Origin of the sequence: Nonomuraea sp. NPDC049714, from assembly GCF_044465295.1 — a bacterium.
In the GTDB taxonomy this organism is placed as follows: Bacteria; Actinomycetota; Actinomycetes; order Streptosporangiales; family Streptosporangiaceae; genus Nonomuraea.
The window spans coordinates 841223-897105 of record NZ_JBITLM010000001.1 but is presented as its reverse complement, the minus strand read 5'-3'; the positions used below and the strand labels follow the sequence as shown (position 1 = coordinate 897105).

The window sequence follows — 55883 nt, the reverse complement described above, 5'->3', positions numbered from 1 at the left end:
GGGCTCAACTCGGGCCACTACGCCGTGCTCGGCCTGGTCGGCAACTCCGGCCTGGTGCAGCCGCCCGACGCCCTGCTGCACGCCATCCTCGACGCCGTCGACCACGTACGCGATCAGGGGCGGGCGGGCAAGGAGATCAAGGGGCACCGCGACGGGTTCCCCACCGACTGCCCCGGCGGCCCGCTGTACGCCTGGGTCCAGCGAGGCGCGCCCCGCCCCGGCACCGACACCGCCCCCGGCGACCCGCCCACGACGGCCCCGCCGTTTCCTGGGCGGTTGCTGAAGTACCCGCCGGTCATGCGGGGCGAGGACGTGCGGACCTGGCAGACGAGGATCGCCGAGCGCGGCTTCGAGCTCGACGTCGACGGCGCGTACGGTCCCGCCTCGCGCGAGGTGTGCCGCTCCTTCCAGCGTCAGCAGGACATCGAGGACGACGGTGTCGTGGGACCCGCCACCTGGCGCCTGACCTGGGACGCTCCGACGACCTGACCCCGGTTTCCCCAACGGTGCCAGCGTGCGCTTACTATCCAGACCATGGATCTGGCAGCGGGATTCCCTTCCACTGACCGTGACGACTGGCGAGCACTCGCGCTCGCCGTCCTACGCAAGTCCGGGGTCGAGTCCGCCACCCCGGAAGAGGCCCTGTCCAGCCCGACCTACGACGGGATCACGGTCGCCCCGCTCTACGACGCCGCCGACCTGCCCGCCGCCGAGCCGTTCGAGCGGAGAGCACGGGCCGGCACCGGATGGGACGTCCGGCAGCGCCACGACATCCCCGACCCCGAAGCGGTGCTCGCCGACCTGACCGGCGGCGTCACCTCCCTCTGGCTGGTCGTCGGCGACGGGGCCATCCCCGTCGCGGCGCTGCCCAGGGTGCTGAAGGACGTCTACCTCGACCTCGCGCCGATCGCCCTGGAGGCGGGCCCCCGCACGCGAGAGGCCGCCGAAGCACTGTTCGCGATGGCCGCCGCGCGCGCCGTCCAGGGCGGCGGCCCCGTGCTCAGCGGCAACCTCGGCGCCTCGGCCGCCGGTCCGGGCGCGGTGGGGCCGGAGGTGACCGCCGAACTCGCGGCGCGGTGCGCGGCCGACTTCCCGGCGCTGCGGGCCGTCACCGTGGACGCCACCCCCTACCACGACGCCGGTGGCAGCGACGCCGAGGAACTGGGCTGCTCGATCGCCCTGGCGGTCGCCGACCTGCGGGCGCTCGACCACCTGGGGACGGCGCGGGCGTTCGGCCAGCTGGAGTTCCGTTACGCGGCGACCGACGACCAGTTCGCCACCATCGCCAAGCTGCGCGCCGCCAGAAAGCTGTGGGCCAGGGTCGCCGACGTGTGCGGCGTCGAGAGCCCGCAGCGCCAGCACGCGGTGACGAGCTCGGCCATGATGACCGCCCGCGACCCCTGGGTGAACATGCTCCGCACCACCCTGGCCTGCTTCGCCGCCGGGGTGGGCGGCGCCGACGCGGTCACCGTCCAGCCCTTCGACGCCGCCCTGCGGCCGCCCGACGCGTTCTCCCGCCGGATCGCCCGGAACACCCAGCTGCTGCTCCTGGAGGAGGCGGGCGTCGGCCGGGTGGCCGACCCGGCGGGCGGCTCCTGGGCCGTCGAGCGCCGGACCGCCGACCTGGCCGAGCGCGCGTGGGCCTGGTTCCAGGAGATCGAGGCGGCCGGCGGGGTCGAGGCGGCGGGCGAGCTGATCTCCGCCCGGATCGCCGCCACCCGGGAACGCCGCGCCGCCGACATCGCACACCGCCGCCTCCCGATCACCGGCGTCAGCGAGTTCGCCCACCTCGACGAGAAGCCCCTCCGCGCGTCCCCCTCCGCCCAGGAGACGCCGGCTGCCGAGGAGGGGGCATTCGCTCAGGGGATGCCGGCCGTTCAGGAGGTGCGGGCTGGTCAGGAGGGGTCGGCCGCCCACCACGCGGTCGGCCCGCCGGGCGGCTCGCCTCCCGTGGGGAAAGCCGGGTTGCCGGCGATCCGCTACGCGCGGGAGTTCGAGGCGCTGCGTGATCTCGCCGACGCGCAGCCCGTACGTCCGAAGGTGTTCCTGGCCACGATCGGCCCCGTCGCGGCGCACACCGCGCGGGCCGCGTTCGCCGCGAACCTGTTCCACGCGGGCGGGCTGGCCACCGAGACCGCCGGCCCCGGCACCGACCCGGAGCAGATCGCCACGGCCTTCGCCGTCAGCGGCGCCACCGTCGCCTGCCTGTGCTCCAGTGACAAGCTGTACGGCCAGCACGCGGAGGCGGTGGCCGCCGCGTTGAGACGGGCGGGCGCGCACAGGGTCTGGCTGGCGGGGAAGGAACGCTATGACGGTGTCGACGCGTGCCTGTTCGCTGGGTGCGACGCGCTCGACGTGCTCCGCACGACCTTCCGCGACCTGGAGGTGACGGCATGATCCCGGACTTCTCCCGCATCCCGCTCAACGACCCGGTCCGGCCCGTGCCGGACGACGGGCCTGCCGAGGGCGAGCCGTGGCTGACGCCGGAAGGGATCGCCGTCAAGCCCCTCTACACGGCCCAGGACCTACGGGGGCTCGACTTCCTGCACACCTATCCGGGAGCGGCGCCGTACCTGCGGGGCCCCTATCCCACGATGTACGTGAACCAGCCGTGGACCATCCGCCAGTACGCCGGTTTCTCCACGGCCGCCGACTCCAACGCCTTCTACCGGCGTAACCTGGCGGCCGGGCAGAAGGGCCTGTCGGTGGCCTTCGACCTGGCCACGCACCGGGGCTACGACTCCGACCACCCGAGGGTCGGCGGCGACGTCGGGATGGCGGGGGTGGCGATCGACTCCATCTACGACATGCGGCAGCTGTTCGACGGGATCCCGCTGGACCGGATGTCGGTGTCGATGACGATGAACGGCGCGGTGCTGCCGGTCCTGGCGCTCTACATCGTCGCCGCCGAGGAGCAGGGGGTGGCGCCCGAGCAGCTCGCCGGCACCATCCAGAACGACATCCTCAAAGAATTCATGGTACGGAACACGTACATCTATCCTCCGAGCCCGTCCATGCGCATAATTTCGGATATTTTCGCTTATACGAGTGAAAAGATGCCGAAATTCAACTCTATTAGTATTTCTGGGTACCATATTCAGGAGGCGGGAGCCACCTGCGATCTGGAGCTCGCCTACACGCTGGCCGACGGGGTCGAATACCTGCGGGCGGGGGTCGCGGCGGGGATGGACGTGGACCGGTTCGCGCCACGGCTGTCCTTCTTCTGGTGCATCGGCATGAACTTCTTCATGGAAGTCGCCAAGCTCCGCGCGGCGCGCCTGCTCTGGGCCAACCTCGTATCCGGATTTAATGCGAAAAATCCGAAATCGTGGAGTTTGCGGACGCATTCCCAGACCTCCGGCTGGTCGCTCACCGCCCAGGACGTCTTCAACAACGTCGCCCGCACCTGCGTCGAAGCCATGGCCGCCACCCAGGGCCACACCCAGTCCCTGCACACCAACGCCCTGGACGAGGCGCTCGCGCTGCCGACCGACTTCTCGGCCCGCATCGCCCGCAACACCCAGCTCCTGCTGCAGCAGGAGTCCGGCACCACGCAGGTGATCGACCCGTGGGGCGGCTCCTACTACGTCGAACGCCTCACCCACGACCTGGCCGAACGCGCCTGGACCCACATCCAGGAGGTCGAGGAGGCGGGCGGCATGGCCAAGGCGATCGAGGCGGGCCTGCCCAAGCTCCGCATCGAGGAGGCCGCCGCCCGTACCCAGGCCCGCATCGACTCGGGCCGCCAGCCGGTCATCGGCGTCAACAAGTACCGTCCCGAGGCCGACGAGCCCATCGAGGTGCTCAGGGTCGACAACCGCGCGGTGCGCGCCCAGCAGCTCGACAAGCTCCGCAGGCTCAGGGCCGAGCGTGACGAGGACGCGGTCGGGCTGGCGCTGGACGCGCTGACGAAGGCCGCCGACAACCCCGCGCCCGGCCTGGAGAACAACCTGCTCAAGCTCTCCGTCGACGCCGCCCGCGCCAAGGCCACCGTGGGGGAGATCTCCGCCGCGCTGGAGCGGGTGTTCGGCCGGCACGCCGAGCAGGTCCGTACCATCTCGGGGGTGTACCGCGACGAGGCCGGACCGGCCGGAGACATCGAACGGGCGCGTCAGGCGTGCGCCGACTTCGAGCGCGCCGAGGGCCGCCGCCCGCGCATCCTGGTCGCCAAGATGGGCCAGGACGGCCACGACCGCGGCCAGAAGGTCATCGCCACCGCCTTCGCCGACCTGGGCTTCGACGTGGACGTCGGCCCGCTGTTCCAGACGCCGGAGGAGGTGGCCAGACAGGCGGTCGAGGCCGACGTGCACATCGTCGGGGTCTCCACCCTGGCGGCCGGCCACCTCACGCTGGTGCCCGCGCTCAAGCAGGCCCTCGCCGACCTGGACGCCGGGGACGTGATGATCGTGGTCGGCGGCGTCATCCCACCGGACGACTTCGCGGAGCTGCGCGCCGCCGGCGCCGCCGCGATCTTCCCACCCGGTACGGTGATCGCCACCGCCGCCCTGGACCTCCTCACAGAACTCCGCAAGCGTCAGTAGCCCCTGCGACGTCAAGGAAGGCGTGAAACGGGTGACGACGGCCGACGCCGGCACCTCCGAGCTGACCGGCGGCCGCATGACCGCGGGCGTCGTCCTGGTGGACGACGTCCGCGGTCATGCGGGCGTCGTCCACCAGGACGACACGGTGCGCCGGCCCGTCAGCCCTTCCTCGGCGTTCGTCGCGGCTCTCCTCCGGCTTCTCGAACAGCGTGACTTCGACGGCGCGCCGAGATATCTCGGGCATGCAGACCCACAGCGTGGCGTCGTGATGGACTGCGTTCTCGAGCGGCGGTCACGGGACGCTCGCGCGCTGAACGAAGCCCGGCTCCTCAGCGGCAAATAGTGTGATCTGTCGAGAGTTAAGCTCGTGTGACCAGCAGAGAAGGAGGGCCCAGGTGCGGTCGCTGGAGGACTATGTCCGGGGCGTCAAGGCGGGCTCGCGTACGTGGATCGCCCGTGCGATCACGCTCGTGGAGTCCACCAGGCCCGACCACATGGCCCAGGCGCAGCGGCTGCTGGTCGAGCTGACGCCGCTCGCGGGTCAGGCGAGGCGGGTGGGCGTGTCCGGCGTGCCCGGCGTCGGCAAGTCGACCTTCGTCGACGCGCTCGGCACGTCGCTGACCGGCCAGGGGCACAAGGTGGCCGTGCTGGCCGTGGACCCCTCCTCCACCAGGACCGGCGGCAGCATCCTGGGCGACAAGACGCGGATGGCCCGGTTGTCCGTGGATCCGGCCGCGTTCATCCGGCCCTCGCCCACCTCGGGCACGCTCGGCGGTGTCACCAAGGCGACCAGGCAGGCCATGGTCGTGGTGGAGGCGGCCGGGTTCGACGTGGTGCTGGTCGAGACCGTCGGCGTGGGCCAGTCCGAGACGGCGGTGGCGGACATGGTGGACACCTTCCTGCTGCTCACGCTGGCGCGCACCGGGGATCAGCTCCAGGGCATCAAGAAGGGGGTGCTGGAGCTGGCGGACGTCATCGCGGTCAACAAGGCCGACGGCGAGCACGCGCTCGCGGCGAAGAAGGCGGCCCGCGAGCTGGCCGGGGCGTTGCGGATGCTCCGCTCGGACACGCCCCCGCCTCCGGTGCTGACCTGCAGCGCGCTCACCGGCGATGGGCTGCAGGAGGTGTGGCGTCAGGTCCTCGCCCACCAGGAGGGCCTCGACCTGGCCGCCAAGCGCAGCCGTCAGCAGGTGGGCTGGACCTGGACGCTGGTCCGTGACCGCCTGCTCACCGCGTTGCGCAACGACCCGGAGGTGGCGGCGATCAGCGCCGAGGTGGAGCGGGAGGTGCTGGCCGGCACGCTGACCCCGGCGCTGGCGGCCGACCGGCTGCTGTCCGTCTTCAGACTGTCCGTCTCCGAGCCGCTGGTCCCCGAGCCGCCGGTGCTCAAGCGCGGCACCGACTGAGGCGTACCGGCCTAAAGGCGGCTCATGATCCTTCGGAGGATCGCCGGGGTCGAGGCCATGGGCTCCGCGTGGATGCCCAGCTTGTTCAGCAGGTGCTGGTAGGGGAGCACCTCGGCCTCCCTGCTGAAGTACTGGGCGCCGTTGACCTGTTCGAGGTAGACGACGTCGTTCAGCTCCGCCTGGGCGAAACGCATGATCGTGATGGGCCCCACCCCGCCGACATGGGCGCCGGAGGTGAACGGCAGCACCTGGATCGTGATGTGCGGCTGGCCGGCGAGCACGGCGAGGTGTTCGAGCTGGGCGCGCATCATGGCGCTGCCGCCGACCTGGCGGTGCAGCGCCCCCTCGTCCAGCACCACCCAGATCTTGCGCGAGGAGGGCGGCGTCAGGATCCGCTGGCGGTGCATCCGCATCGCCACCCGGCGCTCGATCTGCTCGGCCGTGACGGTGTCATAGCCCTGGGCGATGACCGCGCGGGCGTAGTCCTCGGTCTGCAGCAGGCCCGGGATGAGCTGGACCTCGTAGATGCGGATCAGCGCCGCGTCCTGCTCCAGCCCGACGTAGGCCTCGAACCAGTCGGGGATCACGTCCCGGTAGTCGTGCCACCAGGGGAGGGCGTTGGCCTGCTCGGCGAGGGAGAGCACGGCCGAGCGCTCGGACTCGTCCAGGCCGTACAGGACGAGCAGGTCGGCCACGTCGCGGAGCTTGAACGTGCTCCGGCCGAGCTCCATGCGGCTGATCTTGGAGTGTGAGCCCCGGATCTCGTACCCGGCGCGTTCGCGGGTGATCCCCTTGGCCTCCCGCAGCCGGCGCAGCTGTGCCCCGACCAGCATCCGCAGAGCCGTCGGCCCGGCCCTGCGGGAATCACCCTCGGGAACATCCCTCAGGTCACCCATACTGCGAGCACGTCGCATAGATGCTCCTAGATCGGCGAAGATCGCCGCGAATCGATCGCGGACCATCTTGCCACGCTGAACGGTTCGGCCACCATGCGCTTTGGAGATCGTACGCTGTCGGCGCGGCGGCGTGACGTCCGGTGCTGGAGCCGTCCGTGAGAGGCCGCCGTGAGGGTGGCGGGATCAGGGCTTTCTGCCGACGCCGCAGAAGCCGGAGACCTCGGCCGGCTCGCCCCAGGGAGTGGCCTCGACCCGCCAGCGGGACATCGAGACCAAGCCGGGCTCCAGCAGTTCCAGGCCGTCGAAGAAGCGGCTGACCTCGGCGTGGGTGCGCGGGGTGATCGTGTCGGTGGCCTGCTCGTTCCACGCCTGCTGGGCCTCGGAGTTGGCCTGTGCGGTCTGCTCGCCGCCCAGGTCGAGCGTGGCGTGCGTGAGCGCCATGTGGCTGCCGGACGGCACGGCGTCCATCAGCCGTGTCACGATGCCGCGCACCTGGTCGAAGTCCGGGATGAAGTGCAGGATCCCCAGCAGCATGATCGCGACGGGCCGGGTGAGGTCGAGCGTCCGCGCGGCGTGCTCCAGGATCGTGTCCGGGTCGCGCAGGTCGGCGTCCACGTAGGCGCAGGCGCCCTCCGGGGAGGCGGTGAGCAGCGCGTTGGCGTGCAGCAGCACCAGGGGGTCGTTGTCGACGTAGACGATCCGGGACTCCGGGGCGACGCGCTGGGCGACCTCATGGGTGTTGTCCATCGTCGGCAGGCCGGTCCCGATGTCCAGGAACTGGCGGATGCCCGCCTCGCCGGCCAGGTGGCGCACGGCACGGCCGAGGAAGGCCCGGTCGGTCCTGGCGATGTCGATGATCTCAGGGAAGATCGCCTGGTACTGCTCGCCGGCCGCGCGGTCGACGGGATAGAAGTCCTTGCCGCCGAGGAAGTAGTTCCATACCCGCGCCGAGTGCGGCACGGTCGTGTCCATCTCGGGTGGGGATTCCTGCCGCGACGAGTCCATGGGGGGCGTCTCCTCCTGATTTGTCCCCCAACAACGTAGCCTCCCCTGTCTTGCCGGGCCATAGAAATGATCACCTTGCCCGACCCTCTGGCCGCAGGTGCTAATTTCTGGCCAAGCGGCCAGAAAATAAGCCGAAGGGCCATAAAGGGCCCTCCTTCATCGAGGAGGCGCGGCGCGCGCAGATCATCGCCGCCGCCATCGAGGTGATCGCCGAGCACGGCTTCACCCGCGCGTCACTGGCCCGGATCGCCCAGCACGCCGGGATCAGCAAAGGCGTCATCTCCTACCATTTCGCTACGGAATCGTGCTGCTCAGAGGGTCGTCGAAGCCGTTTCCCCATACCAGTTCGACCTTGAGCCTGGCCCGCGCTGATGAATGAGTTCTACTTTCGGGGCCCATGCCAGCTGGTGATGCTACTGCTGCGACACATGCCGCCGTCGGAGGCGCGCGAGCTGCTGACCCGCCAGGTGGCCACCGCCGCCGACCTGGCCGGCGTGCTGCGCTGGCGGATCGGCCGCGCCCTGACAGGGCTGCGCCGTGCCGCCCGCCGAGCGGGCCCGCCTGGAGGCCCGTACGGAACCCCGCGGCACCCCGCGGCCCTCAGAAGCCCTCAGCGGCCTCCAACCCTCCTCCCGGCACGCCTCCAACGACACCGAGAACACCGCCGAACGGCAAACTGGGGACGCCACTACGCCGAGAATCACGATCACGCCCCCACCGACCGTGGACGTCGACGACGACGGCACCCGCCATGCCGCCCTGCTGGCCGCCAACGCCGAGCGCAACGCCGCCAACGCGGCCCGCCGGGCCGAGCTGGTAGAGCAGGCCCGGGCGATCGCCGAGCGGCGCGCCGGTGAGCCCACCAGCACCAGGCCCCGACCGACCGAGGTGAAACCCGCGCTGGCCGACCGCCTGGCCGCACTGCTGGCCGGCTGCTCCGGCGGCACCGCATGACCCGCCGCCGCACCTGCCCTCCAGACAGTAGCGAGTTCGCGCGACGAAACCGCCCCGTCAACCACGACCACGCCCCGAGGCCCGCGACGCGGCGGGGATACGAAACGACGCGGCTGGGGGATGAACGCGGCATCCGAGAGCACTGTTCTCAGTGCGCAACTCCGGGAAACCGGCAAGGATCGATCCATGGGGAGGAGAGGACGGGCCGGGGTAGGGGCCGTGCTGATACTGGCCGGGCTGGCCTTGGCCGGGACAGCGGCGTTCTCCGGATGGGAGATTGCCGATCAGGTGAGCAGCGTGATCGCCGCAATGGCCGCACTGGCAGGGCTGTGGCTGGTCATCATCGGGCCTCCTGGCCCCGGATCGCAGTCTGATCTGGCGGCCTCAGCACCCGAAGCGTTCACCTTGACGTCGGCGCTCACGCGCGACGTCATGCCGAGGCCCCTACTCACCCCCGAAGCGCTCTCCTCGACACCCGGCATCGGGGGTGGCAGTACCCGAAGGGGGAAAAGAGGGCTGGTCGCTGTGCTGGCGATGCTGGCCGTCATCGGTGTATCGGCGCTCTTCCTCATGCCAGGTCCTGCCACTCTGGACGCTCTCACCGAGCGCGAGACCCCGTACTCGCTGGCGTTCAGCCCGGACGGGCGGATGCTGGCCACCGGTGGCAAAGATGGCGACGGCTCGGTGCGGATGTGGGAGGTGGCCACCGGCAAAGCCGTTACCACCTTCGACAAGGGCGAGGGCATAGACCGTGTGCTCTCGCTGGCGTTCAGCCCGGACGGACGGAGGCTAGCCGCCGCCAGCGGTGAGCACACCGCGCGGGTGTGGGACGTGGCCACCGGCAAGGTCATCACCACATTCACCGACCACAGCGTGTCCGCGGTGACGTTCAGCCCGAACGGGCGGACGCTGGCCATCAGTGGCTACGGCGCGCCCCCGCGGCTATTGGAGGTGGCCACCGGCAAACTGGTGGCCACCCTCCCCAAAAAGAACGCTGACCGCCTGCATACAGTGGCGTTCAGCCCGGATGGGCGGATGCTGGCCACCGGCAGTGAAGACGGCTCGGCACGGGTGTGGGAGGTGACCACCGGCAAGGTCATCACCACCCTCACCGCAAGCAACCCCGTGCACGAGGTGGCGTTCAGCCCGGACGGGCGGACGCTGGCCATTGGCGAAAACGGCTCGGTGGTGATGTGGGAGATGGCCACCAACAAGATGATCGCCCCCATCACCAGTCCGCATCTCCCTGCGGCTGTGACATTCGGCCCCGGCCTGAGGCGGGCGGTCACCGTCAGCGCAGGTGGCTCGGTGCTGGTGTGGGAGGTGGCCACCGGCAAGCTCATCACCGTCCTCAACGAAGACACTGACGTCGCATATCCAGTGGCGCTCAGCCCGGACGGGCGGACGCTGGCCGTCGGTGAGCAAGATGGTCCCGTGCGGCTGCGGCAGCTGGACTGATCGCGCGTTCCGGGGCCCCTTCAGGCTGCGGTCACCTGCCGCTCGCGCTCTGCTTCGGCGTCGCGCGCCATCCGCTCGGCGACGCGCTTGGCCTCCGTCGCCTGCTCACGCTCTCGCTCGACGGCGACCGCCGCTCGTAGGCCCTCCGCTCGGGTCCGTGCGATGAGCCCCAAAGTAGAGCGTTGCCGCAGGCCACAGTGGGTGACGGGGTCGTGGTCATATCCCAACGAGATTTCTCGATAAGCGCTGTGGCGCAGGTCAGCGGTGTGTTGGGGTTGTAGCGCGGACAAGCGGGTCTCGATTTAGGCATACCGGCAAGTAGTAACGCAGCATCCCCGTACGGTGACGATTCGTGCCGCATGAGTATCTGTCTGACGAGCAGGTGGGCCGGTACGGCCGGTTCATGGCGGACCCGACGCCCGAAGAGCTGGAGCGGTTCTTCTTCCTGGACGAGGCCGCGCTGGCGGAGGCGCTGAAGCGACGCGGTCAGCACAACCGGCTCGGCTGGTCCTTGCAGTGGGGACCGCGCGCATGCTCGGCACGTTCCTGACTGACTCCGGTCCGGCAGAGGTGCCGGAGGTGGCGATCCGCTACGTTGCCGAGCAGTTGGGGATCGAGGATTGGACGGTCGTCAAGGAGTACGGCGACCGGTGGCAGACTCCTTATGATCATGCGGCGCAGATCCGCAAGCTGCTGAAGTATCGGGAGTTCGGCGAGGCTGAGGCCGAGGTGGCGGAGTTCATCGCTTCGCGGGTGGCCAAGACGCGCGATTCCAAGCGGGAGTTGTTCGATCGAGCGGTGCTGTGGCTGATTGAGAACCGGGTGTTGCTGCCGGGCATCACGACCGTGTCGCGGATGGTGACCGAGGTGCGGCGGGCGGGGTTGACCGCGATCAACAAGGTGTTGGTGGAGGCGGCGCCGCGGCACATGCGCGGTGAGCTGGTGGCCACGCTCACGGTGCCCGAGGGCAAGAAGGTGTCGGTGCTGGAGTGGATGCGCACCGCGGTGACCAAGCTGTCGGGCACGGGCCTGAGCGAGGCCTTCGACCGGTCGGCGTACGTGCTGGGGCTGGGCACCGGGGCGGTCGATTGGAGCGCGGTGGCGCCGGTGAAAATGGCAGAGCTGGCCAGGTTCGGCACCACCGCGAAGGCCTTCCGGATCAGGCAGTTGGAGGATGACCGGCGCGAGGCCACGCTGCTGGCGACGGTGCGGCATCTGGAGGGCGTCTCGGTCGATGACGCGTTGCTGCTGTTTGACCTGCTGATGTCGACGAAGCTGCTGTCGCAAACCAGCCGGGCCGGGGAGAAGGAGAAGCTGCGCAACCTGCCCCGGCTGTGGGTGGCGGCGGCCAGGCTGGCGGCCGCGTGGGCGATCGTGCGCGACATCCCACCGACCCGGGTGGATGGCGATGGCGCTGCGCAGGACACCACGGCGAGCGAGGTGGTGGACGCGGTGGTGCAGGTGGTCAGCCGTGAGCAGTTGGAGGCGGCGCTGGCCACGGTCGCCGAGCTGCTGCCGTTGCCCGCCGAGGAGGATGACGGTGATCTGGAGTGGCGGGCGGAACTGACGGCGCGTTACGGCACGGTCAGGCCCTTCATCGAGCAGCTGGCCTCGATGGTGCCGTGGGGGGCGACGGCGGCAGGCTCCCTGGTGGTCGCTGCGGTGAAGGGGCTGCCGAAGGTGATGGCGGCGCGCAAGCCGGGCCGCGAGCACATCAAGGGATTCGAGGAACTGGTGACCGGGTCCTGGCGGCGGCTGGTGTTCGGCAACCCCAAACTGGACCCACCGTTGATCGACAGGCCCGCATACGTTTTCTCGATCCTGGAGGCCCTGCACGTGGCCCTACGGCGCCGCGATGTGTACGCGGTGGGCGCGGACAAGTGGGGCAACCCGCGCGCCCGGCTGATCGAGGAGCGGCTGTGGGTACGCGAGCGCGCCTCGGTGCTGACCGCGCTGGGCCTGCAGGCCGACCCCCGCGCTCATCTGCGCGAGCTGGCCGTCCTCCTCGACGACGCCTACACCCAGGTCGCCGCCGGGCTGGCGGCGAACGCGTCGGTCAGTATCAAGGGCGGCAAGCTGCAGATGTCGCGGCTGGAGGCGGCCCGCTGCCGGAGGGCTTCCAGGCTGTCCACGACGCGGTGGCCGCGATGCTGCCGCGCATCGACTACCCCGAGCTGCTGCTGGAGACGCACGCCAAGACCGGCATGTTCGACCGCATGCGACACATCACCGGCTCGCACCTGCGCCGCGACGACCTCGACATCACCCTGGCCGCGCTCACCGTGGCCCGCTCGTGCAACGTGGGCCTGGTGCCGGTGATCAAAGAGGGGGTGGCGGCGCTCACCGAGCACCGGCTGCTCGGCGTGGAGAAGGGCTACTTCCACGGTGAGGGCATCGCCGCGGCCTCGGCCCGCCTGGTCGACAAGCAGGCGGGCATCGACATCACCGCCGACTGGGGCGGCGGGCTGGTGGCCTCGGTGGACGGCATGCGCTTCGTGGTGCCCGTCCGTTCCCTGCACGCCCGGCCCTCACCGCTCTACTGGGGGATCGGCAAGCGCGCACGCGGTTCAACCTGGCTGAACACCGTCTCGGACAAGGTGATGGGGCTCGGCGGCCTGCTGGTGCCCGGCACGCTGCGCGACTCGCTGTTCATCCTGGATGCCATCCACCGCCTGGACGCCGCCGAGCACCCCGAGGTGATCACCACCGATCAGGGCAGCTACAGCGACGTCGTATACGGCCTGTTCGCGATCTGCGGCTACCAGTTCGCGCCGCGGCACGCCGACATCACCGACACCCAGCTGTGGTGGATCGATGTGGCGATGCTGGACGGCGACATCACCCGCGGCCATCGTGCCACCAATGCCTGGGGCGACTTCAACGCCCTGGGCCTGCGCCGGGTGTCGCTACCGGCCATCGTGCAGCACTGGGATGACATGGTGCGGGTGGCCGGGTCGCTGGCCACCAACCAGGTCCGCGCCTACGCCCTGATCCGCATGATGACGGCCGACGGCCGCCTCACCGGACTGGGCAACGCCTTCGCCCACTACGGCCGGGTCTTCAAATCGCTGCACCTGCTCCAGATCATCCACGTCGAGGACTACCGCAGAATGATCGGAGCTCAGCTCAACATCGGCGAGTCCCGCCACCAGCTCGCCCGCCGCGTCTTCTTCGGCAACCTCGGCCGCCTGGCCAGGGGCTATGAACGCGGCATGGAGGACCAGGTGGGCGCGCTCGGCCTCGGGCTGAACGCCATCACTTGGTGGAATTCGCTCTATATCGATGCGGCGGTCAAGAAGCTAGAGACCGGCGCGCCGGGCATCAAGGGCGGGCAGGTCACGCCCGAGATCCGCGCCCGACTCCTGCCTCTGATGTTCGAACACATCAACTTCCACGGCTTCTATCCGTTCAACCGCCCCGAAGTGGGCGGAGGACTGCGCGAGCTTCGCGATCCGGCCGCCGATGAGGAGGAATGAGGTCCATGGGTGAGCCGCGCGATGGCCTTGGAACGACGGCCGATCAGGCGGCCGCGGGCTGGGCGATCGCCCGGACGTGCCGGCGGCGCGGTGCCCGTCCGGGCGATGTCAGCAGGCGTTACTGAGGTGGGAGGAAGGGTGAGCCGAACACCGAGTCGGCGATCTGGCTGCAGACCGGGTACCAGTTCCAGTCGCAGTTGATGTTCACTGAGACCAGGCGTCGGGCGTCAGGAGTACCCATGGTGAAACTGGCGGTGCCCAGCTCCACACCGGCCACGATGTGGAGCGTGCGGCCGTCGGCCAGCGCCCATTGACTCACGCCGGTGCCGTAGCGGGTGTTGGGCAGCCAATCCCTGGTGGGGACCGTGCTCCACATCGTGCGATGCTGCGCCGGCGGCAACAGCGAGCCGGTGATCATCGCCTTGGCGAACCGGAGCATGTCGCTTGTGGTCGAAACGACGCCGCCTGCGGCCCACCCCCAGATAGTCCTGTCGGTGACGTCGACCGGATCGGAGTCGGGGCCTTCCATCAGCGACTCGTAGTTGTCGGGCGTGAGGCTTGCAGGGTCCACGCCGTCCTTGATGAACTGCCTGGTGTAGACCCTGGCGTGCGGTCCCCGGAACTGCCGCTCGTCGAGGGCCCGCGCATAGGTGCCGGTCAGTCCGAGCGGCTGGACGACCGTCCGGTCGACCTCATCCTCGTAGCTTCGCCCGGTCGCCTTCTCGATGATTGCCCCGGCGAGGTGGTAGCCGCCGTTGCTATAGGCGAAGTCCGAACCCGGCGCATACAACGGAGGAATGGCCATCTGGAGCTTCAGCAACTCCTCGACGGTCCAGACGTCATAGCGGTGTGCGGCGAACCCGGGCCGGGTGTGGTACTTGCGCGCGATCTCGACGTTCAGGCCGGTGATCCCCAGGCCGCTGGTGTGGGTCAGCAGCTGGCCGATGGTGATCTGACGGCCGTCGTTGCCGTTGCCGCGCACTACGCCGGGCAGCCACTGCTCCACGGTGTCGGTGAGGCTCAGCCTGCCCTCGGCCTCCAGCGTCAGCATCGCGGCGGCGGTGAATGCCTTGGCGCCGCTGCCGATGGTGAACTGCTCCCCGGGCTCGCGGCGGCGGCCGGCCTCAAGGTCGGACAGTCCGGCCGACCCGGTCCAGGCGCCATTCTCGTCCTGCATCGCGGCGACGACGCCGGGCGTGCCGTACTCGGCCACCGCGCTGTCGAGCACCTGCTGCACGTTCTTGATGATTGCCATCGCACTGCCTCTCGGGATGTTTCTTCGTTACGTCCTCCACGATGTTCGGTAGCTCTGACAGGCCTCTTATATCTCTCTTCCAACCGGCACCGGCTGGCTGTAAGGGGCTCTCAGCCCCCCGGATAGCCTGTCGGGCATGCGGATTGAGGTGCTGGGGCCGGTTCTGGCGTATGCCGACGACGGCGCGCCGATCGACCTGGGCGGCACCAGGGTTCGCGCACTGCTGGCCAGGCTGGCACTGGCCGGGAACGAAGTGGTGTCGGTCGATTCGCTGCTCGACGGCCTGTGGGGGGACCACTCCTCCGGAGGCACCCTCAACGCGTTGCACGCGCTGGTGCACCGCCTGCGCAAGGCCCTGGCCGGGGCTGGGGTGGTGGAGACGGTGGCCGGCGGGTATCGCCTGCGCCTGCGCAGCGAGCAGGTCGACGCGGTCCGCTTCGAGGAACAGGCCAAGCGAGGCAGCCGCGAACTGGCGGCGGGCGCTGCGCAGCTGGCGGCCTCGCTGCTGGAGGAGGCGCTGGCGCTGTGGCGGGGGGAGGCGCTGGCCGACGTGCGCGACATTCCTTTTGCCGGTACGGCTGGCGCCCGCCTGGACGAACTGCGCATCGGGGCTCTCGAAGACCGCTTCGAGGCGGAGCTACGGCTTGGCCACCACGGCGAGATTCTGGCCGATGTGGAGGCGGCGGCCGCGGCCCATCCGCTCCGGGAACGACTGGCCGGGTTGCGCATGCGAGCCCTGCACGCGGCGGGCCGCCAGTCCGATGCGCTGGCCGTGTTCGAAGGGGTCCGCGGGACTCTCGCCGAGGAGCTGGGCGTCGACCCCTCCGAAGAGTTGCGCAAGACGCATCTCGCCGTGCTGCGGGGTGAGCTGGAGATCCCCGAGGCGGAACAGGTCCGGCCGGAGGCGGTGCGAGGCCGTCTGCCGGCCCAGCTGACCCGCTTCGTCGGCCGCGAGGACGAGTTGAGGTTGCTGGCCGGGTTGTTGGAGTCCTCCCGGCTGGTCACCGTCGTGGGGCCCGGAGGAGTGGGCAAGACCCGGCTGGCCGTGGAGGCGGTGAGCCGGCATCGGGTCCATCAGCGCGGCCGGGTCTGGCTGGTTTCCCTGGCCGCGGTGGACACGGCCGACGGGCTGGTGGAGGCGGTGCTGAGCACGATCAGCCTCCCCGGAGCCCAGCCGGCCGGCACGCTACTGGAGCGGGTGGTCAACCTGCTCGCCGGTGGTGAAGGCGTGCTGGTTCTGGACAACTGCGAACAGATCTCCGGAGCCGTCGCGAAGTTCGCCGGGCGGTTGCTGGAGCGCCAGCCGGACCTGACCATCCTGGCCACGAGCCGGGAACCGCTGGACGTCATGGGTGAGGCGCTGTGCCGCCTGGGACCCCTCGGCCTCCCCCCGGCGCACGCAGATCGCGATCGTGCCTCCGCATCGGCCGCGGTGCGGCTGTTCCTCGAGCGGGCGGGAGCCGTACGACCCGGCTTCGCACTGGACGCGTCGACCGCGCGGCCGGTCGTGGACATCGTGCGCCGGCTGGACGGGCTGCCGCTCGCCCTGGAACTGGCCGCGGCACGCCTGCGGACCATGAGCGCCGAGCAGATCGCCCGGCGGCTGGATGACCGCTTCCGGCTGCTCAGCACCGGTAACCGGACCGCCCAGCCCCGCCAGCAGACGCTACACGCGGTCATTGAGTGGAGCTGGGATCTCCTCACCTCACAAGAACGCACATTGGCCGCCCGGATATCGATATTTCCGGCGCGGACGGGTATCGCTGCGACCGAAGCGGTCTGCGCGGATGAGACGCTTCCCGCGGACGAGGTCGTCTACCTCTTGGACTCCCTGGTCGACAAGTCCATCGTGGAGCGGGCCGGCGACGGCTACCGGATGCTGGAAACCATCCGGGCACACGCGGCGGGGAAGCTCCGGCTCGCAGGAGGGACCGACGCCGTCCTGCGTGGGCTCACCCGGTACTTCGCGGACCTGGCCGACGAACACGAGCCGCTGCTGCGCTCGGACAAACAGGCGGAGTCGCTGCGGCTGTTCCAGGCCGAGTACGACAACCTGATGTTCGCCCTGCAAACGGCCATCAAAAGCGGCGACGCCTCGGGCTCCGCCCGGATTCTCGGGCCGCTGTACTGGTACTGGGTCATGCACCGCTACGACGCCCGCGCCGAGGCCTACGTCGCCAAGGTCGCCGAGTTCGGCGACGCGCTGCCCGCGGACGCCCGGGCCGCGTTCACCGCGATCCATCTGATCGTCGGCTCGGGCGAGCCGCTCACCGACCGGCTGGGCGCGCTCATCGACGACTGCGTGCGTACCGGCGCTCTGCGGCGTTACCCGATGCTGCTGACGATCGTGCTGGTGATGGCACCGCTGCTCGGGCTGGATGAGCTGGCCGAAAGGGAGATCGCCCGAGTACGCGGCGGCTCGGACCGCTGGGCGATCGCCTGCACCTTCATGATCGAAGCCATGCGCCATCGCGAACAGGGCGACCGGGAAAGCTCCACGACCGCGATGACCACGGCACTGCACGCGTTCGAGGAGGTCGGCGATCGCTGGTGGGCGGCCAAGGCGCTGTACGGCCTGGCGCAGAACCACGCCATCGCCGGTGACCACGACCAGGCGATCACCGCCTACGAGGACAGCCTCGCGATCGCTATCGACCTCGGCTCGCAGGACGAGGTCTCGAGTCGGCTCGGGCTCGCCACCGAACGCATGCGTGCCGGCGATCTGACCGGTGCCAAGCGCGACATCGACACCGCCGAACGAGCGGCCTGGCAGCGTGGCCAGCCGGCGCTGGAGATCGAGGTGCTCGGCATCCTGGCCGAGCTGTACCGCCGCTCCGGAGAGGTCGAACGCGCTGATCAAGAGCTCGATCGGATGGAGACGCTCACCCACAAGCTGCCCCTGGCGGCCGAGCACGCAGACAATCGGCTGCTCCTCGCTCGGGTGGCCAACCTCCTCACCGCCGGGAACGCCGTACGCGCCCGCGAACTACTGCCCCGCGCTGTCTACGCGGCGCAGGCGAACGTGGACGCCCCCTTGGCCGCTCAACTCCTGGCCAGGCTGCTGTTCCTGGAGGGCGACCCGGCCGGTGCGGCCACCGCGCTCGGCCTGAGCCAGGCTATCCGCGGCACCTTCGACCACGGCGACACCGAGCTGCGCTCGCTTGCGGAGGCGCTCGCGGAACGGCTCGGCCGTACCGACTACGAAACCGCCTACCAACGAGGGGCCGACCTGACACCGCACAAGGCCACTGACAGGCTGATAACAATGGCGGGCGCTTCACCTTGACCTGCTTCCAGTGAGATTCCAGTGGCGTCCGTCGGGGCGTGCGGACAACGTCACATGGAGTAGGAACTGTGCCGCACATCGGACTGAGATCCACAGGGGCGGCCCTGTTCGCCGTCGCCACGGTTGAGGTGTCCTATGTCGATGGGGCCGGTGTTCACAGGGCTGGCCCGCTCTCACTGCACTGGGATGCGCCGTTCGAGGCGAGGCGCCCGTGCGGGCGTTTCGCAAAGCAACACGGTTTTGCGAGGTCATTTCCCTGCTGCTATGCGGCGACGAGATTGATCTCGTCTTCGTCGACCAGGGGCAACACCATCAACGGACTCCAGCGTGAACTGGACCGACGTGGCCACCAGCTGGCCGAGTCCGGACTTGGTGCAGTCCTGAACGATCTGAGTCCACGTCTGATCTGGCAAGAGACACGGGCAATCCTCCACGTGGACGGCACACCACCGGGAACGGCGACAGGCTCGTTCGCGCGAACTTCTGAGTATAACGTTTCTCGGAAGTACACTCCCGTAGTGACTTCCGAGAATCCGGTCCAGGACGGATCACAACCCCCCCGGAACAACTTCCGAGAACACGAAGTCAGCCGCGGACGCGGCACGGCCGAAGCAGCACGGCGCCCGCCCCACCCCGCTGCCCGTCGGCTACCAGCAGACGCTCGCCGACTACAGCGCCGCGCTGGAGCAGGTGCCGCTGGCCGCCGACACCCGCCGCACCTACGCTTCGCGCGTGCGGATGTACCTGGCCTGGCTCGCCGGGCGGCCCGCCGCTCTGAACGGTGATCCGCTCACCGATCGCCGCGCCCGCGACTGGGCGGTCCGCGACTACCGCCACTACCTGCTGCGCGAGGCCGACCCCAAACGCTCGGTGCGCTACGTCAACAACGCCCTGGCCGCCCTGGACGACTTCCACGTCCGGCGCGGCCTGGGCAAGGCCGACATCGGCCGCGAGGACATCCCCAAGACCGCGCCCAAGGCGATGAACGCCCCGGCCCAGATCCGCTGGCTGCGCGCCATCGAGGACTGGCCGCACCCCCGCGACCGCGCCCTGGCCCTGCTGCCCTTCTACGCCGGGCTGCGCATCGGCGACGCCGTCGCCCTCGATGTGCCCGACGTGCGCCTGTCGGCCCGCAAAGGCGTGCTGACCGTCTACGGCAAGGGCGGCAAGATCCGCGAGGTGCCCGTCCACCCCCAGCTGCGCCAGCCCCTGACCGACTGGCTGGATGCGCGCCGCTCCTGGCCCGGCGCCGCCACCCAGCGGGCCCTGTTCCTCAACCGACGCGGCGGGCGCCTGTCGGCCCGCAGCGCCTCGGCCGTCTTCACCGCCATCGCCCAGGCCGCCGGCCTGGAGGACCCCACCACCGCCCACATCGGCCGCCACACCTTCGTCACCCAGCTCATCCGCGGCGGCGAGGACCTCGTCACCGTCGCCGAGATGGCCGGCCACGCCCGCCTCGACACGCTGCGCATCTACAGCCAGCCCACCAACGACGACAAACAAGCCGCCCTGCGCCACCTCATCGTTGACCGCTAGCCAACTTGGGCGAGATGACCACCAATCCAGACGACACCAAACCCGCCAAGCACAATCAACAAGCTCAAAGCCCCGGCACCCACACCGTGCCCGTCCGGCCCGACGGCTGGCCGGACTGGCTCGGTCGACGCCCCATGACCAGCGACGACAGGACCAAGATCCGCAAAGCTATCGAAGACGGTCTCCCCGATGGGCCGCTCACCGAGTGCGGCCCGTTCCTGTGCTACCTCACCATCGACGGTCTCGACCGCACGGATCCACGCAAGCTCATCGCGGTCCGCGGCCGTATCCATGCCGCCGCCCGTACCGCGGCCGAAGGCTGCCAGACCGTCTACCACGCCACCGAGACCACCATCACCATCGGCATCCGCGGACCCGACGCCGCCGAACGCATCAACCAACTCCGTCACGCCTTGACCAAACTCATCACCAAACACGGCTGGACCACCCGAGAAGAACCTCGCTGACCTGCGGCTCAACGCTTATCGAGAAATCTCGTTGAGATATGACCACGACCCCTGTAAGAAACGTGTCATGAGCCCCAAACGGCGTTGATCTCACAGCTCACCGATCCAGGACCGCCCAGGCGGTAGAGGTCTGAAATCAGGGCCCTGTCTCGCGGCGTCGGCGGGCGGCGCGGATCTCGGCGTCGGCGACCTTGTCGTCGAGCAGCGCGTACAGCTGCGTCGTCTCGGTGGAGGCGTGGCCGAGGCGGCGGCGGACGGCCTCGATGGAGACGCCGGCATTGATCAGCTCGGTGGCATGCGCGTGGCGCAGCTGGTGGATGTCGATCTCGGCCTCGGCCTGCGCGCAGTAGGTCTGCCAGCGGTGGTGGGCGGCGTCGTAGGACAGCGGTCCGCCGCGGCCGTTGATGGAGGCGCGGAACAGTGGCCCGGCGGTGTAGCCGGCGCGGACGAGGTAGAGCTTGAGCAGGGTGACGTAGCCGCGGTCGTCGAGCAGGACGGTGCGCACGCTGCCGCCCTTGCCGTGGATGCGGACGTGTTCGTCGTCCAGGCGCAGGTCGAGGTCTTCGACGTAGAGGCCGCACACTTCGGAGGCGCGGGCGCCGCACACGTAGGCGGTCTCGAACAGCACCCGATCGCGTAGCCGGTCCAGCGGCAGGTCCTTGCGCGGCCGCCGCGAGCAGATCACCGCCAGCACCTTGGCGACATCGGCGGCCGCCGCCGGGCGCGGCTGATTTCGTCGGTGAGTTCGGGGACCAAGCGTCGGCCTCTTTTGGCTCCACTTGGTGATCGACCGCCCATGATCTGAAGGCGAGTTTTGGTACCAGTCTGGTTGGCCGGGTTCGTGCTGGCGCGAGCAGCAGCAGGGTTGTCGGACGGGAAACGAATCTCCCCCCTGAGCTGGTCAACGGGTCCATGACTGCGATCTGCGGTGGCGCGCAGGGAGACGGTGCGTTCAAGACCGTTCACGTCCCCGCCGTACGAAGCGGGGGACAAGGTGGACGGGCCAGACCCGCCCGATGTGACACGCCCCGGGTATGCCCGGGGTATGTTCCCGAGTCCGCGGCGCTATGTTTTGGTGCGCCCCCGACGCGGTGCTGCGACTCTTTTCCTGCTGTTCCTCCCCAGAGAAAAGAGTCACCATGAAAAAGGCACTGGCCCTGTCCGCCGCCGTCCTGGCGGCGGGTGCCATGCTGGCCGCTCCCGCACAGGCGACCGCGCTCGACAAGACCAAGGCGCAGAGCCTGGCGATGGCGCTGACCCTGACGAAGAACACCAAGGCCAGCTACAACGCGTGGGCCCGGTTCAAAATCAACAAGGACACCCCGCAGGTCAAGGAGTACAAGTTCAACTGGAACACCGACGGCTGCTCGGTGCCCAAGAAGATCGGAAACTCTGAATACTGGAAGGGCGTCTTCAAGATTCCCTGCGATCGTCACGACTTCGGCTACCGCAACGTCAAGGCGCTGGTGAGCTCCAGCAAGTGGCGTAACACCTACAAGAAGCCTGTCGACGACGCGTTCCTCTTCGACATGGGCAACGTGTGTGTGAAGTTCTCCGGCACGAAGAAGGCGTCCTGCCGGGTGGCCGCGGCGGCGTTCTACGGCGCGGTCAGGGCAGCCACGTAGGAGGGCCACATGGCAGACTGAGCTCCGTGGTGAGAAAGATCGAGGCCCCGACCCGCATCCCGGTGCCGGGCGGCAAGATCATCAACGAGCACATCGGCCAGGTGAACACCGGTGACGAGGCGATCTCCATCGCCCACATGATCGCACCGCGGTCTTGAGCAGCTTCTTCATGATGCTCCTTCTGTCGGGCGGGTTCTGGTGCCCGCCGAGAAGGAGCATGGATCAAGGGTTGAGTCAGGGCGACAGATCCCTTGGACACAGTGCGGTTCGGCCAGCAGCCGTGCGGACTTTGGTCGTCGGCTACTTGGTCGTGGAAAACCTAGCGTCCCACTAGCGCGCTCCGAGTGGTCTGATTGGGACATACCTCCGCTATACCGCGTCTCCGTATGGTCTCACCTCGACGGGAAATCAACGGAGGGAACCATATGAAGATCATGCGTAACGCGGTCGTCGTCGGGGCCATGGGGGCCGTGGCCATGATGGGCGCGCCTGCGTCGGCCTCGGCGTCCGCGCCGGCGGCGTCGGTGACCACGTCGGCAGACTTGGCCCTCGTCGCGACCTGTTCGAAGGGATCCTACAAGCTGAAGGTGACCGTCACCTATGTCAACGGGTTGGGTGCGCACCGCTTCCGCAAGGTCTTCTGGACGGCCTCTGGCGGCCCCACCAACGTCAAGGTCAGCCTCGTCCAGGACCGGGGCGGCCTTCCGGACGTCGCGTTCAAGTCGGTCGTGATCACCGGCAATACCGGCCACAAGGACATCCCGGCGACGCGGCCTATGGCGCATCGGGTCTTCGTGAAGCTGGCCGGTAAGACGGGTGTCACGAGCTGCGTCGGGCAGAGCGGCGTCATCTGATCCGGACCGCTCGGCGCCCGCTGTCGCGAGAGACGGCGGGCGCCGAGCGGTCCGGGCGAGGGGTGGGGGAGTTCGAGGTCGGCCGCGATGGGGAAGTGGTCGGAGGCCTCGGTGCCGATCAAGCAGCCCCCGCCAGCCCAGACAGCGTCATCGGCCGCCGCCCTGCAAATGCCCCTCGCTCGTGGCCTGTCCGGCAAGGGTAGACCCCAACCCGCATCCAACGCCGCAGGCGAATAGCGTCAGAATAGAGTCCGCATCCGAGTTTCTTGACGCATGTCTGCTGGGCCCTTGGAGTTCAGCCTGACAATCCGAGCCGATCAACACGGCCGTCCCACGGTCATACAGCGCTGGAGATCCCGGCAGATAGCCCCGGAGCTCGGGGCCTTTGGCCGTGCGTGCTTCCCGCCGCCGGAATGATGGTCGGTCCTCGTCGCAGGTCAAGGTCGGTCGTCCTCGCTGCGCTGCGGGCGCTCCACCTTGACCTGCTCCTGCGGCCGACGGATTTGGCGGCTATCGGGAAGAGCGCGCCGGAGGTCAGCTGGGAGCCTGCTGGGCAGACTTGACGGCCTGGGTCTGGGTATAGCGGTAGGACACGGTTCCGGTCTCGATGATGTTGCCGCCGTAGGTGAGCCGATCGACGATCGCCGCGCACAACCGCGGGTCGGTGAATGTCTTGGTCCATCCCGAAAACGACTCATTTGAGGCGATCGCGATGGAAGCCCGCTCGTCCCGTTCGGTGATCACTTGGAAGAGCAGTTCGGCACCCCGCCGGATGCGGAGCACCCCGATCGTCTCAGCAGCCGGACATTCGTGGTACCAAAACTCACCGACACCATTTTCCGGCTCAGATGGGTGGAGCCTCACCTGACCGACATCTGGTACCCGCCCTCGCCTACATAGCCACGCGGCAGGCTCTTGGGCACCTTGACCGTGTCGATCCGGTCCATCGGGTTGTGCAGGAAACTGCACACGCTAGCGCCACCGACCGTTCCGCTCCTCCCCGAGAACCACTCCTACTGGCAGGCCGATGTTCCCCGAGGCCGGGGTCACGCCCCCTTCATGGCTAGGCCTCGCGCTTCACCGGGTCCCGTGCTCGGTCCTACCAATCAGCGTCATCATGCAAGCGGACGATGGGGATGAAGGCGGCTGCGGCAATCATGACCACCAGGCAGATGCTCACCCCGGCGAACGTCCAGCCGTTGAACCAGCGGAACGCGAGCGCGAGCAGGGCCGACACCTCACCCACGGCGAAGACCACGCCCATCCCCATACTGATGGTGAGTATCTGGTCGGTGTCCTTCTCGATCGTCTCGGTGTTGCGGACGAACGGAGCCGCTTTCGGACCTTCCGCATCGCGGTTGCGCGCTCGCTCCAATTCTCTGCCAAGCTGCCTGAGGATAAGGCCGAACTCCACTGCCAGGGCTATCAGGATCGTCGGTATGACCTGCGCCGCAGTCGTATAGAACGCTTCGGTTCCCATACCGAGATCATCGAGTCCCGCCGGGTGACTGTTTCCGGGATGGCTCCCCGCAGGACACGACGGTCGCTCGGGAAACTGCGTGCGCGTCTGCTCCGACTTCGCCGGGCCCGCCCCGAAGACCCCTCGCCGGGGCCTGCTTCCCCGCCTACTTCAGGGCCGCACCGCGGGCCCGGTGTTCCTGGCCGACCGGCGCGCCCCCGCCTCCGGCCGCCGCGCGCCCGCGGCCGCCGACATCTGCCCCATCACCGGCCGCGGCCGCCTGTCCTACCCCCGAGCCGAGTATCTGTTCAAGCAGGCCACCGCCGCGCTCGACCAGCACGGGGACGGCTGGACGCTGTACCAGCTGCGTCACAGCGCCCTGCGGCACCTGGCCGAGGCCGGCCGCACCGCACCCGAACTGCAAGCCAGGTCCCGCCACCAGAGCCTGGCCAGCCTCGGCCGCTACCTCCGCCTGGGCGAGGAAACCTCCGCCCGCATCACCGCCGAACACGACCCGGCAGCACGCCGACGCACCCGCTGACAACCTCCCGGCTCCACCCGCCAAGTCGATCCCTGGCCAGGGCTAACGACCTTCGAATGTGCTTCCTGACACCTTCGTTAACGACAGGCCGAGACCGTCCGCCTGTGGAACGTCGCCCTGCCGGAGGACCCCTTCACCGCGCTCCGCGACATCGCGGGCCGCTCCTTCACTCTCCAGGAATGGCGGCATTACGTCCCTCAAGAGGAGTACCAGCCCGTCTGCCGTGAGAAGTAGCGGTTCACCAGGGAGCGGCTTTCCGCCACAAAAGGTCTTTGCAAAACGCACTCAAGTTCTGTCTCGGCGGCTGAAGCGCGACGTTTCCGCATGTCGCCGATATGACGACAGAACGTGAGAGCCGGTGACCCGTCGAGAACAGGCCACCGGCTCTCTACTGCGCCCCTACTCGTTCCTTCTCAGCGCCACGCACTGGACGCCACCTTCAGCTGGCACCGTTGAGCTGGCCACGGATGGCGCCGTCGGGGAACTCCTCGTTGTGGACGTTGGCGTAGTGCCGGCTCGGCTGCTGGGCGATGGCCTGCAGTTCGCTGAAGGTCAACGTGGTGTCGGCGTTGCCGGCCGTCTGGCGCTTCACGGCACGGATGCACGCGCTCGCGAAGCCTTCGCTGGGCGCCCGCAGCGTCACCACGATGGGACCCGCCACTCCTTCCCTGCCCTTGTGGATGTGCGCCGCGGTCGCGGGGTCGATGTTGTGGGCGGTGATGACGTAGCAGAGCGACGATCCGCTCACGTTCCAGGCGAAGATCCCCACGCCGTCCTCGTCGCCGGGACCGGGAACCTCCTGATCCCCGGTCATCTCGACGAACCGGGTGGGCGGCGACGGGTGGTTCGCGGTCGCGCCGGCCGTACTGGGAAAGACGATCGCCGCTGCGGCGAGTGCCGGAATAAAGATGAGTGACTTGATCACGACAAGCCTCCTTCTTAACTGTAAGTAGTGATTTATTACTGTGCGTGGTCGTTCTTTCCAGGGTTAGCTGCGGCAAAACCGCGCCGTCATGACCGGAATCGTCAAGGGCGTGTGGTCGCGACCGAATTATGACTTCTTGTCTAATTCGGCCCAGTTCTCCTGCTGTGTCAGGCGACGCCGCGAGCAATGCCGAGCCCTGCCCCTGTGGCGAGCGAGGGTCAGCCCGCGGGGAGCAGTGGAACGGTCAGTGGCGCCAGCGTGTGCAGTTTTCTGCACGCCGTGTGGCGGCGGCCCGGCTGGCGGCCACCCTGGCGCTGCTCGGGACCTTCCAGCGATACCGGCACAGGCGTGTACGTCGACAGCGGGTGAGCGTGTCGTTCGGCAGCAACTCGCCTACCTGAAGCGGGCCGGCGCGGCCGCAGGAGGGACAGGTCCATTCCGGCGGCGTCTGATCCCCGTCGACCAGGCGCCCGTCGACGGTGGTGAACCGCACCAAGACTCGCAGTGGGGCCTCGCTTTCGCTGGCCGTGATGCCGCAGGTGGCGCAGCGCACATAGCGAGGATCGCCGGACAGGTGCCGGTTGAGGCGTCCTCCTCCCGAAGGCGCCCCCAGCCCCAAAGTAGGTCGATCGTTGCACGTCAAAGGCGTGTTCCGGACGGCGCGGAGGCTGGGGTTTCGGGGGCGGGAGGATGGTGCTGAGATGTGGCCGAATCCGGTCAGAGAACATGACCTCGGCGCCGACTTGCGGCTATGCCACTTCAGAAACCGGACAGAATCAAGGTTCTGAGTGGTCGGCGCTAGTTGGCGGCTGGGGACGCCTTCGGGAGGAGGACGCCGAGCCTGGAGCATCTGGACAGTCACGCACCGTCGACCTGTCCGGCTTCGACAGTGGATTTCCATGACGCTGGCTTTCGAGCGCCGGGTTCGCTGTTCGCGTGGAGCTCACCGGCGTGGATGTACGCGCCGCGCTGTGGGGCGTCAGGTTGCTGGTCCGCCGCGTGCGCCCCTCGGCCCGGGACACGGCTCAGCTCACCGACCTGGAGAAGAAGACCGGTTGGAAGTACGCGATCATCGTCACCTAACCTCGGACCACGCGGCCTGCGCGGCATCCCCGGCAGCCACCAGCTCGCCTTCATCGACGCCGTCCACCGCGACCACGCCGAAGTCGAAGACCGGGTGCGCACCAACAAGGCCATGGGACTGCGCAACCTGCCGTCCAAGACATGGAACGTCAACGTCGGATGGATCCTCGCGACCAATCTCGCCGCCGACCTCGACGCCTGGACCCGGCTGCTCGGCCTGCACGACGACCCGGAGCTGGCCCGCGCCGAGCCCTCAACCCTCCGCTACTGCCTGTGGCAGCTGCCCGCCCGGCTGGTCTCGCATGCCCGCCAGTGGACCCTGAAGATCAGCGGCACCTGGCCGTGGAAGACGCCTTCCTGATCTGCTGGCAGCGCCTGTGCGCCCTGCCAGCGCCCACCTGACCAGCTCGAATGTGTCCCGCCGAGAAGAGGAAGGAGGGACCGGCAGCCGCGCGGCCCCGTGGAAACCGCCGCCCACCGAGCGCCTCGGGCGGCCACCCACACCCCGCCACACGGGCCCGGGGCCGGATTCGTGATGGGCAGCCATCATGCGTGGCTGGTCTGCACCATCGCGCTGGCCCGGCTAGCCCTCCAACGTCGGCTTCCCTGGCGGGTCATGGACTTCCTCGACGACGCACACCGCCTGGGGCTGCTGCGTGCCGTCGGCCCGATCTACCAATTCCGCCACGCGGCCCTGCATGACCACCTCGCCGCTGCCAACGCCACGGAGGAAACTTCGCCATCGCCTATACCGGCGGACAACCTCTAAGCTTCCCGCCGGATCCGTCCTGCTCTCTTCACCTCTCGGCCCGCGCCCTGTTCCGGCGCGCACGGGGCAAAGCGCTGTCCAAACTGACCGACAAACGCTGCTGCTCGTCACCAACATAATCAAGGAATAGGAGAGGGGCCCGTTGTTGCAGCAACGGGCCGTGGTGCTACGCCCCGCCTGCCCCGATCTCTTGACCGACTGGGGATCGTACGCACGTATGCAGCTAACGACAGACTCCGTGAAAGAAGGCGGGCTGGCCGACCAGTCGCCTGTAGCCAATATTTTGCTACTTGCGGGTAACTATCGTCTGACGTGCTCAGTTATCGTAGATGGAAGATCAGCCGCCGACCGCCACAAGGGGAGTGATCTCCTATGATTAAGGCATTCCTGCTGCTCGGCATCATCGGTGAAATTGTGCTAATCAGCCCGCAAGCAATGGCCCAATCCGTCGACGCAAAGACCATCTCCTGCGCCTCGGCTTCCAAGACGTCTCCACCCCCCAGGAGGCGTGAGTGCAGGATCATAAATGTCGACCTCTTCACCAAATGCCGCCAATGCCGCCACCGTCGTAGCTGGCAGCGACACGGGACGTGTTGGAGAAGTGAGCTAACACCTAAACCGTGGCCGCGGTGAACACATGCCACAGAGCACCGGAAAGATCCACATCTGCGCCTGTAACTGCCCGGCGGGACATCCCCTGGCCGTCCCGCCATATCGGTCAGGGGAGCCGATCAACGCTCCCACCCGGCGCGCGGCCGCCCCCCGATCGCCACCTCCGACTGGCCAGGCCGCGGGCTGAACGATCACCGTCACCGACCGTCCGCCGCCACGACTACCACGAGAGGAGCATGAGATCGCTCCACGCGTTCTTGCCCTTGCGACGGTGCACGTCAGGATGTGGCTGCGATTGCTGCATACGCTGCTGGACGAGGTCAGCATGGTCGACTCCCGGGCCGGCCCTAGCTCGGCCGCCCTCCTGCACCAGGTCTGGGACGCTGCGGATCTGCCGTTCCGGGCGGGCCTGTCCTTCTGGCGGCCGTACGAGCGGCTGAGCCCGGCGCGTCAGGAAGCGATGCTGCAGGCGGCGGCCACCGCGGTGCAACTGGCTGCGGACGGGAGGATCATTCCCGGCGGCACGCTCGGCCCGGCGCTGCAACCGGCTCCATATCGGCGGTAAGGCAACGCGCGTGAGCTGGTCAACCCCCGGCCGGCGCCGCTGCCGTGTTGATGTCGTGTTCGCGGAGCATGCGCAGGACGGTGGCCGGGGACGGGTGCCGGCCCTTTTTCGCGCCGCTGGTGATGACGAGCCGGGCGGCGATGTCGCGGAGGCTGAGGTTCTGCTGGCGCAGGTGCAGGGCCATGGACAGCATGTTCTCGTCGGTGACGGCGGCGCCGCCGATGGTCTTGCCGCGGCTGCGGGCGGATTCGTGGCCTTCCAGGGTGCGGTCGCGGATGTACTCGCGTTCCATCCCGGACAGGGCGGCCAGCACGGTGAACACGACGCCGGACGGGTCGTGGGAGCCCTGCAGCTCTCCGGTGAGAAACTCCAGGGCGATGCCGGCGGCGCGCAGCTGCTCGGCCAGGGCGGCCAGGTCGAGGCCGCGCCCGAGCCGCTTGTGCTCGTGCACCACGAGGGTGGCCGCCACGCCCGCCGCGCGCAGTTCCCGGGCCAGGGTGACGGCCTTGTCGAGTTCAGGGCGGACCGTGGCCCGGGTGGAGATCTTCTCGGCGAAGACGCGGGTGACGCCGGCGGTCTTTAGCGCGTCGAGCTGGGTGTCGAGGGATTGGCGGAGGGTGGAGGCGCGGGCGTAGCCGATCCGCGCGTGCCCGGCGGGCTCGGCGTCGGCCACGGCGGGGCGGGGCAGCTCGATCCAGGCCGCGCCCGGCTTGCGGAGGGCCGGGGTGGGGACGTTGAGCGCTTTGGCGAGCGAGGGCACGAGCCGGAAGCGGGCGGTGTGGTATTGGACGGCCACCTTGCCCCGGCCGGTGTGGCAGGGCGAGCCGGCGGGGGCGGCGCAGGAGGTCATCGGGCAGTCGTGGGCCTCCACGCGGAGGAAGTCGTCGTCGTGCACCCCGAGATCGTTTCATAGGAGTGTTTCACACGGCCACTCGTTTGCATCGACTCATGAAACAGCGTTCCTCCTGGACGCGCCCGGCCGGAAGCACCGTTTCATAGGTGGTCGCCTATGAAACAGCAAGACGGGCACGCCGACGTCGTCTGGCGATTGTCTCTGGTAATCGAGCGTTTCCGAGAACCCGAGGTACACCGCTTCTGCGCTACCAACACACTGAAACTTCTTTTAAGTTGGCGCGTATTGATGGGCTCGCTTCTGAGCCCTCCGCTCCCCGAACATGTCCCCAGCCGCCAGGTAGCGGCCATCGCGAGCATCTGCCCTCGACGTGGCACTGCTGTGGGCTTTCATTATGCTGCCCTGGCGCCTTGATGCCCCGCTGTCCGGCCCGTCCCCGAAATATGAGGGGACAGGGCCAGGGGGATGGCCTCGTCATGATCGGCGGCGGTGATGGAGCCGGCGTTACCGGGGCGCAGCATGATGGCCCAGGGGTTCGCCGGAGGCGCCTTGGCCGTGGTCGGCGAAGACGGTCATGGGGTGGGAGGCGTGAGGCCGGCGGACCTGCTCAGGACGCTGAGGTGAAGTCTGCTTCGGTGCCGCGGTTCAGCCGGAAACGCGTCGGCTCGGTGGGCTGCTTGTTGCTGCTCCACGAACCGTCAGCATTCGTGACCTCCAGTTTGCCGGTAAGCCTGATCTCGTCACCGCCTGCCCACGTGCCGTCGAGACTGCTCAGGTGAGTACCAGGTGCGCCGGCGTCGGGGTAGGTGAACAGAGACAGAGTGAAGTGGTTTGCGTTGTGGTCGGCCACCTCGCCCGAGAACTCATAGTGGATGGGGCGTCCCGCCGCGCACACCGTGGCCTCACCCTCGACGTCGTTCGAGCATCTGCGACACTCCACCGCGCGCAGATTCATCGCCACCCGCCGCTGGGCGTCACGCCCGAACGGCATCTCGCCGTGCCAGTACCCGGGGAGCGTAGGCCGACCGGTCAGCGACCAGGCCCATGGACTGAACAGCGCGTTGCTGAGAGGCTGCACAGCGATGCCGGCGATGATCAGGAGACCGAACAACAGCAAGGCCCGTATCTTCGACTTCCTGCGCCTGGGTGGCGTCGGACCGTCACTTCTCTTGCCGGCTCCCCATCCGCTTAAGCCGGCACGGCTCTTGATCATGGCAAGATCGCATCCTTTCGGCCGCCGATCGACGACGGGGCTGACAGTCGGGCCGTATTCGCTTGGAGACTTCGGATCACCCAGGGCCGCTCCCTCGGGGGGCATGTGCCTGGCGAGCGCCCGTCAGGCGCTGTCGGGTTCGGGGCGGACCGGGAACAGTGATCGTTCCGTTAGGAAGCCAGCCACGTTGGGGTCATGTGTCGAGGAGTCGGTCGATGACACCTGCCAGCCATGTTTCGTACTGCTGCGGAGTCCAGCCGGACAGTTGGAATCGGAAGAAAGGCCTCCGATTTCCGTAGTGCTGCTGGACTGCCGCCAGATCACGACCGGGTACCCGGGCGGTCGGGCAGTTCCATCCGCCATCCAGCCCAGTGCTGTCGCCCGCATCGTGGATTCGGCTGAGAGCATGTCGGCCATGATGGCCTGGACGCTTGCCTGCACGGCCGGACCACTGCCCCATGACCAGCAAGCGTGAAGGACCACGACGTCAGCTGCAGCGCCCAAACATCTGCACGTAGGTCAGGGCCGGGGTGGTGGACCCGGCGGCCGGATCCGCGCTTCCCCAGGCCACCTTGGTGTACATCTCCTCGAAGGTCGGGTCGAGGATGGCGTCGCGGTGCAGCTTGCTGTTCATCCACCACGTGACGGCCGCCCGGGGTGTGATAGAGGCGCTTCCCCATCCCACGTAGGCGTTCTCCGCGATGGAGAACGAGGCGCAGCGGCGACCGTAGCCGAGGGCTTGGGCACGGCTGAGCGGGTGGATCCGGTCTGCGGATTGATGTGCGGGTCGCACTTGGTGGGGTTGTTCTTCATGGGGACGCACTTCTTGCCCGGCTCCACGTCTCCCCACCAGCGCAGCTTGACGGCTTCTGCGGCGTGCCTGGCTGAGGCGCTGGAGAGTGCGGGGGTTCCCTTCAGCCGGATAAACCTCTGCAGCGGCCGTAGGTTGGCCGCGGCTCGTTCGGCGTTGATGAGACACATAACTGCCGGTTCGACTTTGATGGCCTGAATCAGGAAGGCGCCGCGTCCCTGTTTGGTGTCGGGGAATGTGGATTGAGGCCGGTAGACGATATCGATGTTCTTGCACGTTCCAGCGCCTTTCAGCGGTGGAGCCGCGGCGGCTGCCGGCTGTACCAGCGAAACAGCGCCGGTCAGGCCCAACAGGAGGGCACCGGTCACGGCGACGGCAGCCTGTCGACGGCGTGACACAGCGCTGTTGGGCACGAGCCGGTGCTGGGTGCGGGAGAACGGTAAGAAGCTGCTCGGGGAGGACTCCTCGGCGTCGGTGACTGCGAACCGAGTGAGGATGGTGCAGTTCATCGCGATGCGTTTCATGATTTTCTCCTTGGTGTCGTATCCCGGTCGACCCTGCGCTCGCCGGGCCCACATGGTTTGACGGAGCGTGCAGAACGGTTGGGCCCGCAGGCCTTACGCGTTACTGATAGGGCTCCGGAGTTGGGCATCACCTGATCATCTCTTGCACCGGCATCGTGAAGGCAATGTGCAAGCGCGCGCTCTTCGCCAGGTGTCCCCTTCCAGAAGTCGGTCCGGTGCCGTCGAATGAGGCCTGCCATGGTCAGGGGGCCGACGGCCGGCTGAATCGTTCGGTTCGTGGTGCCACTCACGCGGTGTACGTGACGAGCGCCGTGGAGTCTCCCGGCGGGGAAGGCAGGGTCAGCGTGGGGAGAGGTAGATGGTTTTCCAGGCGGGGTTGCCGGCGGTGCATTGGATGGACGGCTCGCTGGCCCGGCGCTCGGCGCACACCTTCAGCTCGACCTGGTACACCCGATGGTTGGTGAAGGAGAACGTTCTCGGCTTGCTGTAGGCGCAGGTGCGTGCGTGGTGCCGCTTCCAGGTCACCTTGTTGCCGGCCGGGTTGACCGTGGCGATGTTGAACACCGCCCATCCGCAGGTGGACGAGGCGCGGGTGAGGTCGGAGATGGTGCCGGACACGGTCAGCGTGGCGGCGGACGGGATCACCTCGTGGTCCTCGCCGGTCGCGACGATCGTGCCGAGTGTCTTGGCCCGCTTGGCGCCGGGCGAGTAGTACGGTCCCCAGGCCGGCGGCCCGGCGGCGGCCTGGACTGCGCGCCCGGAACCGGCATCGAGCTCATCGGAGGCGGCGACTGGCCGGGCCGCGCCGGACGTGCCGGAGGCGGCGGAGGCGGCAGGGACCGCGGCCATCGTCAGCAGCGTCGCCGCGGTGATGGCGATCAGCGCACGTGAGCTGGTGTTCATCTGGTTCTCCTTGCTGCGGATTGTCAGGGGCGTGGGGGTTGATCGCGATGATGTCGAGAACGGCCGGGGTCGTCCTCACTGAGGTTCCTTACCGACCCGAGCCTGAGCCGGGTGTTTGACTCGAAGCTCGGCCAGACTTTTGTGCGAACACGGCGGTTTTCCCGGCTTGGCTGCCCATTGAGCAGCGAGACCATGTCGAGACCATGTCGAGGTCGTGTCGCGTTACTCGTCGTTCGTCGTGGTGTCGCTGCCGGGGCCGCCGTTGCAGGAGTCGGTGTCGTTCCCGCCGTTCAGTTCGTCGCCGCCGGTCCCCCGATTCAGCTCGGCAGGCTCACTTGACGGCGGCGAGGATCTGATCGAAAGCGGGGGTGAGCTTGGCGGCGGTGGCTTTGTCGGCGTTGACCAGGTGGACGCTCACCACTCGGTCGTCGCTGCCGATGACACCCTCCACGACGGAACCGTCTCGGTCGCACACCACAGCGCCCTCGGGTGAGGCGGAGCTGTGAACCTTGCCGCCGTATTCGGTGCAGGTGTCGCTGAAGTCCTTCCGGACGGCGGCGGCATCCGCCCCGGTGACGACGTCTGCCCTCAGGGCAAGAGGATCCGAGCCTTGCTGAGGGGCGTCCGCGGCGGTGTAGAGGCAGACCGTCGCTTTGATCGATTCGGCGGTCTCCAGGGGGTGGTCTTCCTTCTTCTGCCTCAGCTCCCACTTCAGTGCGGTTGCTTTGGTGAGCGCCTCCGCGGTGAGCGGGCAGTCGCCCGACGGCCCTTCCTGGCCCCCACCAGCTTCATTGGACGCGGTCTGTGATCCACACCCGGCCAGGCATAACCCGGCGATGGCGACCACCAGAACTCTGCTCATGGAAAGACGCACTGTTACGACACCATCCCTTTCCCGTTGCGGAAATGCCGTGCGCTCTTCGTATGAAGTGGCTCTAGCCGCAGTGAGCCAAGCGCTCTGATTTCCCTTGTTATTGCTGGCAGCGCCCGAAGGTGAAGAACATGCCTGATAAATCGGACAATCTCTACTTTGCTGGGGCCCTGGGGCCGGGGGTAGGCTGAAAGGCCCCAGGCGCACGCACAGACAACAAACGCGACCCCCGATGATCGTCGGTTGGTTTTAGCCAGACGATCAAGAACAGGGCCGCGTTCGTGTGCCATCATCTCCGGCCGCCGTGCTCGCCCACCATCTGGAGCAAGTCACCGGCTCCGAGTCGCTGACCGATGGGCGGCCTACCGCGAACGGGGCCGGTCTCAGCAGTGCTTCTTCAGAGACATGCGCTTGATGAGCGGGTACAGGTCGCGGTCGAACCGGGCTGAAGCGAACCACCGATAGGTCTGCTCGTCGTTGGCCAGGCCCTTGACGAACTTGCCCCGGTCGGCGGTCTGGTACTCGGAGTTGGTCAACTGGCCGAGGACCGCGTTGTTCTCGTCCTTGAGGTACGCCCACATCAGCCAGGCGTCGTTGTCGGCGCTGCTTCTGACCGTGCCGTCGAACTTCGCCGTGCCGTTCGGGTAGAGAGTCCAACGCGCGCCCTGGAACATCGTGCAGTCGCCAGCGTTCTGCGTCTTCCAGGTGAAGGACTTGTAGGCCAGTGAGTGGGCCGACGCGGCGCTCGGGAATGCCAGCCCGGCGGCCAAGGCTGCCATGGCCGAGATGACACCCACCATCTTGTGAAGCTTGCTCACGGGTATTCCTTCCATTTCGTCGTGCGGAGCTTGTCCCGGACCGACGCCCGGATAATCCCTTTTCGAGGACGGCTGGATACTTTTGATAGTGAACGTGCGCTCTTACAGGACACTTGCATGCTGGTATGTTTCGACGCAGGTCGTCCCGGCCCTCAGCCTCAATCACAAGCCTGACGAGTGGGGACAAATCTCTACTTTGCCGGGGCCCTGGACGACGTGGATGGTCCGGCGCATCCGCCCCCACTCCTTCAACGCTGCCGCCAGGGTGTTCTGCCGGGAGGCCGCCGACCATTTCCCCACGATCAAAGACGCGGTCGCCTCTCCGAACTTGAGCGATCCGGCCATCCGCAGCAGATCCGGGTAACACTCGCTGATCAGATCTTCGTTCCACAGGTCGGCCAGCAGCGGCCCGGCGTGTGGATAACGAGCGTTCGTCAGGCCGGGGGCTTCCACCCGCAGCATGGTGATCTTCCCCAGGTCACGGATGCGCGGGGTGAGGGCCTTGCCGACCAGGTCGAACAACCCGAAATTGACCAGGGTCGCGCCGTGGGTGTCGGTGGCGTGCTCGGTGATAGGCAGGTCGGTGGCGTTACCGAGCAGTTCGTCCAGCGTGTAATGGCCCTCGCGAGCGGTCGGCACGATCTGCTTGGTCCCGTAGGTCGACCACTGATCGGACACATGGGTGTAGGTGGACAGGACCCGCCCACCATGGATGACCATGTCACGGCCGGTCAGCGACTTGCCCCGGACGGGGAACCGCTGCCCGTCGGAGGAGGACATGGTGCCGCCGCCGAACTTGCCGGCCAGATCCAGCGAGTAGCGGTGGTTGACCAGGACCGTGTTGGCCTCGCGCAGCGTCTCCTCCCGCACGTACCACTGGGGTTCTTCTTTCTCATCGCCGGCTTCTTCACGCCGGCTCCCACGATCGCAAGGGCGGGCGGACCTTCCTCCGCGACCGGCTGGTGCGGCTCGGCGTCCCGCTGCTGGCCTATCTGCTCCTGTTACGCCCCCTGGTCACCCTCGGCGATCACGCCGGACAGGACCACTGGAGGTTCTACCTCGGCACGTGGGATCCGGGGCCGATGTGGTTCGTGGGGGTGCTGCTCGTCTTCGCCCTGCTCTACGCCCTCTACCGGCGCGGGGGACGCCCAGCCGAGGCGCGTCCGTCGGCGTTACGGGCGCGGTGGATCGTGCTGTTCGTGCTCGGCCTGTCGGTGGCGACGTTCCTGTGGCGGATCCCGGTCCCGGCCGGCAGCCACGTGCCGGTGCTGGGGCTGCCCACACCCTCCTTCCTGCCGCAGTACGCGAGCATGTTCGTGGCCGGGATCGTCGCCTTCCGGCGCGGCTGGTTCGAGACGCTGCCCGCCCGCGCCGGAAGGGTCGGTCTCGTCATCGGGCTCGTCGTGCTCTTCAGGGAGCGCTTCGGCGCCCAGGGGAGGCGTGGCAGGTGGCTGTCCGCGCACGCCTTCACCGTCTACATCGTCCATCCCCTCGTGCTGGTCGCCGTCGGTCACGCACTGAGCGGCCTGCAGGCGATCGCGATCGTCAAGTTCGCGGTCGCGGCCGCCGTCTCACTGCCGCTGTGCTGGGGGCTGGCCTACCTGGTGCGCTCCCTGCCGGGGGCCAGGCGGGTGCTGTGAGCCCCGCGGATCAGACGGGATCCTGGTAGAAGGCGTCGAGGGTGTCGCCGTAGCGCTGCTCGACGGCCTTGCGCTTGACCTTGAGGCTGGGGGTGAGCTCCCCGCCCTCGACGGTGAAGTCCTGGGCCAGGATGGCGAACTTCTTGATCGTGGAGTAGCTCGCCTGCTCGGCGTTGACCTGCTCGACCGCCTTCTCCACCTCCTCGCGCATCCGCGGGTGCCCGCGCAGCTCCTCCGGGTCGGTGGGCAGGCCGAGGGACCGCGCCCACGGTACGGTCACGTCCAGATCGAGCGTCACCAGCGCCGTGCAGTAGTTGCGGCGGTCGCCGTGCACGAACACATGCGACAGGTACGGGCACGCCGCCTTGAGCCGGCCCTCCAGATAGGTGGGCGCGACGTACTTGCCGCCGGAGGTCTTGATCAGCTCCTTCTTGCGGTCGGTGATGGACAGCCGCCCCTCGGCGTCGAGCTCGCCGATGTCGCCGGTGTGCAGCCAGCCGTCCTCCAGCGCCTCGGCCGTCTCCTCAGGCAGCCCGTGGTAGCCGCGCATGACGCCGCGCCCGCCGATCAGGACCTCCCCGTCCTCGGCGATGCGCACCGTCGTGCCGGGGAGCGGCGGCCCGACCGTGCCGAACTTCACGCTGCCGGGCCGGTTGAAGAAACTGCCGGCCGAGGACTCGGTGAGGCCGTAGCCCTCCAGGATCGTCAGCCCCGCCGCGTCGAAGAACTCGGCGATCTCCGCCGAGAGCGGCGCCGCCCCCGAGATGAAGAAGCGGATCCGGCCCCCGAACCTGGCCCGCAGCTTGCCGAAGACCAGCCGGTCCGCCACCGCGAACTCCAGCCGGGTGGTCAGCGGGACCGCCGCGCCACGCTGGCGCGCCCGCACCACCCGGACGCCGGTCGCCCGCGCCCACTCGAAGATCTTCAGCTTGACGCCGCCCTCGCGCTGCTGGGTGGCGGCCACGGTGTTGTGGATCTTCTCGAAGATGCGCGGCGCCGCGGCCATGAAGGTCGGCTGGAGTACGCCCAGATTGTCGGCGATCCGGTCCAGGCGGCCGTCGATCGCGGTCGGCACCCCGACGCCGATCATCACGACCTGCAGCAGCTTGCCGAACGAGTGCGACAGCGGCAGCCACAGGAAGTGCAGGTCGTCGCCGGTGAGCAGGCCGAGCTCGCGGACGGCGCCGGCGGCGTACAGCCAGTTGTCATGGGTGAGGACCACCCCCTTGGGGCGGCCCGTCGTGCCGGAGGTGTAGATGACCGTGGCCACGGCGTCCGGCCCGATGGCGTCCACCATGGCGTCGTAGTCGCCCTCGCCGCGCACCGAGTCCAGCGTGATCACCCAGCCGTCGTCGCCGGGCGTACCGTCGATCACCACGACCCGCGTGACGTCGGGCAGCTCCTCGCGCACGGAGGTGAGCTTGGCCACCTGCTCGTCGTTCTCGGCGATGACGATCGTGCTGCCGGAGTCGGTGATGACGAACGCCGACTCGGCCGCGGTGTTGGACGGGTAGATCGTGGTGGTGGCCGCGCCCGTCGACAGCACCGCCAGATCGCACAGCACCCACTCGAGCCTGGTGGAGCAGAGGATCGAGACCTTGGTGCCCGGACCGGCCCCCAGCCCGGCCAGCCCGAGCGCCAGTTCGCGCACCCGCTCACCGACCTCCCGCCACGACATCGAGCTCCAGCCGTCGCCTGACGGCGTGCGGTAGCCCTCGGCGTCGGGAGTGGCCGCGATCCGGTCGCGGAGCAGGACGGGGATGCTCGACATGCCTGACCTCCTGTGGGGGGAATGAGCAGACTCTAAGGCGAACGAAGCGGATCAGTCGATGGTCCCGGCCTGCCACGTGCTCCCGGACGTGCTTCCCACCAGGCCTCCGGCGCGCACCTCCCACACGCCGCAGGCGCACCGGAGGTAGGAGACGGTCCCGTCGGAGGTGAGATGGGAGGAGACGACGGTCATGGCGAAGGGGTCGTGGAGATGTCTGGAGTCCATGGGACCAACCTGATGTAATGGCCTTATGCTTTTCAATACTTACGGGGGAAACGGGGCCGCGCTGTCGGCCGCGCTGGTCAACGCCACCGACCTCCGTCCGGAGCCGCTCGCCGCCCTGCTCGCCGAGCACGGGATGGTGCGCACCGCGCTCACCCCGGCCGAGGCCGTGGAGGTGGCGGCGTGGGCGCGGCGGCTCGCGCCGGTCTTCGGGGAGCCCGTGCGGGACAAGCAGATCGGGCTGGTCAACGATCTGCTGGCGATCACCGCCGCCAAGCCGCACATCAGCGCCCACGACGGCTACGAGCCGCACCTGCACTTCTACTCGGTCGAGGCGGACATCGTCTCCCGCGCCAAGGACACCACCTCCGGCGGCCTGGCCATGGCCATCTGCTTCTCCGACGGGAGGCGCCTCGGCCGCTGCGACCGGCGGGGCTGCGAGACGGTGTACGTCGACACCTCACGCAACGGGCGCAGGCGATTCTGCTCGCTCGCCTGCGCCAACCGCGTCAACGTGGCCGCGCACCGGGCCAGGAGCGCCGCCGTCCGCGACGGCGCGGTGGCCTGAACACGGATTGACGTGGTGGGATGAAGCGGGAAATAGTGTGGCGGGTGGCTGCCTCCCGGATGATCTCCTGCGCACTCGCCCTGGCGACACTCACGCTCAGCGCGTGCACCTCGACGGGCCCGACCCTGACCGGCGGCGAGCCCCGGGCCGGCGGGGTCGCCGGAGGTGACGAGTCCGGTGAAACGGCGCGGCAGAGCCCCGCGCCGAGCGCGTTGACCGCCGAGGCGTACAAAGGCGAGCTTGAGACCAGGCACAAGACCATGAGCGGCGCGATCAGGTCCATGGTGGCCGCGCGCACCGTCAAGACCCTGGATCAGCGGGTGGCGCGGGCCCAGGAGGCGCTCGACGGCGCCGCCACCGAGCTCGCCGCGCTGGTGCCGCCGCCCGAGGTCAAGGCCCAGCACGACGCCTATCTCACGAGTCTGCGCGACGTGGCGACCGATCTCGACTCGACCGCCGCCAAGGTCGGCGCCTTCGACCTGTGCACCTCGCCGGCCGTGCTCACCGACCTCGGCGACGGGCTGTCCGAGCTCGACCAGGCGGGCGAGGCACTGGAGGACGCCGGCGACTACCCGGCCGACGTCGTGTCGGTGAAGGCGGGCAAGAAGCAGACCAGGAGGCTGAACAACGGCACCTTCCTGCGCAAGGGCGGTCTGGGCGGGCGCAGCTCGCTGCAGATCCACAACGGCGGCACCCGCGACGCGGTCATCAACGTCATGCGCGGCAAGTCAAAGGTGCTCAGCGTGTACGTGCGCAGAAAGGCCAAATTCAAGATCAACAGTGTCAGTGACGGCACCTACCGGATCTACTTCACCAGTGGTGTCGACTGGGACCGCAAGCGGGGCGCCTTCAGCCGCGAATGCAGCTTCCAGCGGTTTCAGAACTCGGTGAAGTTCAGGACGACCGTCACCGCGACGCAGATCCGGTGGACCGACTGGCGCATCACCCTGCACGCGATCACCGGCGGCAACGCCCGCACCTCGAAGGTCGACCCGGACGACTTCCCCGGCTGAGCCGGCCGTGCGATCCGGGCCGCGCACCTGAAGTGCGCGGCCCGGATCGCTCGATCAGGTCGAGAACAGCTGGTTGACCCAGCTCTTCTGGCGCTTGTGACCGTAGTGGCCGCCATGGTGCTGCTGAGGGGCTCCCCACGCCGGGCCGGGCGCGGGAGGCGGGGGAGAGGCGTGGTAGGCCGTCTCCATCCGGGACAGCGTCTCGAGCTCGCCATAGTCCAGGAAGATTCCCCGGCAGCCGTCACACTGCTCGATGTGGACGCCGTTGCGCTCATATGTCCGCATGTTGCCGCGGCACTTGGGGCACTGCATCTAGTCGGTCTCCTCAGCCTCGTGGTCTTGACCAGAACCTACCGCGCGCAACGCCGTCATGCTCTGACGATTCTGTTGCACGATTCGACCAACGAATGCTCCACCTCGTCGAGTTCCCGGCCCTCGCGGGCGGCGTTGACCGCCGCCACGGCGGCCAGTTGCACGGTCAGCGCCCTGGCGGGCAGGTCGAGGCGCTGCCACGGGTCCTCGCCGGCGCCCAGCGCGGGCCCGCCCGAGGCCTGGTAGGCGCCCAGGAAACGATCCCAGACGGCAGATTCGAGTAACCCCGCGGCATACCAGGCGGCCGGTCTGGCAAGGTCCCACGCCGGGTCGCCGACGCCGAGGTCGTCCACGTCGATGAGCAGCCACCGGTCACGCTGGACGAGCTGGCCCAGATGCCAGTCACCATGGGTCACCAGGGCCGGGGCCGGCTCGGGATCGGGTAACCCCGAGAACGCCAGCCGTACGAGCTGCTCGACGGGACCGTCGCCGGTCATCCGCCGCACCGCGCGGGCCACGCGGGCGGGACCGCCAGCGGCGGGCAGCGCCGGCAGCAGCGTGAGCGGGACGGCGTGCAGCCGGGCGAGCAGCCTGGCCCCCTCCTCCCAGGGCGCGGAGTCCGTCTCGTCCTGCCTGATCGGGCGTCCGGCCGGCCACACCGTCACCGCGCGGCCCGCCACCGACAGCACCTCCGGCTCCAGCGGCGCCAGCATCACCCCGGCCAGCGCGGCCGAGGCGGTCGCGCGCAGCCGTGGCCGCAGCGCCTCCACGTCGTCGCGCAGTGAGTGCGCCTTGACCACCACCTCGCCGCGGCGCAGCACCACCACGTCCGTCCGCGTCGGATGGAGGACGGACTCACCCCTGCCGCCGTACGCGCTCGCGACCCCTGCCAGCTCCGCCTCAAGACCCACTCGTACAGACTAGGGGGCATGAGAATGGGTTTCGCCGTGCCTCAGTCAGGGCCGTGGGCCACCCCGGACAACATGCGCCGGGTCGCCGCCAGGGCAGAAGAGCTCGGCTATCACGAGCTGTGGACCTTCCAGCGGCTGCTCTACCCTGTCGGGCACCCGATGGGCCCGACCTACCGCAGCGCTCACGACCCGCTCGTCACTCTCGCCTACCTGGCCGGGGCGACGACCTCCATCAGGCTCGGCGTGGCCGTGCTCAACGCCTACGTCCAGCCGGCCGTGCTGGGCAAGCAGCTCGCCACGCTGCAGACCGTCTCCGGTGGCAGGCTGACGGCCGGGATCGGGCTCGGCTGGGTGCCCGAGGAGTTCGAGGCCACCGGCACGAGCTTCGCGGGCCGCGGGCGCAGGGGAGAGGAGTTCGTCGAGGTGCTGCGCAAGGTGTGGGGGGACGAGACGGTCGAGCACCAGGGCGAGTTCTACCGGATCCCGCCGTCCTACGTCGACCCCAAGCCGTCCCCGCCGCCGCCCGTCCTGCTCGGCGGCACCGCTGAGGTGGCGTTGCGGCGCGCGGGCCGGCTGGCGGACGGGTGGGTCAGCTCCAGCAAGGAGGACCTGTCGGCGATCGGACCGCGGATCCGGCTGGTCAGGGCGGCGGCCGAAGAGGCGGGCCGCGACTCGGACGCGTTGCGGTTCGTCTGCCGGGGGGTGACGCGGATCAACGAGGGCGGCGGCCCGGACCGGCGGCTGCTCCAGGGCACGCCGGAGCAGATCAGGAGCGACGTCGCCGCGCTCGCGGGCGCAGGGGTGACGGACGTGTTCCACGACCTCAACTTCGCCCCGGACATCGTCAGCGCCGACCCGAAGGAGGCGATGCGCCGGGCGGAGGAGGCGCTGGAGGCCCTCGCGCCGCCGGCCTGACCTCCCGTGCGGGACGAAGGCGCGTCGCCCGCCGTTTCAGCCGCAGGGCGGTGGCGGTCGCCCCGCCGGGTCAGCCGCAGGGCGGTGGCGGTCGCCCCGCCGGGTCAGCCGCCGTATGGGACGGTGATGATCTCCAGGTTGTGGCCGTTCGGGTCGAGCCAGTAGAGGCCCCTGCCGCCGTCGTTGGTGTTGATCTGGCCGGCGTGCCGGTGGTGGGGGTCGGCGTAGTAGTCGAGGCCGTTGCGCTTGATGCGCCCCCAGATCTCGTCGAACTCGTCCTCCCCGACCAGGAAGGCGTAGTGCTGGGGATGCACGTCGGACCCGGCCTGGACGACGTCGAGCGAGACGCCGTTGCCGAGTTCGACCACTTTGAACGGTCCGAAGGTCGCGGCCGGTGGCAGGCCGAGGACGTCGGTCAGGAATTCGGCGGTCGCGTCCCTGTCGTGGGCTTCCACGATGGTGTGGTTCAGATGCACGGACACGGGTGTGCTCCTTCCGGGCTTCAGGGCCAGGCTACGCCGCGCGGGCCAGCCGCAGCGCCTCGGCGGCGACGGCGGCGCGCAGGTCGCGGATGCCGTCGCGGCCACGCAGCGGGTGCACGGCGTTGGTCAGCAGGATCACCGTCAGCCGGTGCGCCGGGTCGACGACCAGGCTGGTGCCGGTGAACCCGGAGTGCCCGAAGGCGCCCTCCAGGGGGCCGACGATGCCGGGGTCGCCCAGGCGCACGCCCAGCCCGTGCCGGAACGGCGCGCCCTCGGCCCCCTGGTCGCGCAGCATCTCGGCCACGCTCTCCGGGCGCAGCATGGGGCCGCCGCCGAGCCGGAGCGCCTCGCCGAGGCTCAGCAGGTCGTCGGCGGTGCCGAACACCCCCGCGTGCCCGGCGACGCCGCCGAGCGCGTGGGAGGTCTCGTCGTGGACCTCGCCCCGCACGCAGCCGGGCCCCGGGCGCTCCGGCTTCCACTCGGTGGCGGCGATCCGGGGCAGCAGGCGAGCCGCGGGCCGGTAGCCGGTGTCGGCCATCCCCAGCAGCCCGGTGACGCGGGCGCGGACCAGCTCGTCGAAGGGCGCGCCGCCGGCCACCTCCGCCACCCGGCCCGCCATGATCAGGCCGACGTCGGAGTAGAGGTACGGCCCGCCGACGGGTGCGGTGATCGGCGTCTCCAGCATGGCCGCCATGCGCGTGGCCGGCTCGGCGTCCGGCAGTTCCAGGTCGATGCGGCGGGTGGGCTGGAACCCGGCCGTGTGGGTCAGCAGGCGGCGCGGCGTGATCCGCGCGTCGCGGCCGGGCAGCCAGGTCGCCACCGGCTCGTCGAGATCCAGCAGGCCGTCCTCGGCCAGCGACGCGATGACGGACGTGGTGAACAGCTTGCTGATCGAGGCCAGGTCGAAGATCGAGTCGCGGCGCGCGGGCGGCCGGTCCCGCGCGAGGGTGTACGCGGCGTCGCCGTAGCGGACCAGCTCACCGGCGGCACGGGCGGCGAGCACAGCGCCGTCCACCGCGATCAGCGCCACCGCGGCCGGGCACACACGCGGCACCGCGTCCGCCAGGATGGCGTCCAGCCGATCGGACATCCCTCAACCTCCCCGTAGAACCCGTAGAACCCGCAGCACGGGTGTGTGCCGAGCTCAGCCGCTCAGGGCGTCGCTGAGGCGCTCGCCGTGTGAGTGCAGCAGGGCGCGGGCCTGCTCGGCGTCCAGGCTGTGCTGGATCATCAGCACCGCCACCTTGGCCTGGCCCCCGGCCGCGTCCAGGGCGCTGGCGGCGACCTCGCGGCCGACGCCGGCGATGTCGCTGACCATGCGGACCGCCCGTCCCGCGAGTTTGCTGTTCATCGCCGACATTTCGATCATCTGGTTGCCGTACGTCCGTCCGAGCCGGACCATGGAGACCGTGGAGATCATGTTCAGCACCAGCTTCTGGGCGGTGCCGGCCTTGAGCCGGGTGGAGCCGGTCACCACCTCCGGTCCCACGACGACCTCGATGGGGTGCTCGGCGGCGGCCGACAGCGGCGCGCCGTCGTTGCACGACAGGCTGACGGTCAACGCCTCACGCCGGGTCGCCTCCGCCAGCGCGCCCAGCACGAAAGGGGCGCGCCCGCTGGCCGAGACGCCCACGACCGAGTCGAGCGGGCCCACGTCAAGGTCGGCGAGCGCGGCGGCGCCCGCTTCGGCGTCGTCCTCCGCGCCCTCGACGGAGCGGGTCAGCGCGTCCGGGCCGCCGGCGATGACGCCCTGCACGAGCTCGGGATCGGTGCCGAAGGTCGGTGGGCATTCGGAGGCGTCGAGGACCGCCAGCCGCCCCGACGTGCCCGCGCCGACGTACAGCAGCCGGCCGCCCTTGCGCATGCGGGTCGCGATCGCCTCGATCGCGTCGGTGATGGCGGGCACGGCCAGCGCGACGGCCGCGGGCACGGTCGCGTCGGCCTCGTTCATCAACGCGACGATCTCGCCCGTGGGAAGCCGATCGATCTGGCTGTAGCGGGGATCGCTCTGCTCGGTGGGCAGCTCAGGTAGCGGATCAATCATGACGCTAATTTCCACCCTTTACGTATCTGTTGTAAATATCTTTCAGACTATGGGGTTATGTCATATGTACGAACCGGAGCTGAACGGCTGGCCGCGGACTCCGCGCTCGCAGGCGGAACGCGCCTCGGCCTGATCACCAACCCCACCGGGGTCCTGCCCGATCTGACCCACACCGCCGACGCCCTGCTGGCGGCCGGCGTGCCGCTCACCGCCCTGTTCGGGCCCGAGCACGGCGTCCGGGGCACCGCGCAGGCGAACTTCAGCGAGCCGGACACCGTGGACCGCCGCACCGGACTGCCGATCTACGACACGCACAAGACCGACGGGGAGGCGCTGGACGAGCTGGTGGCGCGTTCGGGGGTGGACACGCTGGTGTTCGACATCGCCGACGTGGGCGCCCGCTTCTACACCTACGTCTGGACGATGTACGACCTGCTGGCGTCGGCGGCGCGGCTGGGGCTGCGGTTCGTGGTGCTCGACCGGCCCAACCCGCTCGGTGGCACGATCACCGAGGGGCCGCCGCTGGATCCGGCGTTCGCCAGCTTCGTGGGCAGGTTCCCGCTGCCGGTGCGGCACGGCAGGACGGCCGGCGAGCTGGCCACGCTGTTCGGCTTCGACGTGGACCTGCGGGTGATCCGGATGACGGGCTGGCGGCGTGACCTCACGTTCGCCGGCACCGGTCTGCCCTGGGTGATGCCGTCGGTGAACATGCCGACCCCCGACACCGCCCTGGTCTATCCGGGCACCGGCCTGTTCGAGGGGACGAACTTCTCCGAGGGGCGCGGCACCACCCGGCCGTTCGAGCTGGTCGGCGCGCCGTACGCGGACGACAGGTTCGCGCCCGCGCTCACCGCGCTCGGCCTGCCGGGGGTGCGCTTCCGGCAGACGTGGTTCACCCCGACGTTCCACAAGCACGCCGGCGCCCCCGTGTGCGGCGTCCAGCTCCACGTGCACGACGAGACGGCGTTCAGGCCCGTGCTGACGGGCCTGTCGATGCTGCACGTGGCCCGCACCCTGTACGCCGATCATCTGGTCTGGCGGGGGCCCGAGCTGTTCCTGGACCACCTGTGGGGCTCCGACACGCTCAGCGCGTGCCTGGACGCCGGCGGGGATCCGCGCGAGCTCTGCCCCGAGCCCGGCCACCCCGATGGCCCGCTTATCTACGGGTGACATCACGCCAGTTCGCGCCCGTACAGCCAGAAGACCCGCTCGGCGCGGGCGCCGACGGCGCGTGAGTAGAACCGCAGCGGGCCGACCCAGCCGATCTGGGCGGTCCGCTGGCCGGCGGCGCGCTGGTCGGCCAGGCAGCGGCGCAGCAGCACCCGCCCCAGCCCCAGCTTCCTGGCGGCCGGCGCGGTGCCCGTCGGGCCGAACCAGCCGGGCCTGGCGCCCCAGGCGGCGAAGGCGAGGACGTCGCCGTCACGCTCGGCGTAGTGGACGCCGGTGGCGGTGGCGGCCTCCCACGCCCAGTTGTCGTTCCAGTGCTCGCGGACGAACGCCACCACCCGCGCGCGGTCCTCGCTCCCCGGCGGGCCCGCCGCGCGCACGCCGACACCGGCCTCCGCCAGCCGCCGCAGGTCCTCGGTGACGCTCAGGTCGGTGCCGGCGCCGAGGTCGGCGGTCATGTTCCAGGCGGAGTGGTAGCGCTCGTAGCCGAGGCTCTCGGCCAGGCAGGCGGCGGCGGTGTAGCGCACGTCGATGCCCGGCCAGGCGTAACACGGCGGGTTGCCGGCGAAGCGGGCCCGCGCCGCGCCCTGCTCGCGCAGCCACCCCTCGGCCGCGCGCACCAGCTCGCGCCCGAGCCCGCGCCCCTGCGCGTCCGGCTGCACGGCCAGCAGGTCGATGTGGCCGACGGCCGGGTCACCGGCGGACATCGACGCCATGGCGACGCCGCCGTCCGCCAGCAACGCCGTCCAGCGCCGGCCCTCAGGCGGGCGGGTCAGCCGCGGCACGAGGTCGGCGGCCTCGTCCACGTCGTACGTCAGCGCCGCCCGCGCCACCTCACCGGCCGCGTCCAGCTCGCGGGCCGAGGGCGGCTCGGCGGGTCCGGCGAGCCGGACACCAACTGCGGGGGCCACCTCACACCTCGCTCAGCGGGCGCGCGATCACGCTGCGGCGCTCGGGGTAGAAGCACGCGTGCTCCTGCGGGAACCCCTCCGTCACCCGCAGCAGCGGACGCTCGTCCGCGCACCGCTCGCCCCGGAACGGGCACCGCCCGGCGAACAGGCACCCGGCGTCGTCCTGGCTCTGGTCCAGCGGCTCCAGCGGCACCACCGGGTGCTCGCCGGGCCGCTCCAGGCCGTGCAGCACCGGGATGGCCGACAGCAGCGACTGCGTGTACGGGTGGACCGGATCGGCGATGACCGTGTCCACCGGGCCGCGCTCGACGACCTGGCCACGGTAGATCACGTACAGCTCGCCGTCGCCACCGATGTAGCGGGCGGTGGCCACGTCGTGCGTGATGAACAGGACGCTGACGCCGAGCCGCTCGCGCAGGTCCTTCAGCAGGGCCAGGATGCCCAGCCGGAGCGACACGTCGATCATCGACACGGCCTCGTCGGCGACCAGCATCTCCGGGTCGACCGTCAGCGCGCGGGCGATCACCACCCGCTGCCGCATCCCGCCGGACAGCTGGTGCGGGTAGCGGGCCAGCACGCTGCCCGCGTCCAGCCCCACCAGCGACAGCACCTCGGCCGCCCGCTCCTCGATCCACTTCTTCGACCGGCCGGTCTGCTGGGCGCGCAGGCTGAGCGGGGCGTGCAGGGTCTGGTGGATGGTCCGGGTCGGGTTCAGGGCGGAGTACGGGTCCTGGTGGATCAGCTGGATCTTGCGGAAGTGCGGCTGCCGCTGCTTGTGCTTCAGCTCCGACATGGCCGTGCCGCCGATGACCAGCTCGCCCTCGTCGTAGGACTCCAGCCCGGCGATGATCCGGCCCAGCGTGGTCTTGCCGCAGCCGGACTCGCCGATGAACGACGCCGAGCCGCCCTTGGGGATGGCGAAGTCCACCCCGCGCAGCGCCCGAACCTCCCGGCCGCCCAGGATGTTGCCGCGCTGCTTGAAGGTCTTGACGATGCCCTGGCCGGTAATCACGCGTGCTCCTTCACGTTCACCGCATGGCAGGCGACGATCCTCGATCCGAGCGGGACCGCCGCCGGGTCCACGGTGTCGCAGACGTCCATGCGCAGCGGGCACCGGTCCCTGAAGACGCAGCCCTGGTCCGGCACCGAGGTCAGCGTCGGCGGCCGGCCCGGCAGCGCCTGCGCCTCGTCGATGTCGCCCACCAGGCGCGGGATCGCCTTGATCAGACCCCTGGTGTACGGGTGACTCGGCGCGCCCAGCACCTCGCGGGTGGGGCCCTGCTCCACCAGCCGCCCGCCGTACATGACGGCGAGCCGGTCGGCGACCTCGGCCACCACGCCGATGTCGTGCGTGATCACCAGCGTGGTCAGGCCGCGCTCGGCGTGCACCTCACGGACGATCTTCAGGATGTTGGCCTGCGTGATCATGTCCAGGGCGGTGGTCGGCTCGTCCAGCACCACCAGGTGGGCGTTGAGCACCAGCGCCAGCATGATGCCGACGCGCTGGCGCATGCCGCCCGACAGCTCGTGCTGGTGCGAGTCGAGCACCCGCGCGCCGTCCAGGCCCATCCGGGCCAGCAGCTCCTTCGCCTCACGGACCAGGCCTCGCAGGTCCTCCACGCCGTGCGAGCGGCCCAGGTCCAGCAGTTGCTTGCCGACCGTCTTGAGCGGGTTCAGGGAGTTCTGGGCCGCCTGGAAGACGTATCCGACGTGCCTGCCCCTGGCCTTGCGCAGCTGCTCGCCGCGCAGGCCCACCACGTCGCCGAGGCCGTCGATGTCGACACTGCCGGCCGCGATCCTGCCCGGCGGCTGGACCGCGTTCAGCAGCGACAGGGCCAGCGTCGACTTGCCGGAGCCGGACTCCCCGACGATGCCGGTGATCGAGCCGGGCTCCAGGGTCAGGCTGATGTCACGCACGGCGGGCAGCTCGCCCGCCGCCGTCTTGTAGACGACCGTGAGGCCGTCGATGCGCACTCCCGGCGCTTGTTCTGGCACTGCTACTCCTCACGCAGCCGGGGGTTGAAGATCTCGTCCATGGCGTCCACCACGAGCACGATGCCGAGGGTCAGCAGCAGGATGGCCAGCAGCGGCGCCAGCATGTACGGCAATGCCGCCGTCGTGGTCAGAGCGCCGCCGCCGAACACGGCGAGGTTGAGCATGACGCCCCAGTTGTCCGCCTCGTAGGGCAGCACGCCCAGGAAGAACAGGCCCACCTGCGCGTACACGGCTCCGGTGACCGCGATGAGCATGTTCATCGCGATGTACGGCGCCATGCTGGGCAGCAGTTCCTTGCCCACGATGTGGCCGGTGGACAGGCCGAGCCCACGCGCCGCCTCGATGAAGCCGCGCTCGCGCAGCGACAGCGTCTGCGAGCGCACCGCCCGCGCCACGCCGCCCCAGCCGAGCAGCCCGAGCAGCAGGCCCATCTCCACGGCGCTGCCGAACTTCCACACCGTCGACAACACCAGCAGCAACGGCAGGCCCGGGATGGTGAGCTTCATGTCGGTCAGCCGCATCAGCACGGTGTCCCAGCGGCCCCGCTTGAAGCCGGAGAACAGGCCGATCGAGGTGCCGAGCACCACCGTGATGATGGCGGTGACCAGCGCGCTCAGCAGCACGTAGCGCGAACCGGTGACGACCAGAGCCACCACGTCGCGGCCCTGACCGTCGGTGCCGAACCAGTGCTCGGCGCTCATCGGCGCGTACAGGGCGGAGACGTCACGCGGCAGCAGCTCGGGGTAGAACATCGGCCCGAACACGCCCATGAAGGCGAAGCCGACCACGATGACGGCGCCGACCAGGCGGCTGGGCTTGCGCCTCATCACCCGCCAGACGCCACGCCAGAAGTTACGGCGCATGGTCGCGGCCGTGCCGGTGGACTCCAGAATGACACTGCTCATGACGATGCCTCCTCGCTGGAGCGGACCCGGGGGTCGATCACCGTGTAGAACAGGTCGGCCACGATGTTGGCCACGATGATCGCCCCGGTGATGAGCAGGAACGCACCGCCCATCAGCGCGTAGTCACGGTTGGTGATGCTGTCGATGAGCAGGAAGCCCAGCCCCGGATAGTTGAAGATCCGCTCGATGAAGATGGAGCCGCCGAAAAGGAGGCCCAGCGAGAGCGCGAGAATCGTGAACAGCGGCAGGATCGCGTTGCGCGCCACGTAGCGGAAGATGATCGACCGCTTCATCCCGCGCAACTCGGCCGCCAGGATGAAGTCGTCGCCGAGCACGGTGACCACGCTCGACTTCATGGCCAGGATCCAGCCGCCGTAGCTGGCCAGCGCGTAGGTCACGACCGGCAGTGTGGCGTGCTCGATCAGCGAGCCGATGTAGGGAGCGTTGAACCCGGGCTCGAACAGGATGTCCGCGGTGCCGCCCGACGGCAGGATGGGGATCAGCGTCGTGAAGATCGCGCCCATCAGCAGCGCCAGCACATACTGCGGCACGCCGTGCAGCAGCGAGCCGGAGACGGCCAGCACGTCGCCGAGCTTGCCCGAGCGCTTGATGGCCGCGTAGACGCCCATGATGACGCCGACCAGGAAGCTCAGCAGCGTGCCCGCGAGCACCGGTAGAACGGTCCACTTGGCGGCCTCGGCCAGCACCGCCGTCACCGGAGTGCCCGGATTGACGACGGACACGCCGAGATCGAAGCGGAACAGTCCGAACAGGTAGTCGCGGTACTGCTCGCCGAGCGTCCCGTCGGGCAGGAAGCCGTACATGACGGCCGTCGCACGCTCGGCGGCCTCCGGTGACATGCCCTGTTCGAGCAGCTTCTGGTAACGGGCCGCGACGGGGTCGCCGGGGATGTTACGGATGATGAAAAAGCTGATCGTGGCGACAACGAGAATCATGACGAGCCCGCGGGCCAGGTGGCCCGCGAGTCGTCGTGCGATGACCATCATGGTCACGGCGCCTTCTTCACCATGCCGAGTTGCATCCAGACGCCGGCCGGCAGACGCAGCAGGTCACTCTCCTGCTCAGGGAAGCCGTTGAAGCGGCTGGTGTTGGTGAACTGGGTGTTCACGTAGTCCCAGAGCTGGATGACCGGGAGGTCCTGGTTGGCGGCCTTGGCGAGCTGGAGCATGATCGGCTTGGCCTCCTCGGCGCTGGCGGCGTTCAGCTTGCCGGTCAGCTCGCCGGGGTTGACCTTGCCGACGCCCTCGACGTCGATCTCCTCGGCGCTGCCCATCCAGTTGCCGGACTTGCCCGCGGGCGCGTGCTTGATCTTGCCCGCGACGTTGGTCCAGCCGTTGGAGGCGCCGAAGAAGCGCTGGAAGATGTCGTACGGCGCGGGGCCGAGCGCGATGAGCCAGAAGCCGGTGTCGTATTTGCCCGCCGCCAGCTCCTCCAGGTAGAGGGGGTAGTCGGCGACCGTGACGACCTCGGCGTCCACACCGTTCTTGGTGAGCTGGCCCTTGATGTTCTCCTGGGCGGAGATCCAGTCGGAGAACCCGGCGGGCGCGGTCATCGTGACCTTCCACGGCGAACCGTCGGCCAGCGCCCACTTGCCGTCCTTCTTCTGCAGCCCGGCCGCCTTGAACTCCTCCTCGGCCTTGGCCACGTCGAACGTGTACGGCTCCAGTGAGCTGAGCTCGGCGCCGAGCCACTCCTGGGCGGGCTTCTGGTGGATGCCGGACGTGGTCACCGCCGCGGTGCCGCCCTCGGGCGAGGCGACCTTGACGACCTCGTCACGGTTGATGAGGTAGGCCAGGCCCTTGCGCACGTGCACGTTGTCGTACGGCTTCTTGGTCTGGTTGAACGCCAGGCCGACGGCCACCGGCGAGAAGCCCTTGATGATGTTGCTGCCGGGAGCCTGCTTGATCCGGTTCATCACGTCGGCCGGGGCCGCGGTGAATCCGGCGTGGTCGAGCTTGCCGGAGATCAGGTAGTTCCAGATCTGCTCGTTGCCGGTGTAGTTGAGGAACTTCACCTGGTCGGGAGCGACCTTGGCGGCGTTGTAGAAGTTCTTGTTCTTGACCAGCAGGGCCTCGCCCGGGTTCACCCGCTCCAGGGTGAAGGGGCCGGCGGAGGTGTCCTTCGGCGGGGCGAAGGCGATGATCTTCTCGCCCAGCGCGGTGATCTCCTCGCGTGCCTTCTCGGCGTCGGCGCCGGTGCCGCGTGAGGTCTTGAGCTTGTCCCAGAAGTCGGCGGGCAGCACGCTGTTCCACACGTGCGCGGGGGCGACGAAGGTGTCGAGCACGCCGCGGGCGAACTTGGCGCTCGGGTTGGCCATGTCCTGCGTGACCTTGACCGTCTGCGCGTCGACGACCTGCACGTCCGCGGCCGCGCCCGCCGCGCCCGGCGTGATGGCGAAGGCGGTGCTGCCCTGGGTGTAGGCGATGCCGATGGAGAGCTTGACGTCCTCGGCCGTCACCGGCTTGCCGTCGGACCACTTGTTGCCCGGGTGCAGCTTGATGGTGATCGACGAGTTGTCCGGGGCGATCTCCCAGCTCTGGGCGATGCCCGGATAGAACTGGTTCGGGTCGGTCAGATGGTTCTTGACCCAGGCGAGCTTCATCGCGTTGTAACCCAGGAAGGAATTGCCCTTCGGGTTGTACGGGTTGGCGGGGGCTTGTGCGTCGATGCCCGGCCTGTTGACGTCGATGGTGGTGAAGAGGCCGCCCCCACCGCCCGAACCGGACTGGTTGGTGGTGCCGCCGCCGCTGCAGGCCGTGACGGCGGCGAGGCTCGCCAGCGTCACTACCGCTGCTAGTCGCTTCATGTACCGCTCCGGGGAAGTTCGGACTTGATGAGGATCTGTCGGGGTTGACCGGACCCTACGGTCAGGGGCAGGGCGCGTCAATAATCTCCAGTGGTTGTGAGGTTAATGTAACTTTCCTTCATAGCCCTGCTGGATGACGCTTCTCTCCACGCTGCGTGCCCTCAGCTTACGTGCATGACGGCAGCGCCTTTGACCTGGTCATTGGACAGATCTGTCAGGGCTTGGTCAATGTCCTCGAAGGCGTAGGAAACGCTGCGCACCACGGGCGGATGCGTACGCACCAGAGCCAGGTAGGCCCGGCCGTCCTCGCGGGTGTTGGCGGTGACGCTGCGCAGCGTCCGCTCCTGGAACAGGTGGCGGTCGTAGTTCAGCGACGGGATGTCGGTCAGATGGATCCCGGCCACGGCCAGCGTGCCGCCACGGTCGAGCGCCTCCAGCGCGGCGGGCACCAGGTCGCCGCTGGGCGCGAACAGGATGGCCGCGTCCAGCGGCTCCGGCGGCCGGTCCAGCGCGGAGGCGGCGCCCAGCTCCAGCGCCAGCTCGCGGTGCGCGGGCGAGCGGGTGACGACGTGCACGACGGCTCCCCGCGCGATCGCGGCCTGCGCGGTCAGGTGCGCGGACGCGCCGAAGCCGTACACCCCCAGCCGGCCGCCCGGCGGCAGGTCGCAGCGCAGCAGCGCCCGGTAGCCGACGATCCCCGCGCACAGCAGCGGCGCCAGCCGCCCGGCCGGCACGTCCTCCGGGAGCGGGTACACGTACGCGGCGGGCGCCGTCAGATACTCGGCGAAGCCCCCGTCGGCGTCCCAGCCGGTGTAGGTGGAGCGGGGGCAGAGGTTCTCGCTGTCGCGCAGGCAGTAGCGGCAGCTCCCGCACGTCGAGCGCAGCCAGGCCACCCCGACGCGGCCCCCGTCGCTCCCGCCGGGCCGCACCACGCGCCCGACCACCTGGTGGCCGGGCGTCGTCAGCGGCCTGCGCGGCGCCAGATCCCCTTCGGTCAGGTGCAGGTCGGTCCGGCACACGCCGCACGCCTCGACGCGCACCAGCACCTCGCCGGGCCGGGGGACCGGCACCGGCCGCTCCACGATCCGCAGCGGCCGGGACCCCATCGGCCCGGGCCGGTCAACCGCCCAGGCCCGCATCGGCAGCGCTCAGCCGCGTGTGCGCGAGCGAGGCGTAGAGCGCGGCCCCGTCCGGCAGCACCGCGTCGTCGAACAGCGCCTCGGGGGAGTGGTTGTACGCCGCCGTCGCCGGATCGAGGTCCGGCGGGCAGGCGCCGAGGAAGACGAAGGCGCCCGGCACCTCCTCCAGCACGTACGAGAAGTCCTCCGAGCCCATGACCGGCTGCGGCGCGACGAAGTAGCGGCCGGGCCCGAACAGCGCGTCCGCCGTCCGCCCGGCGAAGCCGGCCTCGGTGGGGTCGTTGACCGTCACCGGGTAGCCCATCCCGAACGACGCCTCCACACCCAGCCCGTGCGCCGCCGCGACGCCCTCCACCAGCTCCACCAGCCGCCGCTTCACCAGCACCCGGTTGCTCTTGCTGAAGGTGCGCACCGTGGCCTCGAAGCGCGCCTCGTCCGGGATGACGTTGTCGGTGGACCCGGCGTGGAAGCTGCCCACCGTGACCACGACGGGGTCGAACACGTCGAACGTCCTGGTCACCATCGACTGCAGCCCCGCGACCATCTCGCAGCCCGCCTGGATCGGGTCCTTGGCCCGGTGCGGGCTGGAGCCGTGCCCGCCGCGCCCCTTGACCGTCACGGTGAACACGTCGGCCGCCGCCATGATCGGGCCGGGTCGCGAGGCGAACATCTTCGGCGGCAGCATCGAGGAGACGACGTGCATGCCGTAGGCGGCGACCGGAGGCGTGCCCGTCACGGTCAGCACCCCCTCGTCGATCATGTGCTTGGCACCCTCATACCCCTCCTCGCCCGGCTGGAACATGAAGATCACGTCCCCGGCCAGCTCCTCGCGCCGGGCGCTCAGCAGGTGCGCGGCGCCCGCCAGCATCGCCGTGTGCAGGTCGTGCCCGCACGCGTGCATCCGCCCCTCGATCTGGGAGATGTACGGCAGCTCGTTGCGCTCGGCGACGGGCAGCGCGTCCATGTCCCCGCGCAGCAGCACGCCGGGCCCTGGCCGGCCGCCCCGCAGGACGGCGGTGATCGAGCTGAGACCGGCTCCGAGGGTGATCTCCAGGGGCAGCCCGTCCAGGGCCGAGAGCACTTTCTCCTGGGTGCGCGGCAGCGCCAGGCCCAGCTCCGGTGTGGTGTGCAGCGAGTGACGCAGCTGGATGAGCTCGTCCCGCATGTCCTGCGCGGATTCGGTGAACGACATGAAGAACATTGTTCACGTACCAGGTGGGAAGTCGATATGCCTCGCTCGGTACGATGGGCCGCGTGACCGACCGCAGGCGGATCGACTACTGGCTGTCAGACATGGACGGCGTCCTCGTGCACGAAGGGCGGCCGGTGCCCGGGGCCGACACCTTCATCAAGCGGCTCAGCGAGTCGGGCATGCCTTTCAGAGTCCTGACGAACAACTCCATCTACACCCAGCGCGACCTGTCGGTGCGGCTGGCCGGCGCCGGCCTCGACGTGCCGGCCGACTCCATCTACACCTCGGCGCTGGCCACCGCGCAGTTCCTCGACGACCAGCGCCCCGGCGGGTCCGCCTACGTGATCGGCGAGGCCGGGCTGACCACCGCGCTGCATGCCGCCGGCTACGTGCTCACCGACCTCGACCCCGACTACGTCGTGCTCGGCGAGACCCGCACCTACAGCTTCACCCAGATCACCCGCGCCATCCGCCTCATCGACGCGGGCGCCCGCTTCATCGCCACCAACCCGGACCCGATCGGCCCCTCGACCGAGGGCTCGCTGCCCGCCTGCGGCGCCGTCGCGGCCATGATCACCCGGGCCACGGGCGTGGAGCCGTACTTCGTCGGCAAGCCCAACCCGCGGATGATGCGCAGCGCGCTCAACGAGATCGGCGGCCACAGCGAGACCACCGCCATGATCGGCGACCGGATGGACACCGACATCGTCTCCGGCATGGAGGCGGGCCTGTTCACCATCCTCGTGCTCACCGGCGTCACTCAGCGCCAGGAGATCGACCGCTTCCCCTACCGCCCCTCCCTGATCGTCGACTCGGTCGCCGACCTGATCGATATGGTCGAACCCGCAGGACGCTGACCAGCGAAAGTGATTGTCTGGCAGCATGACCCGTATCTACCTCGAACTAGGGACGAAGAAGGTCTTCGCCTGCTCCCTGGACTGGCCCGGCTGGTGCCGTCTGGCCAAGGACGAACAGGCCGCGATCGAGCGGCTGGCGGACTACGCGCCGCGCTACCGGGTGATCGCCGAGCGGGCCGGGCTGGCCTTCGAGCCCGGCGATCCGGTGGTGGTCGCGCAGGTGAAGGGCGGCGACATGACCGACTTCGGCGTCCCCTACGAGGTCCCGGAGCTGGACCTCCAGCCGTTCGACGAGGCGACGGCACG

The 55883-nt window shown here is 69.2% G+C and carries 56 protein-coding genes and 3 pseudogenes (2 of these 59 running past the window's edge); 28 read left to right on the top strand and 31 right to left on the bottom strand.

Annotated features, from left to right (window positions below; all coding sequences use genetic code 11):
• The 5 genes in view from ACIBQX_RS04290 to meaB are tightly spaced (at most 52 nt apart) and all read left to right on the top strand, a layout consistent with a single transcriptional unit that may run on beyond the window.
• Window positions 1-489, top strand: partial view of an N-acetylmuramoyl-L-alanine amidase gene (locus ACIBQX_RS04290; RefSeq protein WP_397000446.1) — the 3' portion only. It extends 108 nt beyond the left edge of the window; only the last 489 of its 597 coding nucleotides appear in the window; the start codon falls outside the window, past its left edge; it ends in the stop codon at window positions 487-489.
• Window positions 490-534: 45 nt separating this feature from the next.
• Window positions 535-2397 carry a methylmalonyl-CoA mutase family protein gene (locus tag ACIBQX_RS04285; RefSeq protein ID WP_397000444.1) on the top strand — a complete coding sequence of 621 codons (1863 nt, stop codon included), beginning with the start codon at window positions 535-537 and terminating at the stop codon, window positions 2395-2397.
• A complete protein-coding gene (gene scpA, locus ACIBQX_RS04280) occupies window positions 2394-4541 on the top strand; it encodes a methylmalonyl-CoA mutase (RefSeq protein WP_397000442.1) in 2148 nt (715 codons plus the stop codon). The genes ACIBQX_RS04285 and scpA overlap by 4 nt, the downstream gene beginning before the upstream one ends.
• Window positions 4542-4563: 22 nt before the next feature.
• Entirely contained in the window at window positions 4564-4884 is a 321-nt protein-coding gene (locus ACIBQX_RS04275; protein WP_397000440.1) for a hypothetical protein, read from the top strand.
• A 52-nt stretch (window positions 4885-4936) separates the two neighbouring features.
• Window positions 4937-5947 (top strand): methylmalonyl Co-A mutase-associated GTPase MeaB, encoded by a 1011-nt coding sequence (meaB, locus tag ACIBQX_RS04270; protein WP_397000438.1) that lies wholly within the window; start codon window positions 4937-4939, stop codon window positions 5945-5947.
• Window positions 5948-5958: 11 nt separating this feature from the next.
• Here meaB and ACIBQX_RS04265 read toward each other — a convergent pair whose 3' ends face one another.
• Together ACIBQX_RS04265 and ACIBQX_RS04260 are read right to left on the bottom strand one after the other, a co-directional pair.
• A complete protein-coding gene (locus ACIBQX_RS04265) occupies window positions 5959-6843 on the bottom strand; it encodes a helix-turn-helix domain-containing protein (protein WP_397000436.1) in 885 nt (294 codons plus the stop codon).
• Window positions 6844-7026: 183 nt separating this feature from the next.
• A complete protein-coding gene (locus ACIBQX_RS04260; protein ID WP_397000435.1) occupies window positions 7027-7848 on the bottom strand; it encodes an SAM-dependent methyltransferase in 822 nt (273 codons plus the stop codon).
• A gap of 107 nt (window positions 7849-7955) precedes the next feature.
• Between ACIBQX_RS04260 and ACIBQX_RS04255 the strand changes: the two are divergent.
• From ACIBQX_RS04255 to ACIBQX_RS04245, 3 genes and pseudogenes are all read left to right on the top strand, one after another.
• Window positions 7956-8144: pseudogene (locus tag ACIBQX_RS04255) on the top strand (TetR family transcriptional regulator); the annotation flags it as partial.
• A gap of 241 nt (window positions 8145-8385) precedes the next feature.
• Window positions 8386-8802, top strand: a complete 417-nt coding sequence (locus ACIBQX_RS04250) for a hypothetical protein (protein WP_397000433.1) — start codon at window positions 8386-8388, stop codon at window positions 8800-8802.
• A 219-nt stretch (window positions 8803-9021) separates the two neighbouring features.
• Window positions 9022-10260: a WD40 repeat domain-containing protein gene (locus tag ACIBQX_RS04245; RefSeq protein ID WP_397000431.1), complete on the top strand. Its 1239-nt coding sequence runs from the start codon at window positions 9022-9024 to the stop codon at window positions 10258-10260.
• A 20-nt stretch (window positions 10261-10280) separates the two neighbouring features.
• On the opposite strand, the gene ACIBQX_RS04240 is transcribed toward ACIBQX_RS04245, so the two are convergent.
• Window positions 10281-10487, bottom strand: a complete 207-nt coding sequence (locus ACIBQX_RS04240; RefSeq protein ID WP_397000429.1) for a hypothetical protein — start codon at window positions 10485-10487, stop codon at window positions 10281-10283.
• A 176-nt stretch (window positions 10488-10663) separates the two neighbouring features.
• On the opposite strand from ACIBQX_RS04240, the pseudogene ACIBQX_RS04235 reads away from it, so the two are divergent.
• Window positions 10664-11070, top strand: a pseudogene (locus tag ACIBQX_RS04235) (DUF4158 domain-containing protein); the annotation flags it as partial.
• A 1337-nt stretch (window positions 11071-12407) separates the two neighbouring features.
• The gene (locus ACIBQX_RS04230) at window positions 12408-13736 is read left to right on the top strand and encodes a Tn3 family transposase (RefSeq protein WP_397000427.1); all 1329 of its coding nucleotides are present in this window, start codon (window positions 12408-12410) and stop codon (window positions 13734-13736) included.
• 118 nt (window positions 13737-13854) lie between these two features.
• Here the strand turns inward: ACIBQX_RS04230 and ACIBQX_RS04225 are convergent, their stop codons facing one another.
• Window positions 13855-14991, bottom strand: coding sequence for a serine hydrolase domain-containing protein (locus ACIBQX_RS04225; RefSeq protein WP_397000425.1), 1137 nt, complete (start codon window positions 14989-14991; stop codon window positions 13855-13857).
• A 136-nt stretch (window positions 14992-15127) separates the two neighbouring features.
• On the opposite strand from ACIBQX_RS04225, the gene ACIBQX_RS04220 reads away from it, so the two are divergent.
• The 3 genes from ACIBQX_RS04220 to ACIBQX_RS04210 all read left to right on the top strand — a co-directional run bounded on the left by ACIBQX_RS04220 (window position 15128) and on the right by ACIBQX_RS04210 (window position 20280).
• Entirely contained in the window at window positions 15128-18277 is a 3150-nt protein-coding gene (locus ACIBQX_RS04220) for a BTAD domain-containing putative transcriptional regulator (RefSeq protein ID WP_397000423.1), read from the top strand.
• A 738-nt stretch (window positions 18278-19015) separates the two neighbouring features.
• Entirely contained in the window at window positions 19016-19813 is a 798-nt protein-coding gene (locus ACIBQX_RS04215; protein ID WP_397001526.1) for a tyrosine-type recombinase/integrase, read from the top strand.
• Window positions 19814-19818: 5 nt separating this feature from the next.
• Entirely contained in the window at window positions 19819-20280 is a 462-nt protein-coding gene (locus ACIBQX_RS04210; RefSeq protein ID WP_397000421.1) for a hypothetical protein, read from the top strand.
• A gap of 136 nt (window positions 20281-20416) precedes the next feature.
• On the opposite strand, the gene ACIBQX_RS04205 is transcribed toward ACIBQX_RS04210, so the two are convergent.
• Window positions 20417-20965, bottom strand: coding sequence for a tyrosine-type recombinase/integrase (locus tag ACIBQX_RS04205; RefSeq protein ID WP_397000419.1), 549 nt, complete (start codon window positions 20963-20965; stop codon window positions 20417-20419).
• A 454-nt stretch (window positions 20966-21419) separates the two neighbouring features.
• On the opposite strand from ACIBQX_RS04205, the gene ACIBQX_RS04200 reads away from it, so the two are divergent.
• From ACIBQX_RS04200 to ACIBQX_RS04190, 3 genes are all read left to right on the top strand, one after another.
• Window positions 21420-21905: a phospholipase A2 gene (locus ACIBQX_RS04200; RefSeq protein WP_397000417.1), complete on the top strand. Its 486-nt coding sequence runs from the start codon at window positions 21420-21422 to the stop codon at window positions 21903-21905.
• A gap of 26 nt (window positions 21906-21931) precedes the next feature.
• A complete protein-coding gene (locus tag ACIBQX_RS04195; RefSeq protein WP_262496186.1) occupies window positions 21932-22063 on the top strand; it encodes a hypothetical protein in 132 nt (43 codons plus the stop codon).
• Between the two features lie 267 nt (window positions 22064-22330).
• Complete coding sequence (locus ACIBQX_RS04190) at window positions 22331-22759, top strand: hypothetical protein (protein WP_327588250.1); 429 nt, start codon at window positions 22331-22333, stop codon at window positions 22757-22759.
• 534 nt (window positions 22760-23293) lie between these two features.
• Here ACIBQX_RS04190 and ACIBQX_RS04185 read toward each other — a convergent pair.
• Together ACIBQX_RS04185 and ACIBQX_RS04180 are read right to left on the bottom strand one after the other, a co-directional pair.
• A complete protein-coding gene (locus tag ACIBQX_RS04185; protein WP_397000414.1) occupies window positions 23294-23623 on the bottom strand; it encodes an ATP-binding protein in 330 nt (109 codons plus the stop codon).
• A gap of 235 nt (window positions 23624-23858) precedes the next feature.
• Window positions 23859-24239 carry a hypothetical protein gene (locus tag ACIBQX_RS04180; RefSeq protein ID WP_397000412.1) on the bottom strand — a complete coding sequence of 127 codons (381 nt, stop codon included), beginning with the start codon at window positions 24237-24239 and terminating at the stop codon, window positions 23859-23861.
• A 79-nt stretch (window positions 24240-24318) separates the two neighbouring features.
• On the opposite strand from ACIBQX_RS04180, the gene ACIBQX_RS04175 reads away from it, so the two are divergent.
• On the top strand, window positions 24319-24759 hold the full coding sequence (locus ACIBQX_RS04175) for a hypothetical protein (RefSeq protein WP_397000410.1): 441 nt from the start codon (window positions 24319-24321) through the stop codon (window positions 24757-24759).
• A gap of 439 nt (window positions 24760-25198) precedes the next feature.
• Here the strand turns inward: ACIBQX_RS04175 and ACIBQX_RS04170 are convergent, their stop codons facing one another.
• Window positions 25199-25684, bottom strand: coding sequence for a CHRD domain-containing protein (locus ACIBQX_RS04170; RefSeq protein WP_397000408.1), 486 nt, complete (start codon window positions 25682-25684; stop codon window positions 25199-25201).
• Between the two features lie 936 nt (window positions 25685-26620).
• On the opposite strand from ACIBQX_RS04170, the gene ACIBQX_RS04165 reads away from it, so the two are divergent.
• The 4 genes from ACIBQX_RS04165 to ACIBQX_RS04150 all read left to right on the top strand — a co-directional run bounded on the left by ACIBQX_RS04165 (window position 26621) and on the right by ACIBQX_RS04150 (window position 28713).
• Entirely contained in the window at window positions 26621-26767 is a 147-nt protein-coding gene (locus ACIBQX_RS04165; RefSeq protein ID WP_397000406.1) for a hypothetical protein, read from the top strand.
• A 94-nt stretch (window positions 26768-26861) separates the two neighbouring features.
• A complete protein-coding gene (locus ACIBQX_RS04160; protein ID WP_397000404.1) occupies window positions 26862-27128 on the top strand; it encodes a hypothetical protein in 267 nt (88 codons plus the stop codon).
• 174 nt (window positions 27129-27302) lie between these two features.
• A complete protein-coding gene (locus ACIBQX_RS04155; RefSeq protein WP_397000402.1) occupies window positions 27303-27536 on the top strand; it encodes a hypothetical protein in 234 nt (77 codons plus the stop codon).
• A gap of 895 nt (window positions 27537-28431) precedes the next feature.
• On the top strand, window positions 28432-28713 hold the full coding sequence (locus ACIBQX_RS04150) for a hypothetical protein (protein ID WP_397000400.1): 282 nt from the start codon (window positions 28432-28434) through the stop codon (window positions 28711-28713).
• A gap of 19 nt (window positions 28714-28732) precedes the next feature.
• On the opposite strand, the gene ACIBQX_RS04145 is transcribed toward ACIBQX_RS04150, so the two are convergent.
• The 8 genes from ACIBQX_RS04145 to ACIBQX_RS04110 form a co-directional block, all read right to left on the bottom strand.
• Complete coding sequence (locus ACIBQX_RS04145; RefSeq protein WP_397000398.1) at window positions 28733-29608, bottom strand: recombinase family protein; 876 nt, start codon at window positions 29606-29608, stop codon at window positions 28733-28735.
• A 565-nt stretch (window positions 29609-30173) separates the two neighbouring features.
• Window positions 30174-30779, bottom strand: a complete 606-nt coding sequence (locus tag ACIBQX_RS04140) for a hypothetical protein (RefSeq protein ID WP_397000396.1) — start codon at window positions 30777-30779, stop codon at window positions 30174-30176.
• 487 nt (window positions 30780-31266) lie between these two features.
• Window positions 31267-31413, bottom strand: a complete 147-nt coding sequence (locus ACIBQX_RS04135) for a hypothetical protein (protein WP_397000394.1) — start codon at window positions 31411-31413, stop codon at window positions 31267-31269.
• Window positions 31410-32114, bottom strand: a complete 705-nt coding sequence (locus ACIBQX_RS04130; protein ID WP_397000392.1) for a hypothetical protein — start codon at window positions 32112-32114, stop codon at window positions 31410-31412. The genes ACIBQX_RS04135 and ACIBQX_RS04130 overlap by 4 nt, the downstream gene beginning before the upstream one ends.
• A 339-nt stretch (window positions 32115-32453) precedes the next feature.
• Entirely contained in the window at window positions 32454-33017 is a 564-nt protein-coding gene (locus tag ACIBQX_RS04125; protein WP_397000390.1) for a hypothetical protein, read from the bottom strand.
• Between the two features lie 331 nt (window positions 33018-33348).
• Entirely contained in the window at window positions 33349-33864 is a 516-nt protein-coding gene (locus ACIBQX_RS04120) for a hypothetical protein (protein WP_397000388.1), read from the bottom strand.
• Between the two features lie 407 nt (window positions 33865-34271).
• On the bottom strand, window positions 34272-34706 hold the full coding sequence (locus tag ACIBQX_RS04115; protein ID WP_397000386.1) for a DUF6294 family protein: 435 nt from the start codon (window positions 34704-34706) through the stop codon (window positions 34272-34274).
• A gap of 162 nt (window positions 34707-34868) precedes the next feature.
• Window positions 34869-35576: a Tn3 family transposase gene (locus ACIBQX_RS04110; RefSeq protein WP_397000384.1), complete on the bottom strand. Its 708-nt coding sequence runs from the start codon at window positions 35574-35576 to the stop codon at window positions 34869-34871.
• A 56-nt stretch (window positions 35577-35632) separates the two neighbouring features.
• Here ACIBQX_RS04110 and ACIBQX_RS04105 point away from each other — a divergent pair.
• Window positions 35633-36346: pseudogene (locus ACIBQX_RS04105) on the top strand (acyltransferase family protein); the annotation flags it as partial.
• 10 nt (window positions 36347-36356) lie between these two features.
• Here the strand turns inward: ACIBQX_RS04105 and ACIBQX_RS04100 are convergent.
• Both ACIBQX_RS04100 and ACIBQX_RS04095 read right to left on the bottom strand, forming a co-directional pair.
• Complete coding sequence (locus ACIBQX_RS04100; RefSeq protein ID WP_397000382.1) at window positions 36357-38117, bottom strand: AMP-dependent synthetase/ligase; 1761 nt, start codon at window positions 38115-38117, stop codon at window positions 36357-36359.
• 51 nt (window positions 38118-38168) lie between these two features.
• The gene (locus ACIBQX_RS04095; RefSeq protein ID WP_397000380.1) at window positions 38169-38342 is read right to left on the bottom strand and encodes a hypothetical protein; all 174 of its coding nucleotides are present in this window, start codon (window positions 38340-38342) and stop codon (window positions 38169-38171) included.
• 25 nt (window positions 38343-38367) lie between these two features.
• Between ACIBQX_RS04095 and ACIBQX_RS04090 the strand changes: the two genes are divergently transcribed.
• On the top strand, window positions 38368-38907 hold the full coding sequence (locus ACIBQX_RS04090; protein ID WP_397000378.1) for a CGNR zinc finger domain-containing protein: 540 nt from the start codon (window positions 38368-38370) through the stop codon (window positions 38905-38907).
• A 20-nt stretch (window positions 38908-38927) separates the two neighbouring features.
• On the top strand, window positions 38928-39920 hold the full coding sequence (locus ACIBQX_RS04085; RefSeq protein WP_397000376.1) for a hypothetical protein: 993 nt from the start codon (window positions 38928-38930) through the stop codon (window positions 39918-39920).
• A gap of 54 nt (window positions 39921-39974) precedes the next feature.
• On the opposite strand, the gene ACIBQX_RS04080 is transcribed toward ACIBQX_RS04085, so the two are convergent.
• Both ACIBQX_RS04080 and ACIBQX_RS04075 read right to left on the bottom strand, forming a co-directional pair.
• Window positions 39975-40232: a zf-TFIIB domain-containing protein gene (locus ACIBQX_RS04080; RefSeq protein ID WP_397000374.1), complete on the bottom strand. Its 258-nt coding sequence runs from the start codon at window positions 40230-40232 to the stop codon at window positions 39975-39977.
• 56 nt (window positions 40233-40288) lie between these two features.
• On the bottom strand, window positions 40289-41143 hold the full coding sequence (locus ACIBQX_RS04075) for a phosphotransferase family protein (protein ID WP_397000372.1): 855 nt from the start codon (window positions 41141-41143) through the stop codon (window positions 40289-40291).
• Between the two features lie 18 nt (window positions 41144-41161).
• Here ACIBQX_RS04075 and ACIBQX_RS04070 point away from each other — a divergent pair, with 18 nt between their 5' ends.
• Window positions 41162-42058, top strand: coding sequence for a TIGR03619 family F420-dependent LLM class oxidoreductase (locus ACIBQX_RS04070; protein ID WP_397000370.1), 897 nt, complete (start codon window positions 41162-41164; stop codon window positions 42056-42058).
• A 104-nt stretch (window positions 42059-42162) separates the two neighbouring features.
• Here ACIBQX_RS04070 and ACIBQX_RS04065 read toward each other — a convergent pair whose 3' ends face one another.
• From ACIBQX_RS04065 to murQ, 3 genes are read right to left on the bottom strand one after another with little or no spacing between them, the layout of a single operon-like run.
• Window positions 42163-42540 (bottom strand): VOC family protein, encoded by a 378-nt coding sequence (locus tag ACIBQX_RS04065; RefSeq protein WP_397000368.1) that lies wholly within the window; start codon window positions 42538-42540, stop codon window positions 42163-42165.
• A 31-nt stretch (window positions 42541-42571) separates the two neighbouring features.
• Window positions 42572-43630 carry a serine hydrolase domain-containing protein gene (locus ACIBQX_RS04060; RefSeq protein WP_397000366.1) on the bottom strand — a complete coding sequence of 353 codons (1059 nt, stop codon included), beginning with the start codon at window positions 43628-43630 and terminating at the stop codon, window positions 42572-42574.
• A 54-nt stretch (window positions 43631-43684) separates the two neighbouring features.
• Window positions 43685-44584 carry an N-acetylmuramic acid 6-phosphate etherase gene (gene murQ / locus ACIBQX_RS04055; RefSeq protein ID WP_397000364.1) on the bottom strand — a complete coding sequence of 300 codons (900 nt, stop codon included), beginning with the start codon at window positions 44582-44584 and terminating at the stop codon, window positions 43685-43687.
• 57 nt (window positions 44585-44641) lie between these two features.
• Between murQ and ACIBQX_RS04050 the strand changes: the two genes are divergently transcribed.
• A complete protein-coding gene (locus ACIBQX_RS04050) occupies window positions 44642-45754 on the top strand; it encodes an exo-beta-N-acetylmuramidase NamZ domain-containing protein (RefSeq protein ID WP_397000362.1) in 1113 nt (370 codons plus the stop codon).
• Between the two features lie 2 nt (window positions 45755-45756).
• Here ACIBQX_RS04050 and ACIBQX_RS04045 read toward each other — a convergent pair whose 3' ends face one another.
• The 8 genes from ACIBQX_RS04045 to ACIBQX_RS04010 form a co-directional block, all read right to left on the bottom strand.
• The gene (locus ACIBQX_RS04045; protein ID WP_397000360.1) at window positions 45757-46662 is read right to left on the bottom strand and encodes a GNAT family N-acetyltransferase; all 906 of its coding nucleotides are present in this window, start codon (window positions 46660-46662) and stop codon (window positions 45757-45759) included.
• A gap of 1 nt (window position 46663) precedes the next feature.
• Complete coding sequence (locus ACIBQX_RS04040) at window positions 46664-47674, bottom strand: ABC transporter ATP-binding protein (protein ID WP_397000358.1); 1011 nt, start codon at window positions 47672-47674, stop codon at window positions 46664-46666.
• A complete protein-coding gene (locus tag ACIBQX_RS04035; RefSeq protein ID WP_397000356.1) occupies window positions 47671-48657 on the bottom strand; it encodes an ABC transporter ATP-binding protein in 987 nt (328 codons plus the stop codon). The genes ACIBQX_RS04040 and ACIBQX_RS04035 overlap by 4 nt, the downstream gene beginning before the upstream one ends.
• A gap of 2 nt (window positions 48658-48659) precedes the next feature.
• A complete protein-coding gene (locus ACIBQX_RS04030) occupies window positions 48660-49562 on the bottom strand; it encodes an ABC transporter permease (protein ID WP_397000354.1) in 903 nt (300 codons plus the stop codon).
• Window positions 49559-50569, bottom strand: coding sequence for an ABC transporter permease (locus ACIBQX_RS04025; RefSeq protein ID WP_397001524.1), 1011 nt, complete (start codon window positions 50567-50569; stop codon window positions 49559-49561). Before ACIBQX_RS04025 ends, ACIBQX_RS04030 begins: the two co-directional genes overlap by 4 nt.
• A 2-nt stretch (window positions 50570-50571) precedes the next feature.
• Window positions 50572-52389: an ABC transporter substrate-binding protein gene (locus ACIBQX_RS04020; protein WP_397000352.1), complete on the bottom strand. Its 1818-nt coding sequence runs from the start codon at window positions 52387-52389 to the stop codon at window positions 50572-50574.
• Between the two features lie 161 nt (window positions 52390-52550).
• Window positions 52551-53528, bottom strand: coding sequence for a zinc-dependent alcohol dehydrogenase family protein (locus ACIBQX_RS04015; protein WP_397000350.1), 978 nt, complete (start codon window positions 53526-53528; stop codon window positions 52551-52553).
• On the bottom strand, window positions 53509-54720 hold the full coding sequence (locus ACIBQX_RS04010; protein ID WP_397000348.1) for a M20 family metallopeptidase: 1212 nt from the start codon (window positions 54718-54720) through the stop codon (window positions 53509-53511). The genes ACIBQX_RS04015 and ACIBQX_RS04010 overlap by 20 nt, the downstream gene beginning before the upstream one ends.
• A 53-nt stretch (window positions 54721-54773) precedes the next feature.
• Here ACIBQX_RS04010 and ACIBQX_RS04005 point away from each other — a divergent pair, with 53 nt between their 5' ends.
• A complete protein-coding gene (locus tag ACIBQX_RS04005) occupies window positions 54774-55577 on the top strand; it encodes an HAD-IIA family hydrolase (RefSeq protein WP_397000346.1) in 804 nt (267 codons plus the stop codon).
• Window positions 55578-55602: 25 nt separating this feature from the next.
• Window positions 55603-55883, top strand: partial view of a hypothetical protein gene (locus ACIBQX_RS04000; RefSeq protein WP_397000344.1) — the beginning only. It continues 343 nt past the right edge of the window; only the first 281 of its 624 coding nucleotides appear in the window; the start codon lies at window positions 55603-55605; its stop codon lies beyond the right edge, outside the window.

Bases quoted from the DNA above. Each gene is read 5' to 3' on its own strand.
- ACIBQX_RS04020 (WP_397000352.1), bottom strand. From the start codon at position 52,389: ATGAAGCGACTAGCAGCGGTAGTGACGCTGGCGAGCCTCGCCGCCGTC.
- ACIBQX_RS04010 (WP_397000348.1), bottom strand. From the start codon at position 54,720: ATGTCGTTCACCGAATCCGCGCAGGACATGCGGGACGAGCTCATCCAG.
- ACIBQX_RS04060 (WP_397000366.1), bottom strand. From the start codon at position 43,630: ATGTCCGATCGGCTGGACGCCATCCTGGCGGACGCGGTGCCGCGTGTG.
- ACIBQX_RS04005 (WP_397000346.1), top strand. From the start codon at position 54,774: ATGGGCCGCGTGACCGACCGCAGGCGGATCGACTACTGGCTGTCAGAC.
- ACIBQX_RS04130 (WP_397000392.1), bottom strand. From the start codon at position 32,114: ATGAAACGCATCGCGATGAACTGCACCATCCTCACTCGGTTCGCAGTC.
- ACIBQX_RS04125 (WP_397000390.1), bottom strand. From the start codon at position 33,017: ATGAACACCAGCTCACGTGCGCTGATCGCCATCACCGCGGCGACGCTG.
- ACIBQX_RS04150 (WP_397000400.1), top strand. From the start codon at position 28,432: ATGTGGCTGCGATTGCTGCATACGCTGCTGGACGAGGTCAGCATGGTC.
- ACIBQX_RS04050 (WP_397000362.1), top strand. From the start codon at position 44,642: ATGTCATATGTACGAACCGGAGCTGAACGGCTGGCCGCGGACTCCGCG.
- ACIBQX_RS04070 (WP_397000370.1), top strand. From the start codon at position 41,162: ATGAGAATGGGTTTCGCCGTGCCTCAGTCAGGGCCGTGGGCCACCCCG.
- ACIBQX_RS04015 (WP_397000350.1), bottom strand. From the start codon at position 53,528: ATGCGGGCCTGGGCGGTTGACCGGCCCGGGCCGATGGGGTCCCGGCCG.
- ACIBQX_RS04085 (WP_397000376.1), top strand. From the start codon at position 38,928: ATGAAGCGGGAAATAGTGTGGCGGGTGGCTGCCTCCCGGATGATCTCC.
- ACIBQX_RS04220 (WP_397000423.1), top strand. From the start codon at position 15,128: ATGCGGATTGAGGTGCTGGGGCCGGTTCTGGCGTATGCCGACGACGGC.
- ACIBQX_RS04140 (WP_397000396.1), bottom strand. From the start codon at position 30,779: ATGATCAAGAGCCGTGCCGGCTTAAGCGGATGGGGAGCCGGCAAGAGA.
- ACIBQX_RS04080 (WP_397000374.1), bottom strand. From the start codon at position 40,232: ATGCAGTGCCCCAAGTGCCGCGGCAACATGCGGACATATGAGCGCAAC.
- ACIBQX_RS04230 (WP_397000427.1), top strand. From the start codon at position 12,408: ATGCTGCCGCGCATCGACTACCCCGAGCTGCTGCTGGAGACGCACGCC.
- murQ (WP_397000364.1), bottom strand. From the start codon at position 44,584: ATGATTGATCCGCTACCTGAGCTGCCCACCGAGCAGAGCGATCCCCGC.
- ACIBQX_RS04190 (WP_327588250.1), top strand. From the start codon at position 22,331: ATGAAGATCATGCGTAACGCGGTCGTCGTCGGGGCCATGGGGGCCGTG.
- ACIBQX_RS04155 (WP_397000402.1), top strand. From the start codon at position 27,303: ATGGGCAGCCATCATGCGTGGCTGGTCTGCACCATCGCGCTGGCCCGG.
- ACIBQX_RS04090 (WP_397000378.1), top strand. From the start codon at position 38,368: ATGCTTTTCAATACTTACGGGGGAAACGGGGCCGCGCTGTCGGCCGCG.
- scpA (WP_397000442.1), top strand. From the start codon at position 2,394: ATGATCCCGGACTTCTCCCGCATCCCGCTCAACGACCCGGTCCGGCCC.
- ACIBQX_RS04095 (WP_397000380.1), bottom strand. From the start codon at position 38,342: ATGGACTCCAGACATCTCCACGACCCCTTCGCCATGACCGTCGTCTCC.
- ACIBQX_RS04100 (WP_397000382.1), bottom strand. From the start codon at position 38,117: ATGTCGAGCATCCCCGTCCTGCTCCGCGACCGGATCGCGGCCACTCCC.
- ACIBQX_RS04025 (WP_397001524.1), bottom strand. From the start codon at position 50,569: ATGATGGTCATCGCACGACGACTCGCGGGCCACCTGGCCCGCGGGCTC.
- ACIBQX_RS04285 (WP_397000444.1), top strand. From the start codon at position 535: ATGGATCTGGCAGCGGGATTCCCTTCCACTGACCGTGACGACTGGCGA.
- ACIBQX_RS04030 (WP_397000354.1), bottom strand. From the start codon at position 49,562: ATGAGCAGTGTCATTCTGGAGTCCACCGGCACGGCCGCGACCATGCGC.
- ACIBQX_RS04260 (WP_397000435.1), bottom strand. From the start codon at position 7,848: ATGGACTCGTCGCGGCAGGAATCCCCACCCGAGATGGACACGACCGTG.
- ACIBQX_RS04215 (WP_397001526.1), top strand. From the start codon at position 19,016: ATGTACCTGGCCTGGCTCGCCGGGCGGCCCGCCGCTCTGAACGGTGAT.
- ACIBQX_RS04265 (WP_397000436.1), bottom strand. From the start codon at position 6,843: ATGGGTGACCTGAGGGATGTTCCCGAGGGTGATTCCCGCAGGGCCGGG.
- ACIBQX_RS04225 (WP_397000425.1), bottom strand. From the start codon at position 14,991: ATGGCAATCATCAAGAACGTGCAGCAGGTGCTCGACAGCGCGGTGGCC.
- ACIBQX_RS04180 (WP_397000412.1), bottom strand. From the start codon at position 24,239: ATGGGAACCGAAGCGTTCTATACGACTGCGGCGCAGGTCATACCGACG.
- ACIBQX_RS04200 (WP_397000417.1), top strand. From the start codon at position 21,420: ATGAAAAAGGCACTGGCCCTGTCCGCCGCCGTCCTGGCGGCGGGTGCC.
- ACIBQX_RS04135 (WP_397000394.1), bottom strand. From the start codon at position 31,413: ATGAACAGCAAGCTGCACCGCGACGCCATCCTCGACCCGACCTTCGAG.